49 protein-coding genes (1 of these 49 running past the window's edge) are annotated in these 57,671 nt (G+C 65.2%); 22 read left to right on the top strand and 27 right to left on the bottom strand.

Annotated elements, in window-relative coordinates; genetic code table 11:
- Window positions 1–116 precede the first annotated feature (116 nt).
- The 7 genes from ACE3P0_RS15665 to ACE3P0_RS15695 all read right to left on the bottom strand — a co-directional run bounded on the left by ACE3P0_RS15665 (window position 117) and on the right by ACE3P0_RS15695 (window position 9,620).
- On the bottom strand, window positions 117–1,499 hold the full coding sequence (locus ACE3P0_RS15665) for an OmpP1/FadL family transporter (RefSeq protein WP_374403655.1): 1,383 nt from the start codon (window positions 1,497–1,499) through the stop codon (window positions 117–119).
- Window positions 1,500–1,556: 57 nt separating this feature from the next.
- Window positions 1,557–1,958 carry an acyl-CoA thioesterase gene (locus tag ACE3P0_RS15670; protein WP_374403656.1) on the bottom strand — a complete coding sequence of 134 codons (402 nt, stop codon included), beginning with the start codon at window positions 1,956–1,958 and terminating at the stop codon, window positions 1,557–1,559.
- 8 nt (window positions 1,959–1,966) lie between these two features.
- Entirely contained in the window at window positions 1,967–3,892 is a 1,926-nt protein-coding gene (locus tag ACE3P0_RS15675) for a 3-hydroxyacyl-CoA dehydrogenase NAD-binding domain-containing protein (RefSeq protein WP_374403657.1), read from the bottom strand.
- Window positions 3,893–3,992: 100 nt separating this feature from the next.
- Complete coding sequence (locus ACE3P0_RS15680) at window positions 3,993–4,946, bottom strand: DegV family protein (protein ID WP_374403658.1); 954 nt, start codon at window positions 4,944–4,946, stop codon at window positions 3,993–3,995.
- Window positions 4,947–5,009: 63 nt separating this feature from the next.
- Window positions 5,010–6,293: an acetyl-CoA C-acetyltransferase gene (locus ACE3P0_RS15685; protein ID WP_374403659.1), complete on the bottom strand. Its 1,284-nt coding sequence runs from the start codon at window positions 6,291–6,293 to the stop codon at window positions 5,010–5,012.
- 85 nt (window positions 6,294–6,378) lie between these two features.
- Window positions 6,379–8,874 (bottom strand): acyl-CoA dehydrogenase, encoded by a 2,496-nt coding sequence (locus ACE3P0_RS15690; protein WP_374403660.1) that lies wholly within the window; start codon window positions 8,872–8,874, stop codon window positions 6,379–6,381.
- Window positions 8,875–8,891: 17 nt separating this feature from the next.
- The gene (locus ACE3P0_RS15695) at window positions 8,892–9,620 is read right to left on the bottom strand and encodes a TetR/AcrR family transcriptional regulator (protein WP_374403699.1); all 729 of its coding nucleotides are present in this window, start codon (window positions 9,618–9,620) and stop codon (window positions 8,892–8,894) included.
- A 189-nt stretch (window positions 9,621–9,809) separates the two neighbouring features.
- Here ACE3P0_RS15695 and ACE3P0_RS15700 point away from each other — a divergent pair, with 189 nt between their 5' ends.
- Window positions 9,810–11,618, top strand: coding sequence for an ABC transporter ATP-binding protein/permease (locus tag ACE3P0_RS15700; RefSeq protein WP_374403661.1), 1,809 nt, complete (start codon window positions 9,810–9,812; stop codon window positions 11,616–11,618).
- A 43-nt stretch (window positions 11,619–11,661) separates the two neighbouring features.
- Here ACE3P0_RS15700 and ACE3P0_RS15705 read toward each other — a convergent pair whose 3' ends face one another.
- The 3 genes from ACE3P0_RS15705 to prsT all read right to left on the bottom strand — a co-directional run bounded on the left by ACE3P0_RS15705 (window position 11,662) and on the right by prsT (window position 16,233).
- On the bottom strand, window positions 11,662–12,303 hold the full coding sequence (locus tag ACE3P0_RS15705) for an AAA family ATPase (protein WP_374403662.1): 642 nt from the start codon (window positions 12,301–12,303) through the stop codon (window positions 11,662–11,664).
- Between the two features lie 168 nt (window positions 12,304–12,471).
- Window positions 12,472–13,260: an exosortase-dependent surface protein XDP1 gene (gene xdp1, locus ACE3P0_RS15710; protein WP_374403663.1), complete on the bottom strand. Its 789-nt coding sequence runs from the start codon at window positions 13,258–13,260 to the stop codon at window positions 12,472–12,474.
- 156 nt (window positions 13,261–13,416) lie between these two features.
- Window positions 13,417–16,233, bottom strand: coding sequence for an XrtA/PEP-CTERM system TPR-repeat protein PrsT (gene prsT, locus ACE3P0_RS15715; protein ID WP_374403664.1), 2,817 nt, complete (start codon window positions 16,231–16,233; stop codon window positions 13,417–13,419).
- Window positions 16,234–16,537: 304 nt separating this feature from the next.
- Between prsT and ACE3P0_RS15720 the strand changes: the two genes are divergently transcribed.
- From ACE3P0_RS15720 to ACE3P0_RS15740, 5 genes are all read left to right on the top strand, one after another.
- On the top strand, window positions 16,538–17,452 hold the full coding sequence (locus tag ACE3P0_RS15720) for a transporter substrate-binding domain-containing protein (RefSeq protein ID WP_374403665.1): 915 nt from the start codon (window positions 16,538–16,540) through the stop codon (window positions 17,450–17,452).
- A 94-nt stretch (window positions 17,453–17,546) separates the two neighbouring features.
- Window positions 17,547–18,284 (top strand): amino acid ABC transporter permease, encoded by a 738-nt coding sequence (locus ACE3P0_RS15725; protein WP_172196752.1) that lies wholly within the window; start codon window positions 17,547–17,549, stop codon window positions 18,282–18,284.
- A 10-nt stretch (window positions 18,285–18,294) separates the two neighbouring features.
- The gene (locus ACE3P0_RS15730) at window positions 18,295–18,960 is read left to right on the top strand and encodes an amino acid ABC transporter permease (protein WP_374403666.1); all 666 of its coding nucleotides are present in this window, start codon (window positions 18,295–18,297) and stop codon (window positions 18,958–18,960) included.
- Window positions 18,961–18,978: 18 nt separating this feature from the next.
- Complete coding sequence (locus ACE3P0_RS15735) at window positions 18,979–19,707, top strand: amino acid ABC transporter ATP-binding protein (protein WP_374403701.1); 729 nt, start codon at window positions 18,979–18,981, stop codon at window positions 19,705–19,707.
- 116 nt (window positions 19,708–19,823) lie between these two features.
- Window positions 19,824–20,804: an asparaginase gene (locus ACE3P0_RS15740; RefSeq protein ID WP_374403667.1), complete on the top strand. Its 981-nt coding sequence runs from the start codon at window positions 19,824–19,826 to the stop codon at window positions 20,802–20,804.
- A 9-nt stretch (window positions 20,805–20,813) separates the two neighbouring features.
- Here the strand turns inward: ACE3P0_RS15740 and ACE3P0_RS15745 are convergent, their stop codons facing one another.
- Window positions 20,814–22,589 (bottom strand): monovalent cation:proton antiporter-2 (CPA2) family protein, encoded by a 1,776-nt coding sequence (locus ACE3P0_RS15745; protein ID WP_374403669.1) that lies wholly within the window; start codon window positions 22,587–22,589, stop codon window positions 20,814–20,816.
- 54 nt (window positions 22,590–22,643) lie between these two features.
- Window positions 22,644–23,585, bottom strand: a complete 942-nt coding sequence (locus ACE3P0_RS15750; RefSeq protein ID WP_374403670.1) for a CysB family HTH-type transcriptional regulator — start codon at window positions 23,583–23,585, stop codon at window positions 22,644–22,646.
- 108 nt (window positions 23,586–23,693) lie between these two features.
- On the opposite strand from ACE3P0_RS15750, the gene ACE3P0_RS15755 reads away from it, so the two are divergent.
- From ACE3P0_RS15755 to ACE3P0_RS15785, 7 genes are all read left to right on the top strand, one after another.
- Window positions 23,694–24,473, top strand: a complete 780-nt coding sequence (locus ACE3P0_RS15755) for a sulfite exporter TauE/SafE family protein (RefSeq protein WP_374403671.1) — start codon at window positions 23,694–23,696, stop codon at window positions 24,471–24,473.
- A gap of 29 nt (window positions 24,474–24,502) precedes the next feature.
- Entirely contained in the window at window positions 24,503–26,191 is a 1,689-nt protein-coding gene (locus tag ACE3P0_RS15760) for a nitrite/sulfite reductase (RefSeq protein ID WP_374403672.1), read from the top strand.
- Complete coding sequence (locus ACE3P0_RS15765; RefSeq protein WP_374403673.1) at window positions 26,184–26,783, top strand: DUF934 domain-containing protein; 600 nt, start codon at window positions 26,184–26,186, stop codon at window positions 26,781–26,783. The genes ACE3P0_RS15760 and ACE3P0_RS15765 overlap by 8 nt, the downstream gene beginning before the upstream one ends.
- A gap of 13 nt (window positions 26,784–26,796) precedes the next feature.
- Window positions 26,797–27,567: a phosphoadenylyl-sulfate reductase gene (locus ACE3P0_RS15770; RefSeq protein ID WP_374403674.1), complete on the top strand. Its 771-nt coding sequence runs from the start codon at window positions 26,797–26,799 to the stop codon at window positions 27,565–27,567.
- 30 nt (window positions 27,568–27,597) lie between these two features.
- Complete coding sequence (gene cysD, locus ACE3P0_RS15775; protein ID WP_172196734.1) at window positions 27,598–28,512, top strand: sulfate adenylyltransferase subunit CysD; 915 nt, start codon at window positions 27,598–27,600, stop codon at window positions 28,510–28,512.
- A 152-nt stretch (window positions 28,513–28,664) separates the two neighbouring features.
- Window positions 28,665–29,960: a sulfate adenylyltransferase subunit 1 gene (locus ACE3P0_RS15780; protein WP_374403675.1), complete on the top strand. Its 1,296-nt coding sequence runs from the start codon at window positions 28,665–28,667 to the stop codon at window positions 29,958–29,960.
- A gap of 186 nt (window positions 29,961–30,146) precedes the next feature.
- Entirely contained in the window at window positions 30,147–31,043 is an 897-nt protein-coding gene (locus ACE3P0_RS15785) for a substrate-binding periplasmic protein (protein WP_374403676.1), read from the top strand.
- 31 nt (window positions 31,044–31,074) lie between these two features.
- Here ACE3P0_RS15785 and ACE3P0_RS15790 read toward each other — a convergent pair whose 3' ends face one another.
- The 5 genes from ACE3P0_RS15790 to ACE3P0_RS15810 form a co-directional block, all read right to left on the bottom strand.
- Window positions 31,075–31,857: a substrate-binding periplasmic protein gene (locus ACE3P0_RS15790; RefSeq protein WP_374403677.1), complete on the bottom strand. Its 783-nt coding sequence runs from the start codon at window positions 31,855–31,857 to the stop codon at window positions 31,075–31,077.
- Window positions 31,858–31,888: 31 nt separating this feature from the next.
- Entirely contained in the window at window positions 31,889–32,770 is an 882-nt protein-coding gene (locus ACE3P0_RS15795; protein WP_374403678.1) for a lysostaphin resistance A-like protein, read from the bottom strand.
- Window positions 32,767–33,423, bottom strand: a complete 657-nt coding sequence (locus ACE3P0_RS15800) for an HAD family hydrolase (RefSeq protein WP_374403679.1) — start codon at window positions 33,421–33,423, stop codon at window positions 32,767–32,769. The genes ACE3P0_RS15795 and ACE3P0_RS15800 overlap by 4 nt, the downstream gene beginning before the upstream one ends.
- A 2-nt stretch (window positions 33,424–33,425) precedes the next feature.
- Window positions 33,426–34,724, bottom strand: a complete 1,299-nt coding sequence (locus tag ACE3P0_RS15805) for a tryptophan--tRNA ligase (protein ID WP_374403680.1) — start codon at window positions 34,722–34,724, stop codon at window positions 33,426–33,428.
- Between the two features lie 101 nt (window positions 34,725–34,825).
- Window positions 34,826–35,578 carry a class I SAM-dependent methyltransferase gene (locus ACE3P0_RS15810; protein ID WP_374403682.1) on the bottom strand — a complete coding sequence of 251 codons (753 nt, stop codon included), beginning with the start codon at window positions 35,576–35,578 and terminating at the stop codon, window positions 34,826–34,828.
- Between the two features lie 69 nt (window positions 35,579–35,647).
- Here ACE3P0_RS15810 and ACE3P0_RS15815 point away from each other — a divergent pair, with 69 nt between their 5' ends.
- From ACE3P0_RS15815 to ACE3P0_RS15840, 6 genes are all read left to right on the top strand, one after another.
- Window positions 35,648–36,085, top strand: coding sequence for an FKBP-type peptidyl-prolyl cis-trans isomerase (locus ACE3P0_RS15815; protein ID WP_374403683.1), 438 nt, complete (start codon window positions 35,648–35,650; stop codon window positions 36,083–36,085).
- A 178-nt stretch (window positions 36,086–36,263) separates the two neighbouring features.
- Window positions 36,264–37,241, top strand: coding sequence for an HlyD family secretion protein (locus tag ACE3P0_RS15820; protein ID WP_374403684.1), 978 nt, complete (start codon window positions 36,264–36,266; stop codon window positions 37,239–37,241).
- A gap of 13 nt (window positions 37,242–37,254) precedes the next feature.
- Entirely contained in the window at window positions 37,255–39,984 is a 2,730-nt protein-coding gene (gene rbbA / locus ACE3P0_RS15825; RefSeq protein WP_374403685.1) for a ribosome-associated ATPase/putative transporter RbbA, read from the top strand.
- On the top strand, window positions 39,981–41,114 hold the full coding sequence (locus tag ACE3P0_RS15830; RefSeq protein WP_374403702.1) for an ABC transporter permease: 1,134 nt from the start codon (window positions 39,981–39,983) through the stop codon (window positions 41,112–41,114). Before rbbA ends, ACE3P0_RS15830 begins: the two co-directional genes overlap by 4 nt.
- Window positions 41,115–41,235: 121 nt before the next feature.
- Window positions 41,236–43,608, top strand: a complete 2,373-nt coding sequence (locus ACE3P0_RS15835) for a PAS domain S-box protein (RefSeq protein ID WP_374403686.1) — start codon at window positions 41,236–41,238, stop codon at window positions 43,606–43,608.
- Complete coding sequence (locus ACE3P0_RS15840; RefSeq protein WP_374403687.1) at window positions 43,605–44,681, top strand: HD domain-containing phosphohydrolase; 1,077 nt, start codon at window positions 43,605–43,607, stop codon at window positions 44,679–44,681. The genes ACE3P0_RS15835 and ACE3P0_RS15840 overlap by 4 nt, the downstream gene beginning before the upstream one ends.
- A 35-nt stretch (window positions 44,682–44,716) precedes the next feature.
- On the opposite strand, the gene gloA is transcribed toward ACE3P0_RS15840, so the two are convergent.
- The 4 genes from gloA to gmhB form a co-directional block, all read right to left on the bottom strand.
- Window positions 44,717–45,103 carry a lactoylglutathione lyase gene (gene gloA / locus ACE3P0_RS15845; protein ID WP_374403688.1) on the bottom strand — a complete coding sequence of 129 codons (387 nt, stop codon included), beginning with the start codon at window positions 45,101–45,103 and terminating at the stop codon, window positions 44,717–44,719.
- Window positions 45,104–45,184: 81 nt separating this feature from the next.
- A complete protein-coding gene (locus ACE3P0_RS15850; protein ID WP_374403689.1) occupies window positions 45,185–45,949 on the bottom strand; it encodes a M48 family metallopeptidase in 765 nt (254 codons plus the stop codon).
- Between the two features lie 25 nt (window positions 45,950–45,974).
- On the bottom strand, window positions 45,975–46,757 hold the full coding sequence (locus tag ACE3P0_RS15855) for a lysophospholipid acyltransferase family protein (RefSeq protein ID WP_374403690.1): 783 nt from the start codon (window positions 46,755–46,757) through the stop codon (window positions 45,975–45,977).
- Window positions 46,754–47,287 carry a D-glycero-beta-D-manno-heptose 1,7-bisphosphate 7-phosphatase gene (gene gmhB / locus ACE3P0_RS15860; protein WP_374403691.1) on the bottom strand — a complete coding sequence of 178 codons (534 nt, stop codon included), beginning with the start codon at window positions 47,285–47,287 and terminating at the stop codon, window positions 46,754–46,756. The genes ACE3P0_RS15855 and gmhB overlap by 4 nt, the downstream gene beginning before the upstream one ends.
- A gap of 154 nt (window positions 47,288–47,441) precedes the next feature.
- Here gmhB and pstS point away from each other — a divergent pair, with 154 nt between their 5' ends.
- On the top strand, window positions 47,442–48,485 hold the full coding sequence (gene pstS, locus ACE3P0_RS15865; protein WP_374403692.1) for a phosphate ABC transporter substrate-binding protein PstS: 1,044 nt from the start codon (window positions 47,442–47,444) through the stop codon (window positions 48,483–48,485).
- Window positions 48,486–48,563: 78 nt separating this feature from the next.
- Here pstS and glyS read toward each other — a convergent pair whose 3' ends face one another.
- From glyS to ACE3P0_RS15880, 3 genes are all read right to left on the bottom strand, one after another.
- Window positions 48,564–50,645, bottom strand: a complete 2,082-nt coding sequence (gene glyS / locus ACE3P0_RS15870; RefSeq protein WP_374403703.1) for a glycine--tRNA ligase subunit beta — start codon at window positions 50,643–50,645, stop codon at window positions 48,564–48,566.
- A 177-nt stretch (window positions 50,646–50,822) separates the two neighbouring features.
- Window positions 50,823–51,788, bottom strand: coding sequence for a glycine--tRNA ligase subunit alpha (glyQ, locus tag ACE3P0_RS15875; RefSeq protein ID WP_374403693.1), 966 nt, complete (start codon window positions 51,786–51,788; stop codon window positions 50,823–50,825).
- Between the two features lie 95 nt (window positions 51,789–51,883).
- Window positions 51,884–52,282, bottom strand: a complete 399-nt coding sequence (locus ACE3P0_RS15880) for a TerB family tellurite resistance protein (RefSeq protein ID WP_172196695.1) — start codon at window positions 52,280–52,282, stop codon at window positions 51,884–51,886.
- Between the two features lie 134 nt (window positions 52,283–52,416).
- Here ACE3P0_RS15880 and ACE3P0_RS15885 point away from each other — a divergent pair, with 134 nt between their 5' ends.
- Both ACE3P0_RS15885 and ACE3P0_RS15890 read left to right on the top strand, forming a co-directional pair.
- Complete coding sequence (locus ACE3P0_RS15885) at window positions 52,417–53,790, top strand: MATE family efflux transporter (RefSeq protein WP_374403694.1); 1,374 nt, start codon at window positions 52,417–52,419, stop codon at window positions 53,788–53,790.
- 122 nt (window positions 53,791–53,912) lie between these two features.
- A complete protein-coding gene (locus ACE3P0_RS15890) occupies window positions 53,913–54,452 on the top strand; it encodes an NADPH-dependent FMN reductase (protein ID WP_374403695.1) in 540 nt (179 codons plus the stop codon).
- 65 nt (window positions 54,453–54,517) lie between these two features.
- Here the strand turns inward: ACE3P0_RS15890 and pap are convergent, their stop codons facing one another.
- From pap to lnt, 3 genes are all read right to left on the bottom strand, one after another.
- Complete coding sequence (pap, locus tag ACE3P0_RS15895; protein WP_374403696.1) at window positions 54,518–55,999, bottom strand: polyphosphate:AMP phosphotransferase; 1,482 nt, start codon at window positions 55,997–55,999, stop codon at window positions 54,518–54,520.
- A gap of 87 nt (window positions 56,000–56,086) precedes the next feature.
- Entirely contained in the window at window positions 56,087–57,091 is a 1,005-nt protein-coding gene (locus ACE3P0_RS15900; protein WP_374403697.1) for an alpha/beta hydrolase-fold protein, read from the bottom strand.
- A gap of 48 nt (window positions 57,092–57,139) precedes the next feature.
- On the bottom strand, window positions 57,140–57,671 hold the end of the coding sequence (gene lnt, locus ACE3P0_RS15905; protein ID WP_374403698.1) for an apolipoprotein N-acyltransferase. The gene runs 929 nt beyond the window's last position; 532 of the gene's 1,461 nt are visible here — the last part of the coding sequence; its start codon lies beyond the right edge, outside the window — the gene reads right to left on this strand; its stop codon occupies window positions 57,140–57,142.

The raw sequence follows: 57,671 nt of genomic DNA on the forward strand, positions 1-57,671 counted from the left end.
CTGCCGCGGGGCCCCCCACCACACCGATTTCCGGGATTTAATTTGGCGGTTTGTTTGGGGGGGGCGGCGCCCGCCCCCCCGCGCTTGCACCGACTACTCGGCGCGCAGCTTTCAGTTTAGAAGCTGTAGTTCATCTGCATGCCGAGAATGTCGCCCGCACCGTCGAAATGCCCCTTCAGAACACCGCGGTTCTGCGGGTTGGTGGTATTGATACCGCCGGGGTTGTATTCCTCGTGCAAGCCATCCTCTTCGATCTCGGACTTAGCCATGAAGATGTGGGTGTAGCCAACATCAAACGAGATTGCTTCCGAGAACTTGTAGTTCGCACCAAACGACAACCAGGTACGGTTACTGTCAGGCAAGCGAGGCGAACGATATTTCGTTTCAACCGGCGTCTGGTCGTAGCCCAAACCTGCGCGCAGCTTCCAGGCCGCGTTGGCTTGATAGCCGCCACCGACCGCAACGCGCCACGTGTCTTTCCAGTTGTAGTAGGTAGACGAAAGCAGTTCGCCGCTATCGCGATAGATGTCCAGCGTCTTCAGTGAAGACCAGCCTGTGCGCGAAATGTCTCCTTGGATCGACCACTGATCGTCCAGCTTCTGGAAGGCTGAAAGGATCAGCGTATCCGGCACCTTTACCTCGACGTGCACCGGGCCGCTGGCCGCGCGTTGCGCCAGCCCCGTATCGATCAGCGCAATGCCAAATGTCGGGCGAGTGATGTTGGCGTCACCCTCCAGCTTGTGCTTGACCGCCGAACGATAAGCGAGGCCAATTCGCGTTGACGGGGACGGCTGCAACGCGACCCCCAATTGCCAGCCGAAGGCGTCCGACTTGCCCTTGATCTGGGTGAAGCCCTCCTTGTCCTGCAGCAGCCCGGTGATCGACGGGCACAGCGCGCCAGCCACATCGCACACGATGCCGCCGAAGTTCATTGCCTGGGTCAGTTCAGCCTCGAAGTGCTGATAAACGATGCCGCCGCCCATCGAGAACATCGGCGTGAATCGATAGGCGAAGGACGGGTTTACGCTGATCATTTTCAGATCGGACTTGACGGCGTGGAAGCGCCCTTGCCAATCGTCGTCGTAGTGCGTCTTTAATCCGAACGGAGCACCAATCGACAGGCCCAGCGACATGTCCTGATTCAGCGCGAAGGTCATATGTGTTGCGGGCACGGCGTTGACCGACCCCGCATCGCCACCGGTGCCACCGGTATTCGTGATGAAACGAGGCGCAGTGCTGCCTTCATCGCGAAACTTCGCTGTCGGCTTGACCAGATCAAGAACAAAGGAAACCTGGTTGCGCTTTTCCATCATTGGCATGACGGCGGGGTTGAAGAACGCAGTGCTCGCATCCTCGCCCGAGGCGGCAGAACCGGCATACGCGTTACCAACACCTGTCGCGTTCTGCTCAAGCAACTGGAACGCAGACGCGGAAGCGCCCGTCGCAGCAGCCCCGCCAAGGACAGCGGCAATCAGCCTCGCCATCTGGGTTTTTCTCATCTTGTTTCTCCTCTCAGGTTTCTTGTTGCACCAGCGTTGAGCGGTGTCTTGTCGACTTCAGGGTTCGGGCGGGAGGTCCCGCTTGTTGCCCTGACTATCAATTGCAACGTAGGTCAATTGTGCCTCGGTCACCTTGACCACTTCCGGATGTTTCGGATTCCGTTCCGCGAAGACGTGGACATCCACGGTGATCGACGTGTGCCCCACCTTCACGACGTCAGCGTAGAAGCTCAGGAGATCCCCGACACTGACTGGCTGCTTGAAGATGAAGGAGTTCACCGCCACCGTCGCCACCCGCCCGCGCGCGCGCTTCACTGCCGGGACGGAGCCGGCCAAGTCGACATGCGACATCAGCCAGCCGCCGAAGACGTCACCATTCCAGTTCACGTCCTTCGGCATCGGAATGATCCGCAGCGCTGGCTGCAGATCGGAGGTATGCGGTACGAAATCGTCACCCATCAAGCGCCTCAAACTGTTTTGTTCTTCAGATAGTTCATCGGTCCGCCGCGGAACGGCGCGAAGCCGGTACCGAAGATTACGCCCGCATCAGCAAGGTCTGCGTCACCCACCACACCCTGGCTCACACAGCGCTGCGTTGCATCCAACAGCGGCTTGACAAGCCGGTCGGCCAGCCCGTTCGGGGCACTCGCCTGCGTCTTCTGCGCCTTGCCGTTCACCCAAGTGTAGAAACCCTTGCCGGATTTTTTTCCAAGGTTCCCAGCGGCCATCAAGGCAGCGAGCTTCTTCGGAGGTTCGGCTGCGCCGGTGAGGCCCTTGCCGGCGGCCATCGCGATATCGAGGCCCACCGTGTCGGCCAGCTCGATCGGCCCCATCGGCATGCCGAAGGCGAGCGCGGCGGCATCGACCGCCTCGGGCGCGACGCCCTCGTCCACGCAACGCATTGCCTCCAGCAGATAGGGGCCGAGCACCGCGTTGACGAGGAAGCCCGGCGCGCTCTTCACCGGCAGCGGCAACTTGTCGATCTTGCGCACGAAGGCGGCGGCCTTCTTCGCGGCTTCGGCGTCCGACTGCTCGCCGGTGACGACTTCCACCAAAGGCATCTTCGGCACCGGATTGAAGAAGTGGATGCCGACCAGGCGCGACGGATTCTTGAAAGTCGCGGCGATGTCTTCGAGCTTCAGCGACGAGGTGTTGGTGGCGATCACCGCATCCGGTTTGGCGCGTGCTTCGATGTCAGCAAACAGCTTCTGCTTCACTTCGAGGTTCTCGAAGATCGCTTCGATGATGACATCGGCCTGCGCCACGCCGGCGCCCTGCGGGTCGGCGATCAGGCGGTCGAGCGCAAAGCGCACCTGCTTCTTGTCGCCGCGGTAGCGCTTGGCGTAGAACTCGGCGGCGCGCTTGATCGCCGGCGCGATGCGTTCGACGCTCTGATCCTGCAGCGTAACGGTCATGCCCTTCGCGGCACACACCGCCGCGATATCGCCGCCCATCACGCCGGCGCCGATCACATGCACATGCTTGGGCGCGAAGTCGGAATCCTTGCCGAACGCCTTCAGGCGATCCTGCAGAAAGAAGACGCGGATCAGGTTCTTCGCAGTCGCTGAGCCGAACACCGATTCGAGCGATGCCGAGTGGTTTGATGGAACCGCCAGCGCGTTGCCACCGAATTTCGACCAGATGTCGATGATCGCGTACGGCGCCGGATAGTGCTCCGGGCGCGCGCGACGCGCGACCTGCTTCTTCGCACCGTTGGCGACGAAGCCCTTGAGCGGCCCCAGCATCAGCTTCTGCATGAAGGGCAGCGGACGGCGCGGGCGCCCCGACAGCACCACCATGCGCGCGGTGTTTTCCATGACGCGCGGCGGCACGCACTCATCCGCCAAACCCATGCGCTTGGCGCGCTTGGCATCGATGTTCTTGCCGGTCAGCATCATGTCCATCGCGGCAGCCGGGCCGACGACTTCGGGCAGGCGGAGCATGCCGCCCCAGCCCGGCACAATGCCGAGCATGACTTCGGGCAGCGCGAGCTTGGTGCCCGGCTCATCCACTGCGACGCGGTAACGGCACGCGAGCGCGAGCTCAAGCCCGCCGCCCATGCAGTGCCCGCGAACCAGCGCCAGCGTCGGGTACTTCACCGCTGCAAGGCGGTTGAACAGATCCCAGCCGCGCTTGACCAGCACCTTGGCGTCATCAACGGTGGAGATCTTGGTGAACTCTTCGATGTTCGCGCCGGCGATGAAACCGGCCGCCTTGCCGGAGCGGATCACAAGGCCTTTCGGCGGTTCGCGGTCGAGCAAGTCCAGCACGCCCCCCAGCTCTTCCATCACCTCACGGCCAAGGGTGTTCGCCGAGCCATCGGCCGCATCCAGCGTGGCCCAGGCCAGGCCGTCAGCGTCGCGTTGAAGTGTCCAGTGCTTGAAGCCCTGCATGATGTCCTCTGCTCACTAGTCCAGGCCCCCATGCCGGGCGCCCGTTGAATAAAAAGTCCGTCGGCGGCGCGCCCCCCAGCGCGGGCGCCGACGGCACAGGTCATATCTTTTCTTCGAACTGGTGCTTGTCCGAAACGAATGCGACCGTGACGCACCCGGGGCCGGTATGCACACCACCCGAAATGCTCATCGGTGCGACATGGATGTCCACGCCGGCCTTGTCGGCAGCCTCTTTGAGGCGCGGAAATCCCGGCATGTGTTGCACTGCGTCCGGGTTGCCGCCGTAACCAATGCACAGCGTGGGCGCCAGCAGGCCGGCCTTCACCGCGCGGGTGGCATTGGCGAACATCGTTTCGACCGCAGTATCGAAGTGACGCAACTTGGCGACCGGGCCGGTCTCATCGAGGTGCCCGCGCAGGATCGGTTTGATGTCGAGCATCGATCCGAGCATGAAGCTCGCCCAGTTGATGCTCTTGTCGCCGCGCTTCGACGCGCGCTTGTAGATGTGGAACAGGTCCGGCGGCACCATGTAGCAGTAGGTGTTCGGCACGAGTTCGCGGATCCGGGTGTCGATCGCCGATGGCGTGGCATCGGTCTTGATCATGCGGATCACCTCGGCTGCGAGCACGGCGGTGCCGGTAAAGATGTTGCGGCTATTGATCACCGCGAGCGCGAAGCGCCCGGGGATGCCGGCGTCTTTGCGCACTTGCTTGTACTTGCTGATGATGCCGAACGAAGCCTTCATCGCGTTTTCGTAGATGTAGCTACGCGACTGCGTCACCGTCAGGCAGAACACATGGTCGTAATCGCGTACCAGCTTGTCGAGGAAGAGGCTCTCGATCTGCTCGCTGGAATACGGAATCGACTCGGCAAAGGTTTCAGTCTTCTGATCCTTGTTTGCCGAATGGAACTCGATGGTCTGAGTTTCGTCGCGCCGGTCCTCGAAGGTCTGGTCGCCGATCCGCAGCGTGATCGGCATCAGCTCAATACCTTCGTTTTCAAAGAATGTGCGCGGCAAGTCGCAGGTCGAATCGACCACGAGTCCAATCTTCATGCTCTCTGTCTCCCCTTGTTATAGGTCTTGTGGACCGTACTGTATCGTATGGAGAGTTGAAGATTACACAGTCTCGACCAGCATCGCACCCCCCTGGCCACCACCAATGCAGATGGTTGCCATGGCACGTTTTCCGCCGGTACGGCGCAGGTGGTGCAGCGCATGCAGCACGATGCGCGCGCCGCTCGCCCCGACCGGATGGCCCAGCGCCACCGCACCGCCATCCACGTTCAGCTTGTCCTGATCCAGCTCGCCAAGCGGCGCATCGAGCCCCAGTTGATCCTTGCAGTAGACCGGGTCCTTCCACGCCTCGATGCACGCGAGCACCTGGGCTGCAAACGCCTCGTTGATTTCCCAGGTATCCAGGTCATTCAGCCCCAGCCCCTGGCGCTGCAGGATCGGCGTGGCAGCGTGTACTGGCCCCAGCCCCATCTGGTCCGGCGCGAGGCCTGCCCATTGGGTGTCGACGATCTTGCCGATCGGTTTGAGGCCGTATTTCTGCACCGCCTCTTCCGAGGCCAGGATCAGCCATGCTGCGCCATCGGTGATCTGCGAGCTGTTGCCCGCGGTCACGTAGCCGTACTTCTTGTCGAAGAAGGGCTTGAGCTTGGCCAGCCCATCGGCCGTCGAGTCGTGCCGTACGCCATCGTCCTCGGCGTACACATTGCCCTTCTCGTCGATCAGCGGAACGATCTCCGGCGCCAGACGGCCAGCCTTCTGCGCCGCCGACACGCGCTGGTGACTCCTTGCCGAAAACTCATCCATGCGGCGGCGGTTGATGCCGAACTTGAACGCGATGTTCTCGGCGGTCTGCCCCATCAACTGGCCGACGATCGGATCGGTCAGCCCCTTCATGATGCCGATCACTGGCGCGAGGTAGCCGAGCTTGAACTGGCGCAGCGCGGCGAGCTTCTGGCCCACCGTCTTCGTCTGGTACCAGCCCGACAACCAGCGCACCATCGCATCGGAGAACAACAGCGGCGCGCGCGACAGCGCATCGACACCACCCGCCAGCACCAGTTCGGATCGGCCGGCGAGAATGTTGTTGATGCCCGAGTCGATCGCCTGCATGCCGGATGCGCAATTGCGCATCACCGTCCAGCCCGGCACATTCAGCCCGCAGCCCATGCGCAACGCAACGACACGGCCGATGTTGACTTCGTCCGGCGAGGGCGATGCACAGCCCAGGATCACCTCGTCGAGCTGGTCCGGACGAAACGGTTGACGCGCAAGCAGCGCAGCGCCTGCCGCAGTTGCCAGATCAGCCGCGGCGAACGGACCGGGTGCGTTGCGCGCCTTCAGGAAGGGCGTGCGAGCACCGTCGATGATGTAGATCGCTTGCTTCATGAATTCCCCTGCTACGGTCACCGCACCAGTGCGGCGCGATGGCGGGGCCGTTCTGGCCCCGCCTGTTCTGTTGGATTTACTGCGATCAGGCTGCCGCGAGCGACGCCTGTGCGACCGGCTTGTCAGCCGGGCGGATGTGCGACTTGGCGTCGCCAATGCCCAGGTCGTTCGGGAAGTCATCCACACGGATCACCTTGGCGCGCAGCACATCACGACGCGCCAGCAGCTCCGCCTCTTCGCGATTGATCACACCCGTCGCCTGGGCTTGAGCAAGCAGTTCAGCGGGCTGGCGAGCATTGAGTTTGCCGGCCTTCTGCGCTGCACGCAGCTTGGCTTCCACTGCGTCGGCCTTGACCGTGGCTTCGAGCGCCAGCTCCAGCACACCGACCGGATCTTCTTCGTTGCCGCGGTCGAAGAATGAGCCTGCGACCAGACGATCGCGTGTTTCGCTCGGCGCGATCAGCAGCGAGGCGACCTTGTGGCCGAGCTTGTCCGACGGCACGACATACGGACGGCCAAGCGGGAAGATCAGACGACGCAACACCATCGACAAGAAGCGGTTCGGGAAGTTGGAGATCACGCCCTCGAACGCGCTCTGCGCCTTGAACATGGCATCCCAGATCGCCCAGTGCATCAGCGGTGCATCAGCCTGCTGGCGCCCTTCCTGCTCATAGCGCTTGAGCGTGGCCGAGCACAGGTACATCTGCGAGAGGATGTCACCCAGCCGTGCAGAGAGCTTCTCCTTGCGCTTGAGATCGCCCCCCATCGTCAGCATCGACACGTCGGCAAGGAAGGCGAAGGCGGCCGAGAAGCGGGTCAGTTGCTGGTAGTAGCGCTTGGTTTCGGGCGCCACATCCGGCGTGCGGACCCAGTGCGAACCCGTAAGGCCATAAACCAAGGCACGCGCCGCGTTGCTGACGGTAAAGCCGATGTGGCTGAACAACGCACCGTCAAACGTCTTCAAACCGCGCGCGACATCGGTATCCTGCGCCGCCTGCATTTCCTTCAGCACGAACGGATGGCAGCGGATCGCGCCCTGCCCGAAGATGATCAGGCTGCGCGTCAGGATGTTCGCGCCTTCCACAGTAATGCCGATCGGGATCTGCTGATAGGCGCGCGCGAGGAAGTTCTGCGGCCCCATGCAGATGCCCTTGCCGCCCAAGATGTCCATACCGTCGTTCACAACGGTACGGGCGCGCTCAGTGACGTGGTACTTCACGATCGCGGACACCACCGAGGGCTTCTCGCCCAGGTCGATCGCGCCGGCCGTGAAGGTACGCGCGGCATCGCACATGTAGAGGTTGCCGCCGATACGGGCGAGCGGCTCTTCGATGCCCTCGAACTTGCCGATCGAGGTCTTGAACTGGGCGCGAACGCGGGAGTAAGCACCGACTGCGCGTGCAGTGAGCTTCATCATGCCGGTGTTGGAGCCCGGCAGCGAGATCGAACGACCCGCGGCAAGGCACTCCATCAGCATGCGCCAGCCCTGGCCGGCCATCTTCGGGCCACCGATGATGAACTCCAGCGGCATGAAGACGTCGTTACCCCAGTTGGGGCCATTGTGGAACATGGCATTGAGCGGCTGGTGACGGCGGCCGATGTTCACACCCGGATGGGTGTTGGGCACCAGCGCACAGGTGATGCCGAGGTCTTCCACATCGCCGAGCAGCTTGTCCGGGTCGTACAGGCGGAAGGCCAGGCCCAGCACCGTGCAGATCGGGCCCAGCGTGATGTAACGCTTGTCCCAGGTCACCCGCATACCGAGGACTTCCTTGCCCTGGTACATGCCCTTGCAGATGATGCCGCGATCCGGAATCGACGCGGCGTCCGAACCCGCTACCGGGCTGGTCAGCGCGAAAGCCGGAATCTCGATGCCCTTAGCCAGGCGCGGCAGGTAGTAATCCTTCTGCTCCTTCGTGCCGTAGTGCAGCAGCAGCTCGGCCGGGCCAAGCGAGTTCGGCACCATCACCGACACCGCAGAGGCCGACGAACGCGTCGCAAGCTTGGTCACCACTTCGGAGTGTGCGATGGCCGAGAAGCCTTTGCCGCCGTACTCCTTCGGGATGATCATGCCAAGGAAGCCCTTGTCCTTGATGTACTGCCAGACATGGGGCGGAAGGTCGTTGTAGAGATTGGTCGTATCCCAATCGCTGACCATGCGGCAGAGCTCTTCGGTCTCGTTCTCGACGAAGGCCTTTTCTTCCGCGCTAAGTTTGGCCGCCGGGATCTCCAGCAGGCGCTTCCAGTTCGGGCGGCCGGCGAAGAGTTCGCCATCCCACCAAACAGTACCCGCCTCGAGTGCCGTCTTTTCGGTGTCGGACATCGCCGGAAGGATCTTCCGGTAGAGGCCGAAGACCGGACTGGTGATCAGCGCACGGCGCAACGGCGGCAACACGAAGATGCTGAGTAGTACGACATAGATACCGATGCTCGCAGCCGTAGCCGGCACCGACCACGCTGCCACTTGTGACATCCCTGCCAGCCATGCCACACCGGCAACAAGCCAGGCAAAAAGGGGCGCCCGCCCAAAGGCGAGCGCGATTGCCATGAGAGGAAGCAAGCAAACCAGAAGCCAAAACATCGCCGTCTCCTTAAGCGTTAGGCGCGCGCAGCACCGAAATCCGGGGTCAAGACCCCGCCCCCGACATCCCCCGTCGGAAACTGCGCGTGCGGGCTGATCAATTCCGGAAGGGGAGCCCGCAATCCCCCGAGAAGAAAGGACATCAACCTCGGCGCCATGAGCGCCGGGTCGTCATCGAAACGGCCGCTGACGAGTTGCAGGGCATCGATACCGGAAATCGCGTACGACACCGCCCCCATCATGAAATGCAGCCGCCACATGATCTCGGCCAGCGGCACGCCAGGCAGCGCCCGGCGCAGCGCGTCGGAGTAGCGACTGATCACATCGCTGAACTCCTCGGCCATGAATTTGCGAATGAACTGAGCCGGCTCGGTGTAGGTCCGGCCAAGCAGGCGCATGAAGGTGTGGCCGCCGTGGCGCGTATCGGTCGCCATCGCCAGCACGGGACCGAAGAAGCCCTCGAGTACCTGGCTGGGCTTGAGCGGCGCCCCTTGCGCTTCAAGCTCCATGCCGTCGAGCACCTCAAGACGCATGCGATTGAGCTGGTACAGGCGGCGGTGGAAGACAGCCTGAAAGAGCGCCTCCTTCGTACCAAAGTGGTAGTTCACCGCCGCCAGATTCACCCCAGCCTGACCGGTGATGAGGCGCATGGAAGTGCCTTCGAAGCCATGCTCGGTAAAGAGCACTTCGGCCACATCCAGGATGCGCTCGCGGGTATCCCCCCCACTACGCGATTCACCAGTCAGAGTTGCCACGGATCCCCCACCCGCAGTTCAAACGTTCGTTTTAATCATACGTCAGATCGACAGCGTGTCAAGAAGTTTCCGTACGCATCCGTATGTGCGCCGCAGCATTGTCCGCACTGGCGTTGCGGGTATCCGCAAGAATCCGTGCGCGAAGGCAGAGGCGCAGCACCGAACCGCTAGAATGTCGCCATGCGACGCGGATCCAGCCTTCCCCCTCCAAGCCCAGCCAGCGGCGAACGCCACGACTGGGACACCCTCAAATCCCTGCTGCCCTACCTGTGGCGCTACCGCCGCCGGGTCGGCTTCGCGATGCTTTGCCTCCTGTCGGCAAAGTTCGCCAACGTCGGTGTGCCGCTGGTCTTCAAACAGCTGATCGATGGGCTGACGATCACGAAGGAGCAGGCCTTCATCGTGGTCCCCGCCGCACTGCTTCTGGCGTACGGCGTGTTGCGATTCTCGACCTCACTGTTTACCGAGCTGCGCGAGATCGTGTTCGCGCGGGTAACCCAGGAGGCGGTTCGACATATTTCGCTGGAGGTCTTTCGCCACCTCCACTCGCTGTCGCTACGTTTCCACCTGGAACGCCAGACCGGCGGACTGACTCGTGACATCGAACGCGGCACACGGTCGATCGGGTCGTTGATCAGCTACACGCTCTATTCAATCCTGCCGACCCTGGTCGAAATCACGCTGGTGGTCGGCATCCTGCTCAAGCGTTACGAACCCAGCTTCGCGTTGATCACGCTGGCGACGCTGACCCTCTACATCGGCTTCACGATCACGGTAACGAACTGGCGCACTGCGCTGCGCCGGCAAGCCAATGAGCTGGATTCCGCCGCCAACGCGCGCGCGATCGACAGCCTGCTCAACTATGAAACGGTGAAATATTTCAACAACGAGGATTTCGAGGCGCAGCGCTACGACACTCAGCTGCGGACTTGGATCGCGGCGCAGATCCGCAATCAGTATTCACTTTCCGCGCTGAACCTCGGTCAAGCCCTGATCATCGCCTTCGGCGTGACCGCGATGATGTGGCGAGCGGTCGCAGGTGTAATCGCTGGCACGATGACCATCGGCGACATCGTGCTGGTCAACGCCTTCCTGATTCAGCTGTATATCCCGTTGAATTTTCTCGGCGTGATGTACCGCGAGATCCGCCAAGCACTCACCGATATCGAGCGGATGTTCGGGCTGCTGAAAACCAACCGGGAAGTTGAAGACAAGCCTGACGCGAGCGACCTTCCGGAAGGCCCCCTCGGCGTGCGCTTCGCCAGCGTGGACTTCCACTACGAGGCAAAACGCCAGATCCTCTTCGGTGTGGATATTGACGTGCCGCCAGGAAAGACCGTCGCCATTGTCGGCCACTCTGGATCAGGCAAATCGACGCTTGCACGCCTGCTGTTCCGCTTCTACGACGTCAGCGGTGGCCGCCTGGAGATTGGCGGGCAAGACATCCGAAATGTCCGCCAACACAGCCTGCGCCGGGCGATCGGCATCGTTCCGCAGGACACCGTACTGTTCAACGACACGATCCGCTACAACATCGAATACGGCCAGCCCGGCGCATCGCAGGCGGAAATCGAGGCCGCAGCCCGCGCCGCCCAGTTGCACGACTTTGTCGCGCGCCTTCCCGATGGTTACGACACCCGCGTCGGCGAACGCGGCCTGAAGCTGTCCGGCGGAGAAAAGCAGCGCGTCGCGATCGCAAGGGCGCTGCTGAAGAACCCGCCAATCCTTATTTTTGACGAAGCGACCTCCGCGCTTGATTCGAAAACCGAGCAAGCCATTCAGGCGCAACTCGAAGCGGCGGCCCGCGGACGAACTGCCATCGTGATCGCGCACCGCCTATCGACGGTTATGAATGCAGATGAGATCCTGGTACTTGACGGCGGGCGCGTGATCGAGCGCGGCCAGCACGCCGCGCTGCTCAATCGCGATGGCGCCTACGCCGCGATGTGGGCGCTGCAGCAACGCGAGGAGGCGGAGCTGCAAGCCTGAGAACCAGTCGGTAAGTCGACGACATCTTGGCGCAAGCGTGTACTTATGGCTCCAGCAGCCTCAACCACCGTTCGATGGGCAGCCACTGCTGCCGATCCTTCGCGACACGGCTCTCGGGGACGTCGTACAACGTAAGCCCATGCGCGGCGAGCTGAATATAGTTTTGCGTGTCGCGCAGATGCGCCAGTACCGGCAGCCCCAGACTATCGGTGAAGCGCTCCAGCTGCTCTGCCGAGCGCGTACGTGGATCCACGCGCATGGCGACGATGGCGATCTGCACGCCACGTGCCGCCTTCAACTCAGCCAGACCCTCAAGAAAACTCCGCGTAGCGAGGATGTCGAACAGCGAAGGCTGAAGTGGAACGAGGACCGCATCCGCAAGCTTCAACAGCCCGCGGAGCTTCTCGCCGTGCAAGCCCGCGGGGGTGTCAATCACGGCGTGCGTGGTGCCCTTGGGCGGCCGAGCAGGCTGCCCCGCCTCAAGCGCCCAACTCGATATCCGGGGGGCACCCGCGGGGCGAAGCGATAGCCAGGCTCTGGCCGACTGCTGGCGATCCACGTCGCCCAGCATCACCTTCACCGAGCCGTCCGACGCACCTCGCCATGCCAGATGCCCGGCCAGATTTGTCGACAGCGTGCTCTTGCCGACACCGCCCTTGGGATTTGCCACCATCACCACACGCATCAGCCCCACCCTCCGCACTGCGCTCTCGCAAGGATCTTAATCCACATTGCCGAGAGCTCAGCCGTGCGACGCCCAGTGCTCTGCCTCGCAACACGCAAAAAAAAACGCCGCTTTCGCGGCGTCACACGTTTCGAGAGAAACGTCAGAGCAGTTCGCAATACAAAATCTTTAGCGGCGACGCAGGCGGCTGATCACAGCCAGACCGAGCCCGACCAATGCGAGCGAAGCGGGCTCCGGCACACTGGTCGGAACGTCGGCAACGATGGACTTGAGCTTCACGGCGTCATCGCGCCCCCAGCCCAAAGTGCTGCCGTTAACCAGCGGGTTGAACGCGCCAATCAGCCAGAACTTGGAATTCACGTTACCGGCGTTGATGCCAGTCGCCGCATTCTCGACTACGTTGCCGTAGTGGCCGATCAAGGACCAGCCAAAACTGGTGAGATCCGCATACTTCTTGCCGGCGAGCGACGATGAACACGTACCGGTCGCAGTACAGGTACCCGTGCCGGTATAAGCAAGAACCGTCATGTCGGAATCAGTGCCCTTCCAGCCGATCGACATGCTGTTCAGTTTGACCGAACTGGCGAAGTTCAGCAGCACCGAGTCGTAGCGCTGGTTATTGTCGATCGCGTGCTCAGGGGCAGCGGAGTAAAGATCGCCAGCATCGCAGGTCGAGCCGCGCGAGCAGCCATCCCGGTTGTGTTCGCCGATACCGCCCGAGTAAACCCCCATGTAGCCGGTTTCAAGCGTGTAGAGATCCGCGTTGGAGCCCGATCCATTGGTGTTCGAATACATCGTCGCAGTCACGGTCGGGCCCGCGCTGGTTACGGTGCACGAAGTGGTCGTCGTGTTCGGTACGGTGCACTTGCCCGCCCCCGAGTCGAACGCCCAGCTGTACGCAGCCGCTGCCGGGACGCTCGCCCCCAACAACACTGCAAACAACACGATTTTTTTCATGTGCGTCATGTCAAGCCCTGTCGCTTTCTGTTCCGGGTTACCGGCGCTACAACCGAGTTAAAGCAAGCCTCAGGCCAGATTGCTCAAGCCATGTATTTCATGGGTTTGCGCGGGCTGCGATAGCCGCAGCCTGGCAATGCGTAAAAACCGTCGACATCACAAACCAAGCTCCGCGGCAAGCTTGCGCGCTTCAACCGGCATTCCGTCGCGCGCAAGTTCGGTCGCGACTGGCGCCAGTTCCTCGCGGGCCTCTTTTGTCCGCCCCTGCTTGGCGAGCACCCAGGCGAGGTGATAGCGGACCTCCGCGTCGCGCGGGTTGCGCAGCCGCGCATCACGCAGATAGCCCAGCGCGCGCTCAAACTGACCGTTGCGGGCCAGCACCCAGCCATAGGTGTCGACGACCTGAGGATCGTTTGGTGCGCTGCGCCACGCGCGTTCGGCTGCGGTGAGCGCGCCGGCGTCGCCGAGTTGCAGCAGCACCAGCGCATAGTTATTCAGCACCGCAGAGGGCTGCGGACCTCGCTGCTGCAACAGCTCCAGCGTCGTCCGTGCCGCCTTGATGTCGCCGGCCCGGATCTGGCCTTCGGCCAAGGCGGTCAAAACCCGCGGATCGCTCTGCTTGCTACTCCGTTGATAGTCCTGCAGCAGCGTGACACCGCGGGCGGGTTGATTCGCCGCGAGGCACGCACGAAAGGCGCGCAGCGCGTTGTCGGTGCTCGGCTCCTTGTCCAGCGCGGTTTTGTGGAGTACCAAGCCGTTCGCCGCCTGCCCCTTGGTCAGCGCAATATCGCCCTGAAGCTGGTACCCCGCCGCGCGAGTGGGAAACTTGTCACTCAAACCCTTCGCAAGCCGCTCGGCATTGGCAAGGTCGTTCGAACGCAACGCGAGTTCCGCCTGCAATTCGAGCGCGGGGAAGGCTTCCGGCTGCAGTGTCAGCGCCTTGTCGACGGTGTAGGTCGCACCCTGCAGATGCCCCGCCGCGATCTGCATACGAGCGATCTGCACGAGCGCATCCGGGTCAGCTTCAAGCCGCTTTCGGGCGTCGACAAGCGTTTCGCGCGCGCGCTGCAGATCGCCACCTGCAAGTTGAGCACGAGCGAGTGCCAGCACGATGGACAGATCGTTCGGCATCGCAGCGACCGCTGCACGCGCGATCTTGATGGCACCGGCCGCATCGCCAGCGGCGAGCGCCTCGTCGACCAGGATCAGTGCGGCACGCGGATGGCGCGGAGCGACCGCCATCGCTTTCTCCAGGCCCTTGCGTGCGGCATCGGTATTGCCGGCAGCGCGATCGAGCGCCGCCAGGTCAATCAACGCGTCGGGGCTGTCCGGCTGATTTCGAAGCAGCTCTTGCAAACGCTTGCGGGCAGCATCGCTATGCCCTTCCACAACATCGAGCCGCGCGAGATTGAGTTGGGCAGGCGTGAACCTGGCTTCGACCGCGACCGCCGCCTCGTAGGCCTTGCGCGCGCCGGCACGGTCACCGGCGCGGCTCCGGGCCAGGCCGAGCAGGTTTAAGGCGACCGGGCTGCGCGGATTGGCCGAGTAGACACGCTCAAGTACTTCCAGCGCCTGCTTCACGTCGCCCCGCTGCAACAGCAGGACGCCCAGCGAAGCCCCGATCGCCTGATCGCCGGGATTCGCATCGAAGGCGGCGCGCAGATGCTGCGCGCCGGAGACGTCCAGCCCTTGCCCTGCGAGCGAAGCGCCGAAGGTGGCTCGCATCGTCGGATCGGCCAAGCCCTGCATGACTGCACGCTCGAGCAGCGCAGCGGCCTTGCTGTAACGCTTCTGTACCAGATAAGCCGAGCCGAGCAGCGTCATCGCCTGCGCATCGCCGGGGGCGCGGCGCAGGTAGTCTTCCAGCAGATTCGCGGCCCGCACCGGATCGTTGTCGTTCAGGTAAGCCGACGCGAGCATGCGGGTTGCACCAGGGTGATACGGCTGCAGACGCAGGAATGCCTCGAAGTAAGCACGGGCCTTTTCGCCGTTGAGAAGGCTGTAGTGCGCCATGCCGCCAAGCAGCAGCACGTTGGCACGGCGGCTGCGGATCTCTTGCGGCATCGTGTCGACGGCCTTGACAACCTCTGCCATCTCGCGCGCAACCGCGGCAGTGTCGCCCTTGCGTGCAGCGATCACGCCGCGCCGGTAGGCCGCTCGCGGGTCTCCTGGCGCGAATTCGCGCAGGGCGTCGAGATCGCGCAGCGCTTCGGCGTCGCGATTCAGATCGAGCAAGAGGTCGACCCGCGCGAGACGCGAGTCGGTTTGTCGCGGGTCGAGTGTGATTGCGCGCCCGAAGGCCTCAATCGCGGCCGGTACCTGTTGCTGGCCGGCAAGCGCCGCGCCGCGCGTTGCCCACGCTTCCGGGCGATCGGGCGCGAGCGTGACGGCCTGTTGCGCGAGTTCGAGTGCGCGCGCAACGTTGCCTTGCCGCAGCGCAAGCGAGGCCTCGGCCATCACCAGCGTAGGGGCTTTGGGGTCGATCGCGCGCGCTTCATCGAATGCCTTGCGTGCGGCACGTGCGTCGTTGATTTCGCCCGCGGCGCCGCCGCGTACGATCAGAAGTTCCTGCCGCACCGAATTCGGCAGGCTGCTTGGCAGTGGGCGCGCCAGCAGATCGGTGAAACGTCCTTGGGCGTAAAGCGCCTGGGCGAGCGGCAGCTCAACCTCGGCGCGATCGACGCCAAGTTCGACCGCCGTATTGAAAGCCGTCTCGGCGCCGACCGAGTCACCCAGCGCGAGCAGGGACTTACCCAGCAGAACCTGCGCGGCGAGCATCTTTCGATCCTGCTGCAGCGCGTTCTTGAGCTGGATGACGGAGCCGGTGTAGTCACGCCGCTGATAGCGAGCCAGCGCGTCTTCGTAAAAACGGGAGGCTTTGCCGGCATCGACGGCAAAGGCCGGCGCAGACAGCAGCGCAGACAGAGCGGACACCAGCAGGAGCTGGCGCAGACGGAAACCGGTTCGGGGCACGATGGCGGGCACGCAAATGGGGCAGGCCGAGTATAGGGACATGCCCCGCATGAGCGCGTGACATTTCTTGCCCTGCGCGGCGTAAAGACGAGATAGGCGCTCGCGAGGCCAAATGCTGCGCCAGTCGCAACACTTGACGCTCACCCAGCTTGCGCCCGGTCAACGCAAGGCGTCATGCGTGTTTCTACGGATGTGCTGCGCTGGTCAGGTGGTACAGTTTTCGCTCAGCCCAAACATTCGCGCGACGCAAGCTTCTTTGCCGCGCCCGCGCTCGCTATCTCAATCACGCTAGGAGGCTCATCGCATGATTTCCCGCTCGGCTCTCGTCATGACCACGCTGTTGGGTACGCTACTCGCCAGCGGCGCGGAAGCGCAGACGCTTGAAGGCACGCTGAAGAAGATCAAGGACAGCGGCGCGGTGACGCTCGGCATCCGCGAATCGTCGATCCCGCTCTCCTACCTCGATGCGAACCAGAAACCTGTCGGCTACCACATCGACATCTGCAACCGCATTGTTGACGCGATCAAGGTGAAGCTCGCGCTGCCGAACCTCAAGGTGAACACGCAGCCGGTCACTTCGCAGAACCGCATTCCGCTGGTCACCAACGGCACCGTCGATCTCGAGTGCGGCTCCACGACCAACAATGCTGCGCGCCAGAATCAGGTGGCGTTTGCGCCGACGACGTACGTCACCACGGTGCGCATGGCGGTGAAGAAGTCTTCCGGCATCAACAGCCTGGCGCAACTCGACGGCAAGCCGGTGGCAACCACGACCGGCACGACGTCGGTGCAGCTGATGCGCGCGCATGAGAAGGGCAAGAGCGTGAACTTCAAGGAGGTGTACGGCAAGGACCACGCCGACAGCTTCCTGATGCTGGCGTCTGACCGCGCGGTGGCCTTCGTGATGGACGACAACCTGCTGGCCGGCCTGATCGCCACGTCGCCGGCGCCGAACGACTACGCCGTGGTGGGCGAACCGCTGTCGGTAGAGCCGATCGCGATCATGTTCCGCAAGGACGATCCGCAGTTCAAAGGGCTGGTGCACTCCGCCGTGCGTGACCTGATCAAGAGCGGTGAAGTCGAGAAGCTCTACACCAAGTGGTTCACGCAGCCGATTCCGCCGAAGAACGCGAACCTGAACCTGCCGATGAGCGAAGCCCTCAAGGCCGCGCTGAAAACGCCGAACGACGCACCGGCCGAGCAGTACAACAAGAAGTAAGCTGCCCCGCAGCTCTGCGGCGCCCCGCGCGGGGCGCCGCGCATGACCTCCGCAGCCCGCTGGGCTGCTTCAGCAAAACAGGTAGCCCACCACAATGAATTACCACTGGAACTGGGGCGTCTATCTCGAGCAGGTCAGCTCCGGCGACGAGACCTATCTCGACTGGATCATCTCGGCGCTCGGCTGGACGATGGCGGTATCGATGTCCGCCTGGATCATCGCGCTGGTCCTTGGCGCATTGATCGGCACGCTGCGCACCACGCCAAACCGCTGGTTGGTGGCAATCGGCAATGTCTGGGTCGAAGGCTTCCGCAATGTGCCACTGCTGGTGCAACTCTTTCTGTGGTTCTTCGTCGTGCCCGAATTCCTTCCCGCCGAGCTGTCTCGCTGGGTGAAGCAGGACATGCCGGCGAAGGAATTCTTCACCGCAACGATCTGCCTTGGCCTGTTTACCTCGGCACGCGTCGCCGAACAGGTGCGCGCCGGCATCCAGAGCCTGCCGCGCGGACAGAAGATGGCCGGGCTGGCGATGGGTTTCACGCTCGCACAGACCTACCGCCATGTGTTGCTGCCGATGGCCTTCCGCATCGTGATTCCGCCGCTGACTTCCGAGTTCATGAACATCATCAAGAACTCCGCAGTGGCGTTTGCCATCGGGCTCATGGAGCTGACCTTCATTTCACGCCAGATGATCGAAGAATCCGGCCAGGTTTTTGAGAGCCTGCTCGCCGCGACCATCCTCTACACCGTCTGTGCGTTTGCCGCGAATCGAGTGATGACCTTCATCGAGAAACGAACCCGCGTGCCCGGCTACATCGCCGGTGCCAAGTGAGGGGACGACGATGCTCGATCATCTCGACTTTTCCATCATCGGCCCGGCCCTGCCCTTCATCTGGAAGGGGCTGCTGTTCAGCCTGAAACTCACCGTCGTCGCAATGAGCGGCGGCATCGTGCTCGGCACGTTGCTGGCCCTTGCCCGCCTCTCTGGCGGCCCGGTGCTGGCAGCCGCAGCGACGACCTATGTGAACACCATGCGCTCGATCCCGCTGCTGATGGTGATCCTGTGGTTCTTCTTCCTGATTCCGCTGTTCACCGGCGCACCGATGGGGGCAGAGAACTCCGCACTGATCACCTTCACTGCGTTCGAGGCCGCGTACTACTCCGAGATCATGCGCGCCGGTATTCAGAGCGTGCCGCGCGGGCAGGTGAACGCCGGCTTTGCGCTCGGCATGACCTACTGGCAGGCGATGAAGATCGTCGTGCTGCCGCAGGCCTTCCGCAACATGCTGCCGGTGCTGCTGACGCAAACCATCATCCTGTTCCAGGACACCTCGCTCGTGTATGCCATCGGTGCCAGCGACCTGCTCAAGGCCGCCGAGGTCACCGGTAAGAACTACAACCGGCCGATCGAGATGTACCTGTTTGTCGCCCTGATCTACTTCGCGATCTGCTTCAGCCTGTCGATGCTTGTGAAGCACCTGCAGAAGCGCATTGCCATCATTCGCTAACGGATTGCTCCCATGTCGATGATTGATATCCGCAACATCTCCAAGTGGTACGGCCAGTTTCAGGTGCTGACCGATTGCAGCACGCAGGTCAAGAAGGGCGAAGTCGTGGTGGTCTGCGGGCCCTCAGGCTCGGGAAAGTCCACGCTGATCAAGTGCGTCAACGGCCTTGAGCCCTTCCAGAAGGGCGACATCGTCGTCAATGACATCTCGGTCGGCGACGCGAAGACCGATCTGCCCAAGCTGCGCGCGCGGGTCGGCATGGTGTTCCAGCACTTCGAGCTGTTCCCGCACATGAGCATCATCGAGAACCTGACGATTGCGCAGACCAAGGTGCTCGGGCGCAGCCTCGAACAGGCGCGCGACAAGGGCCTCAAACTGCTCGATCGCGTTGGGCTCAAGGCGCACGCGAGCAAATTCCCGGGCGAGATGTCGGGCGGCCAGCAGCAGCGTGTGGCAATTGCCCGTGCGCTGGCGATGGACCCGATCTGCATGCTGTTCGATGAGCCCACCTCGGCGCTGGACCCCGAGATGATCAACGAAGTGCTCGACGTGATGGTCGAACTCGCCAAGGAAGGCATGACGATGATGGTCGTCACGCACGAGATGGGCTTTGCGCGCAAGGTTGCGCACCGCGTGATCTTCATGGACGCCGGCCAGATCGTCGAGGACGCCGCGAAGGACGACTTCTTCGGCCAGCCGCGCTCTGAGCGCGCCCAGCACTTCCTGTCGAAGATCCTCAATCACTGAGCGCCGCGCACGCGATACCCGCCAAGCGGCCCGCAACAGCGGGCCGCGTCGTTTCCGCAGTAGCCGCCGGCCGGCTCACGCTATCCTTGAACTTTCGACGCGCCCTGAGCTTGCCCATGCCCAATCTGCTCCTCGTCGCCACCGGCGGCACGATCGCCGGAAGCGCGGCTGACAGCGCCGACACCTCGCATTACCGCGCCGGTGCGCTCAGCGCCGAGAGCCTGCTCGCCGCACTGCCGGAAGCAGCCACGCTGGGGCAAATCACCGCCGAGCAGCCCTTCGCGCTCGACAGCAAAGACATGACGCCCGCGCACTGGCTGGCACTCGCCGCCCTGCTGCGCGAGCGGCTCGCCGCACCGGATGTCGACGGCATCGTCGTCACGCACGGCACCGACACGCTGGAGGAAACCGGCTTCTTGCTGCACCTGACGCTGCCGCGCACGAAACCCATCGTGCTGACCGCCGCGATGCGCCCGGCAACCGCGCGCTCGGCCGACGGCCCGATGAACCTGCTGCAGGCGTTCGCCTGTGCCGGCACGCATGAGGCCGCGGCCTTCGGCCCACTGGTCGTTGCGGGCGACCGGATCTGGCGCGCGCGCGATTGCAGCAAGCGCCACACCCATGTGCCGGACGCGCTCGGCGGCATCGACGCGGGCCCTGTTGGCGTCGCCATCGGCACGCAAATCCGGTTCGACCACGGCGGCGACGGCGCTGCGCCCTACTTTGCCGGCACGCTGCCAAGCGAACTGCCGCGGGTGGACATCCTGAGCGCCTACGCCGGTGCGCCAGCCGACCAGATCGACGCGAGCGTCGCGAATGGCGCGGCAGGCGTTGTGCTCGCGCTCGCCGGGCACGGCAGCGTGCCGGAGACTTGGTTGCCGGCAATTGCCAGGGCCGTCGCACGCGGCGTTTCGGTGGTGCGCGCAAGCCGCGTCGCCAGCGGTGGCGTGATGCCGCAAGCCAACTTCGACGATGCGGCCCACGGCACGCTGGCCTGCGGGCGGCTCACACCGTGGCAGGCGCGTGTTGCATTGATGTTGGCGCTGGGCATGGGCGTGGCACGCAACGCGTTGCAGGAAGCCCTGCTGCGCGCCTGAACCGCGCTGTCAGTCGGCCTTTGCCGGCGCCGCCTGCTTGCGCTCCAGATCGAGAATGGAGGCCAGTTCGGCGCGCGCCTCCTTCGAGGTCTGGATCAGTTGTTGTTCGTCGTGATAGACGGCCTGCTGGCGTGCCAGCAGGCGACTGTCCGCCTCGACAAAGCGCGCGACGGTCTGCGCGATGTCGGCCTCGCTGACGCCCAAGCTGCCGAGCACGCCGCGCCCGATCTCGATACTGGACAGCAGCGTCTCACGCACTTGCAGCGTCACCCCGAGGTCGATCAGGCGATAGGCGTGGAAGCGGTTGCGCGCACGCGCAACGATCGTGAGCTTCGGATAGTGCCGCCGCACGAGTTCGGCGACTTGCAGCGAACGCTCGACATCGTCGATCGCCAGCACGAACACCCTGGCCGAGCCAACGTGGGCAGATTCGAGCAGCGCCAGATGCGCCGCGTCGCCGTAGTACACCTGCATGCCGAAGCGGCGCACGGTTTCGATCTGCTCGGGGTCGTTGTCCACCGCAGTGAAACGGATACCCTGCTTCATCAGCAGCCGGCCCACGACCTGCCCCACGCGCCCGAAACCCGCGATCACGACGGTTGGCGGATCGGTCGGCAGCGTGTCGAACGCGCGCGCCGGGCGCTTCGCCTCGCGCCGTGCGAACCAGTCGTTCGCCAGGAACAACAGCGGCGCAATCGCCATCGACAAGGCCACGGCGAGGGTCAGCTGATCCGCGATGCGCCCTGGCACCAGGCGCCCCTGCTCCACCATGCTGAACACCACGAAGGCGAACTCCCCCCCCTGCGCCAGTGCGAACGCAAGCGGGCGAGCACTGTCGGCGCCATCCGGTGCGAGCCGGCGCAGCAGCCACAGCACCGCCGCCTTGGCGGCCAGCAAACCGATCGCAAACCCGAGTATCCGCATCGGCATCGTGCCGAGCAGGTCGAGGTTGGCGTTCATGCCGACCGCCATGAAGAACAGGCCCAGCAACAGCCCCTTGAACGGATCGATCGTCGCCTCCAGCTCGTGGCGGAACTCGGAGTCAGCGAGCAGCACGCCGGCCACGAAAGCGCCGAGCGACATCGACAAGCCCACCGCCTCCATCAGCGATGCAAGCCCCAGCGCGCACAGCAGCGCCGCCGCGGTGAACAGCTCGCGGCTGCCGAAGCGCGCGACATACACGAACAACCAGTGCAGCACCCGGCGCCCAAGCAGCACCACGCCAAGCAGCACGACGAGCCCCATCAGCGGATTGCGCCCCGCCTTGGGCAGACCCACGTCGAGCAGCGGGATCAGCGCCAGCAGCGGAATCACCGATAGATCCTGGAACAGCAGGATCGCGAACGACTCGCGGCCGTACTGCGTGGTCAGTTCCTTGCGCTCGGCCAGAGTCGGCAGCACCAGCGCGGTGGAGGACAGCGCGAGCGTCCAGCCGAGCAGGATGCCGGCCTTCACCGACAAACCCAGCCCAAGCGCGAGCGCCGTGCCGATCACTGCACCACAACCCACCATCTGCAAGGCGCCAAGTCCAAACACCTGGCGCCGCAACGCCCACAAGCGCGAGGGTTGAAGCTCGAGGCCGATCACAAACAGCAGCAGCACGATGCCAAGCTCCGCCGTGTGCAACAGGCTTTCGGGGTCGCCGACGCGGTTGAAACCGAAAGGCCCGACCAGCACGCCGGCCGCCAGGTAGCCCAGCACGGTGCCCAGTTTGGCGCGCTTGAACAGCGGCACCAGGATCACGGCCGCTGCAATCAGCGCCGCAAAGGTGGTGAGTGAGGTCATGCAAAACTCCGCAACATCGCATCAGGTTCGCACATGCGCATGACAGCAGCGCGGCTAAAGCCCGGCGTCGCTACCGCCGCCGAGCAGCGCGGCGTCCACCACCCGGCGCGTCAGGTGCGAGGACATCAGTTCGATGAAGCCATACACATAGCCGCGCAGGTAGGCGTTCTTGCGAATGCCGATGCGCGTGACGGCGGACGAGAACAAGTGCGAGGCGTCGACCGCACCGATGCGCCGATCCACGATCGGGTCATAGGCAATCGATGCGATCAGGCCGATGCCCAGGTCCATCGCCACATAGGTCTTGATCACATCCGCATCCATCGCAGCGAGCACTACGTTGGGCTTCAGGCCGCGCCCGAGGAAGGCGCGGTTCACCTCACTACGACCCGCGAAGGTGGTGTCGTAGGTGACGATCGGGTACTTGACGATTTCTTCCAGCGTCAGCGGCGTGGTCTTGAGAATCGGGTGACGCGGCGTGGCGATCACGCAGCGGTTCCACTGATAGCTGGGCAGCGAAACCAGCCCTTCGGTTTCACCGACGGACTCGGTCGCGATCGCGAGATCGGCCTCGCCTTCGAGCACCCATTCGCAGATTTGCCGTGGGCTGCCCTGATGCAGATGAAGGCGCACGCCGGGGTACTTCTGCACGTAAGCCTGGACCACGCGCGGCAGCGCATAGCGCGCCTGGTTGTGCGTGGTCGCGATGGTCAGCACGCCTTCGGATTCGTTGCGGAACTCCGCGCCGACCTTCTTCAGGCTATCGACCTCGCCCAGCATCCGCTCGGCAATCGCCAGCACCTGCCGCCCCGGTTCGGTAACGCCGGTCAGACGCTTGCCATGCCGCACGAAGATCTCGATGCCGAGTTCCTCTTCAAGCTGCCGGATCTGTTTCGACACGCCGGGTTGCGAGGTGTAGAGCGCATCCGCCGCCTCCGACACATTGAGCCCGGCGCGCACCACTTCAACGACATAGCGCAGTTGCTGCAGGTTCATGGCATGCGAACCTATATAACGAATCGTTCTTAGAGTCTAACACGCAGTCAGCAAACGTAATTTAGCGCTCCGCTAAGATCGCCCCTCACATTCATCCCCACTGAGCCCATGGACTTCGCCTACACCATCGCCGGTTTTGCCGTTGGCGCCATTGTCGGACTGACCGGCGTCGGCGGCGGCTCACTGATGACGCCGCTGCTGGTGCTGCTGTTCGGCATCCACCCCTCGGTCGCAGTCGGCACCGATCTGCTCTACGCCGCCATCACGAAGGCCGGCGGCACGGTGGCGCACAACCTCAAGGGCACCGTCGACTGGAAGATCACCGGCGCACTGGCGGCCGGCAGCCTGCCCGCCGCAGCCGCAACGCTGTTCGTGATCGGCACCTTCTTCCCGGGCGGCATCGGCGGCGCGTCCAAGGTCATCTCGATCTCGCTCGGCATCGCGCTGCTGCTCACCGCGATCGCACTGATCTTCCGCCAGCGGATCCAGAAGTTCTCGCTATCGCACCACGGCGCGGAGCGTGATCCGCGCGTGACGCGCACCCTCACCGTGATCACCGGGGCCATTCTCGGCGTACTGGTGTCGATCTCGTCGGTGGGCGCGGGCGCATTGGGCGTCACGGTGCTGTTCTTCCTGTACCCTCGCCTGCCGGCTGTGCGCATCGTCGGTTCCGACATCGCGCACGCGGTGCCGCTGACGCTGGTCGCCGGCCTTGGCCACTGGTGGCTCGGCAGCGTGAACTGGTCGTTGTTGGGCAGCCTATTGATCGGCTCGCTGCCCGGCATCTGGGTCGGCAGCCATATTTCCGCAAAGGTGCCGGAGAAGTTTCTCCGCCCTGCGCTCGCAGTGATGCTCGTGCTTGTCGGCACGAAGCTGATCGCGCACTGAACACCCCAATTTCAACAGAGAGATTCACGATGTACCGCTACGACGACTACGACCAGCGCATCGTTGACGAGCGCGTTGCCCAATATCGCGATCAGACGCGCCGCTACCTTGCCGGCGAACTGTCGGAAGACGAGTTCCGCCCGCTGCGCCTGCAGAACGGCCTCTACATCCAGCGCCATGCGCCGATGCTGCGTGTCGCGATCCCCTACGGCCTGCTCGCCAGCCGCCAGCTGCGCAAGCTTGCCGAGATCGCGCGCAAGTACGACCGCGGCTACGCCCACTTCTCGACGCGCCAGAACTGCCAGTTCAACTGGCCAGAACTCAAGCACACGCCGGACATCCTCGCCGAGCTGGCGAGCGTCGAGATGCACGCGATCCAGACCTCCGGCAACTGCATCCGCAACATCACGACGGACCAGTTCGCCGGCGTTGCGCCGGACGAAGTGGTCGACCCGCGCGCGCTGGGCGAGATCCTGCGCCAGTGGAGCACCTTTCACCCGGAATTCGCCGCGCTGCCGCGCAAGTTCAAGTTTGCGATCAACGGCGCGCAGAGCGACCGCGCGGTGGTGCGGGTGCACGACATTGGCCTGGAATTCCTGCGCGACGACGCGGGTGAGATCGTCGTCAAGGTCTGGGTTGGCGGTGGTCTGGGCCGCACGCCGATCATCGGCCAGGTGATCCACGAGGCGCTGCCCTGGAAGCATGTCATCACGTACTGCGAAGCGATCCTGCGCGTCTACAACCGCTACGGCCGCCGCGACAATGCCTACAAGGCGCGCATCAAGATCCTCGTGAAGGCGCTCGGCATCGTCGAGTTCAAGCGTCAGGTCGAGGAAGAGTGGGCGTTCTGGAAGGATGGCCCGAGCACCTTGACGCAGGGCGAACTCGACCGCGTCAGCGCGTTCTTCGCGCCGCCGGCCTACGAAAAGCTCACCGACTGCGACCCGGACTTCAACGGCAAGGCAGCAACCAACCCGGCCTTCGCTGCCTGGCTCAAGCGCTGCACGCATCCGCACAAGGTTTCGGGCTATCGCGCCGTGACGCTATCGCTGAAGAAGACCGGCATCGCGCCGGGCGACGCCACCGCCGAGCAGATGGAAATCGTCGCCAACCTCGCCGACAAGTACAGCTTCGGCGAGCTGCGCGTGTCGCACGAGCAGAACCTGATCCTGGCCGACGTGAAACTGAGCGATCTGTTCAACGTGTGGCAGACCGCACGCGCCGCGGGCTTGGCAACGCCGAACATCGGCCTGCTGACCGACATCGTGTGCTGCCCCGGCGGTGATTTCTGCTCGCTAGCCAACGCCAAGAGCATCCCGATCGCGCAGGCGATCCAGGAGCGCTTCGACAACCTCGACTACCTGTTCGACCTGGGTGACATCGAGCTCAACATCTCGGGCTGCATGAACAGCTGTGGTCACCACCATGTCGGCCATATCGGCATCCTCGGCGTCGACAAGGATGGGTCGGAGTGGTACCAGATCTCGCTCGGCGGCCAGCAGGGCAATGAAGCGACGATCGGCAGCGTGATCGGCCGCGCGTTTGCGGCAGCGGATGTGCCCGATGTGATCAGCAAGATCATCAGCGTCTTTGTCGAGCACCGCGAGGGCGACGAACCGTTCATCGACGTCGTGCGCCGCCTTGGTCTCGACCCGTTCAAGGCCCGCGTTTACGGCGCGCCGGCCGCTGCCTCGAAGAAGGAGCTCGAGAATGTCTAAGCTGATCAAGAACGGTGCTGTTGTCGAAGACAACTGGACGCTGCTGCGCTACCCCGCCGTGGAAGAGGCTGTGCAGAAACAGGCCGGCAAGGTCGTACAGTTCAAGGTCACCGGCACCGAGGCCGCATCGCCCGAGCTGATCGCGCAAGTGCAGATTCCGGCTGGCCGCGTGATCGTGCCGCTCGCAGTGTTCCGCGCCCGCAAGGACGAACTCGCCGCGCGCATCGCCGCTGGCGAAATCGGTGTGTGGCTGGAGAGCTTCGAGCTGGTTGAGGACCTCGCCGCCTCGGTCGACGACATCAATGCCCTGCCCGTCGTCGCCTACGACTTCCCGAAGTTCGTCGATGGTCGCGGCTTCTCCGCCGCCGTGCTGCTGCGTACCCGCTACGGCTACAAGAACGAGTTGCGTGCAATCGGCGATGTGCTGCGCGACAAGCTCTACTTCATGCAGCGCTGCGGCTTCGACGCCTACCTGATCCGCGCCGATCGCTCGGCCGAGGATGCGCTGGCCTCGCTGCGCGATTTCTCCGAGCCTTACCAGGCTTCGGTGGCCGAGCCGCAACCGCTGTGGCGCCGCCACGCCCGCGCCTGAACGGAGTCCAGTGATGAGCGAGAGCGTTTCCTTCCTCAAGCCGCGCGCAAAGAACCGGGCAACCTCGCCGGCCCTGACCGACGAGCTGCGCACCACGGTCGCGGTGAAGCGCGCCCGTACGCTGGAACTGCTGCATGCGGCGATCGAGGAATTCGGTGCCGCCGGTGAAGTCACCTTCGCCAACAGCTTCGGCGCCGAGGACATGGTGCTGACGGACCTGATCCTCGCTGAGCGCCTGCCGATCGAGATTTTCTCACTCGACACCGGCCGCCTGCCGGCGGAGACCTATACCCTGATGGGCGAGGTGGAGAAGCGCTACAGCACGAAGCTGAAAGTCTTCTTCCCGGACGCGACGGCTGTCGAGCAGTACGTGCGCACCGAAGGCATCAACGCCTTCTACGACTCAGTCGAGCTACGCAAGGCGTGCTGCGGCATCCGCAAGGTCGAACCGCTGCGTCGCGCGCTGGCCGGCAAGCGCGCCTGGATCACCGGCCTGCGCGCCGCGCAGAGCACCACCCGCACCGAGCTCGCACCGCGCGAATTCGATGCAGGCAACGGGCTGGCGAAGTTCAACCCGCTGTTCGACTGGAGCGAGCAAGAAGTGTGGGCCTACATCCGCATCCACGACCTGCCCTACAACGCGCTGCACGACCAGTTCTACCCCAGCATCGGCTGCGCGCCCTGCACCCGCTCAATCGCTGTCGGCGAGGATGTGCGCGCAGGGCGCTGGTGGTGGGAGAATCCCGAGTCCAAAGAGTGCGGCCTGCACGTGAAGAAATCCTGAGCGCCCGTCGCTCACGCTGAAAGCAAACGAATGAGTACGCTGACCAAACAAACGCTGTCGCACCTCGACTGGCTCGAAGCCGAAGCCATCCACATCATGCGCGAGGTCGCAGGCCAGTGCGAACGCCCGGTGCTGCTGTTCTCGGGCGGCAAGGATTCGATCTGCCTGCTGCGCATCGCCGAGAAGGCTTTCCGCCCCGGCCGCTTCCCCTTCCCGCTGATGCACATCGACACCGGCCACAACTACAAGGAAGTCACCGACTTCCGCGACAAGCGTGCGGCCGAACTCGGCGAACGCCTGATCGTGCGCTCGGTGGAAGACTCGATGAAGCGCGGCTCGGTGGTGTTGAAATCCGCCGATGAATCGCGCAACAAGCATCAGTCGGTGACCTTGCTCGAAGCAATCGCCGAGTTCGAATTCGACGCCTGCATCGGTGGCGCACGTCGTGACGAAGAAAAGGCCCGCGCGAAAGAACGCGTGATGAGCTTCCGCGACGAGTTCGGCCAGTGGGACCCGAAGAACCAGCGGCCGGAACTGTGGAACCTCTACAACGCCCGTGCCTTTAAGGGTGAGAACATCCGCGCGTTCCCGATCAGCAACTGGACGGAAATGGACGTATGGCAGTACATCGAGCGCGAGAAGCTCGAACTGCCCTCGATCTACTTCGCCCACACCCGCCCGGTGGTGCGCAAGGGCACCCTGCTGCAGCCGGTGACCGAGCTGACGCCGGCCAAGCCGGGCGATGTGGTGGAAGAGGTGATGGTGCGCTTCCGCACCGTTGGCGACATCACCTGCACCGCGCCGGTCGAGTCGACCGCGAGCACAGTCGAGCAGATCGTCGTCGAGACCGCCACCACCACGATCACCGAGCGCGGCGCGACGCGACTGGACGACCAGACCTCGGAAGCGTCGATGGAGCAACGAAAAAAAGAAGGCTACTTCTGAAAGAACACGCATAGATCTACTGCGCGACCTCATCCCGGGGCCTGTGATGCTCGCCGTACTGCATGTACGGCTGCGCCTCTCGACCCCGGCCTGACCCCGCTCGCTACGATCTCTGCGCGTCCTTTTGTAGGACTTAACGAAAGAACCTAGAGATGTCCGCGATGGAACACCTTCCGACCCAAGAAAACGGCCTGCTGCGCTTCATGACCTGCGGCAGCGTCGATGACGGCAAGAGCACGCTGATCGGCCGCCTGCTGTACGACACCAAGGCGATCCTCGCCGATGCGCTCACCGCAATCGAGAAGACCTCGAAGAAGCGCGGCCACGAAGTGGTCGACCTGTCGCTGCTGACCGACGGCCTGCAGGCCGAGCGCGAACAGGGCATCACGATCGACGTCGCCTACCGCTACTTCGCCACCGGCACGCGCAAGTACATCATTGCTGACGCACCGGGCCACGAGCAGTACACCCGCAACATGGTCACCGCGGCCTCCACCGCGAACCTCGCGATCATCATGATCGACGCGCGCAAGGGCGTGCTGGCGCAGACCCGCCGCCACAGCTACATCACGCACCTTGTGGGTATTCCGCACCTGGTCGTGGCGGTGAACAAGATGGATCTGGTCGACTACGACCAGGCCACGTACGAGCGCATCTGCGCCGAGTACCGCGCCTTCGCCGACAAGATGGGGCTTACCGCCCAGGGCTTTGATGTGCGTTTCATCCCGGTGTCCGCACTGGCTGGCGACAACATCGTCGACCGCAGCGAAGCGATGCCCTGGTACGAAGGCCCGACCCTGCTCGACATCCTCGAAACCGCGCCGCCCGCCGGCACGCACGAGCGCAGCGAATCCTTCCGCTTCCCGGTGCAGTACGTGATCCGCCCGCAAGCCTCGGACGACCCCGAACTGCACGACTACCGCGGCTTTGCCGGGCGTGTCGAATCGGGCACCGTGCAGGCGGGTGACGCCGTCACGGTGCTGCCCTCGGGCATCGAATCGCGCGTCAAGGCGGTGCATATCGGCGGCGAGCCGATCGACGTCGGCCACACCGAACAGTCCGTGACCCTGCTGCTGGAAGACGAGGTCGATATCTCGCGTGGTGACATGATCGTCAAGTCCGGCAAGGTGCCGGAAGCGAAGAAGGAATTGCGCGCGATGCTGTGCTGGCTGTCGGAAACGCCGCTGTCGCCGGCCCGCACCTACCTGATCCGCCACACCTCGCGCACCGTGAAGGCCAAGCTCTCGGGCATCGCCTACAAGGTCGACATCAACTCGCAAGCGCATGTCGATGCGACGCAACTGGCGGTGAACGACATCGCCGAGGTCGGCTTCAAGCTCGCGCAGCCGATCTTCGCCGACCCCTACACCAGCAACCGCGAAACCGGCGCCTTCATCGTCGTCGATGAGTCGACCAACAACACGGTCGGCGCGGGCATGGTGCTGTAAAGAAGCCTTGCCGCAAGAACAGGGCAACCCAGACGGGTTGCCCATTTTTTGGCTCGCGGGTGGATCCGCGCGCTGCTCGCAAATACAGCCGCGCTCGCCGATGAGGTCGCCCCCACCCGGTGCACCGCGGCGCCCCGTCCGGTCATAATCGCGCTCAGCCCACACGCCAAACGGGAACACCGCAACATGCTGCATCGCGTGTTACTGCTCTTAGCCGCGCTGTTCGCCATGCCAGCCGTCGCTGGCGACATCCGCTTCCCGGGCGGCGATACGCCGGAGGACAAGCGCTGGGATTTCGTACTCGAGATCCTCGCCCTGTCGCTGCAGAAAGCCCCTGCAGGCGACACGCCAGATCGCATCGTGCGGCTGCCGGCGCAGATGCAGGCGCGGCGGATTGCGGAACTGAGCAGCGGTCATCTGGACGTTGCGGTCGCCATCGGCAGCCGCGATCTGGTGCGCCAGCCGGTGATCTTCATTCCATTGCCGCTGCAACGCGGCCTGCTCGGCTGGCGCCTGTTGCTTGCAAACGCTGAGGGGGCGCGAAAGCTCGCTCATGTGCAGTCGCTCGACGACCTGCGCCCGCTGCGGATGGGCTTCGTCCGCACGTTTGCCGACTATCCGGTGATGCTGGCCAATCAGCTCAGGGTGGTCGACGGCGCGGACTACCAAGGCATGTTCAAGATGCTCAAGGCAGGCCGCATGGACTACCTCTCGCGCGGCGTCGGCGAGATCTTCGCCGAGCACGAGGCCTTGCGTGAGCGCGGCAACAGCACGCTGGTGATCGAGCCGCGGCTGGCACTGCACTACCGCGCCGACTGGTTCTTCGTCGTCAACCCCGCTCGGCGTGATCTGGCCGAACGCATCACCCGCGGGTTGGAGCAAGCGCGGCGCGACGGCAGCTACGAGCGTGTCTTCCAGCAGCATTTCGCGCCCGTGCTCGCGCAAGCACGGCTTGATCAGCGGCGGATCATCGAACTCGCCAATCCCGACTTTCCGGAGCTGGACAACCAGATCCCGAGCAACTGGTGGTGGATGCCGGAGCGCGGCAGAAGCAGCGCGGGCGAAGCACAGAAACCGCACTGAGCGGGGTGCCGCCGCCGGCACCCGCAACGCATCACGGCACCAACGTAGCCTTGCCCGCGTGCCGCGCCAGCAGGGCGTCCACTTCCCCGCTGCGCACCATGGCTTCCAGCGCTCTTCGGATCAGGGTTCGATCACGCGGCGACACCCGCGCGTGCAGCATCGACCAACCGATACGATAGGGCTGCGCCTTGAAAGGCAAGCCGAGCGCGTTGTCGCCCAAACCCGCCGACTCGACGGAGCGGCGATAGTAAAGCGGCGTACCGAAGAAGCCTGCGATGCGCCCGGCGTTGAGCTTGCGGACAAGTGTGTCCATGTCTTCCGAGACATCGATGCGGGCAGGATCCAGCTCCTCGAAATAAGCGCGCACCTCAGGCGGCTCAGCCCCGCGGCGCATGCGCCCGACCAAGCCGTCAGGCTGGCTTGCTGCCGCCTCGACGGTGGTAATACCTCTGCGGCGATCGACGACGAACTCGACCGGAAGTTGCGCTACCGGAACAAACTCGCGATCGGCCGGCGCGTCGCGACCTCGACTGACATTGCCAAGCACGTCGGCCTCGCCCGCCTCCGCCAGTGCGATCAAACGCTCGGGCGGCACCAGTTCGACGCGCATGACACAAGCGCTGCGCTTCGCCACCGCCGCGGTCAGTTCGGGCAGGAAACCGGCGGGCTGTCCGGCGCGCTCATACAGGTTGGCGCCACCCTGCGAGCCGAGCACAACATAGGGACGCTCGCAGCCCGCAATGGCCGACGTCGCTGCGCACGCCAGCAGCGCAGCCTTGGTCAGACGAAGCAGTGATCGCAGGGTTCGCGGCATCGCAGCGCGCCAGCAGCTCGGATGCGTGAGGCTAGCGCTGCAGGTACGGATAGGTAAAGCCCGCGAAATGCACGAGGTTGACCAGGAAGTGCGTCAGGATCGCCGCCTCGATCCGGCCATGGCGTGCGAACGCCCAGCCGTAGCCGATGCCCGCCAGTGTGGCGATCGCGGCATACAGCGGGCCACCCCCCAGATGTGCGGCGCCGAACAACATGGCGCTCAGGAGCACAGCCAGCAGCGGGCCGCCCCGATACCGCGCCAGCCCCAGTTGCAGGCGTGCCTGAATCAAGCCGCGGAAGAACACCTCCTCCGCGACGCAGGTGAACAGCAGATTGCCGATCAGGAATGGCGCCGACACATCCGGCCAGCCCGCTGTCCATCGCGGGTCCCAGCGCACCAGGCCGGCGGCGAGGCTGGCACCAACGACGCAGAGCACCGTCAAAGGCGAGGCGCGCAGCAGCGAGCGCCCCACCTCGCACCATTCAGCGCGGGACATCGCGAGTGGGCAAAGGTTCAGCAACAGCAAGCCGGCAAGCCCCTTGTCGAGGCTCATCCACACCGAAAAGGGCGCAGCGCCCGCGGCCACCTGCAGATTGCGTGCAAGCACCGGGTTCGCGACGCCGGGAACCGCATGCAGGGCCAGCGCCAATGCGAGCAGACCCGCGAGTGTCGTCAGCAGCGCCCGCCAGGGTGTCCGCTGCATCCGATGCACCGCGAACACTGAGGTCGCCAGCGCGGCGACGACCAGTACCGCCGCACCGCCGAAGACCCCGCTCACAACACCACAGGCCACCGCGGCGCCGGCTAGCCACGGCCAGACCGGCCATCGCCGCGCATACGGCGGGCACCATGCAGCCAGCACGGCAAGGCCAAGCAGTGCGGCCGTCAACATCGGGCCAGAGGCGGCGATCAAGCCACGGCGCCGGCCAGCAGCGCCGGCAGTTCGCGCATGTCGCCGAACGCGGTGGCGCCCAGCGCGGACACCCGCTCTGCAGGTGTGAAGCGGGCGAATCCCAGCACCCGCATGCCGGCGGAACGCGCCGCGCGGATGCCGTTCTCGCTGTCTTCGATCACGACGCAATCCTCGGGCGCATGACCCATCGTGTGCGCCGCGTGCAGGTAGACGTCCGGCGCCGGCTTCGGATTCGCCACATCCTCCGCGGCGCTGAAGCAATGCAGGAAGCGCCCTACGAATCCGAGGTGCTGCAGGCGCAACTGAATTTCCGCGTGACGGCTGTTCGACGCGAGACACACCGGCACGCCCTCGCGCGCAAGCTGATCCAGCACCGCCGCGACGCCGGGGATTGCGTCCGCCTCGCCGACCGACGCGTCGATCGCCGCATCCACCTGCGCAACGAAATCCGCCGGCGGCGTCCAGTGATGACGTGCCGAAAGCACCGCGACGCGATGCCGCAAGGCGGCGCCGTTGAACTCACGCAGCGAAGCCTCCGCATCGAGCGTCAGGCCGTGCGCCGCGGCGTATTCGATCAGCTTGCGGTTGGCGAGTGGCTCGCTATCGACCAGCACGCCGTCGCAGTCGAAGATCACCAGCTTCGGCGCAGCCATGCTCATTCCTCGGCGAAGCTCGCGAGCGCTGCGGCGATCTCGTCGGCGGTCACGCCTTCGGCCGCCTGCACCGGCGCACCGGCCAGCGCCGCAGCGCCTTCGTTCTTCAAGCGCCCGACCCACTGGCCGGCATCGCGACCACCGTCGAAGCCCTCGCTCTGCAGCAGCAGACGGCCTTGCGGATCGGTCAGCTTGAAGTAGAAGCGACCGTCGGCCTCGCGGTATTGCTTGAACACCGGCTTGGCGGCGGCCTTGGCGGTTTCGGCCGCCTTGGCCGTCGGCGCGGCGATCATCGGGCGCAGGCCAACCGCCTGGCGCAACTCGGCGAGCAGCGGCGTTGCCAGCGCGCGCGCCTTGCGTGCGCCTTCCTGCAGCGCCGCTTCGATCTTGGCCGGGTGTGCGACGAGTTCTTCGTAGCGCGCACGCATCGGCGCGATCTCGCGTTCGAGCTGCTCGACCAGGCGCTGCTTGGCGTCGCCCCAGCCGAGACCCGCACGCAGGTCGGCACGGAAGGCCTCGCGTTCGGCCGGCGTCGCGAAGGCGTCGAACAGCGCGGTGAGGCTGGTGCTGTCCGGGTCCTTCGGTTCGCCCGGCAGACGGGAATCGGTCACGATGCGCGCGATCGCCTCACGCAGCCCCTTTGCGCCACCTTCGAACAGCGGCACGGTGTTGTCGTAGCTCTTCGACATCTTGCGGCCATCCAGGCCCGGCAGCGTCGCCACCGCCTCGTCCACCGCCGCTTCGGGCAGTACGAAGAACTGGCGCCCCTTGCCGAACAGATGGTTGAAGCGCTGCGCCACGTCGCGCGCCATCTCGATGTGCTGCACCTGATCTCGGCCCACCGGTACCTTGTTGGCATTGAAGATCAGGATGTCCGCCGCCATCAGGATCGGGTAGCTGAACAAGCCCATCGTCACGCCATCGTCCGGCTCGTTACCGGCCAGCTCGTTCTGATCCACCGAGGCCTTGTAGGCGTGCGCGCGGTTCATCAGGCCCTTGGCGGTCACGCAGGTAAGCAGCCAGGTCAGCTCGGGGATCTCGGGGATGTCGCTTTGGCGGTAAAACACCACGCGCGAGGTATCGAGGCCGGCTGCGAGCCAGGTTGCCGCAATCGCCAGGCGCGAACGCTCGATGCGGTCCGGGTCGTCGCACTTGATCAGCGCGTGGTAGTCAGCGAGGAAGAAGAAACTCTCGGTGTCGGGCTGCTGGCTCGCGAGGATCGCCGGGCGGATCGCGCCGACGTAGTTGCCGAGATGGGGAATGCCGGTCGTGGTAATGCCGGTCAGGACACGCAGACTCATCGATGCCGCCTTGGGGAAAATTCGGACACAAAGGCGGGAGTCTACCGAAGCGCGGCCGCGAGTACGAATCGCGAGCACTGGGGCGCGGCTATCACGGGCAGTCAGCGCAGTTTACGGACCGCCCGCAGGTGGAAGCTGAATTCGAGTGCCTGCACGGTGCTGGGCGGGCCACCCCAAACCGGAAGCAGCGCTTCGGCCGCCTCACGCAACAAGCCGTCGCCGTGTGCCTCGGCATGCAACCGAACCGCTGACCAGGATTTGAGATAGGCGATCACACCGGCCAGATCGGCCAGCACCGGCATGCGGATGCATGGCACATCGATATCCGGGTATGGCAAAGGCACCGCCCGATAGCCGCCCCACAACAACTGGTTCTGCGGCGCCCAGTAGGCCGCGATCGGGTCGAGCACGGCACGGCGCAGCGCCGCATCGAACGCCGGATTCAGCGAAAAACCGCCATAACCCCACGCCGCAAACAGGCCGCCCGGTTTGAGCACGCGATCCAGCTCCGGGCCAAAACGGTCCATGTCGAACCAGTGCAGCGCCTGCGCGACGCAGACCGCGTCGAAGGTTTCGTCCGGGAAATCGGTCGCCTCGGCCGCCATGGCCCGGTAGCGCACCTTTGGATGCGGCTTGGCATGGGCGATCTGCGCAGCGGACAAGTCCGTCGCCTCGACCCATTCAAAGTGCCGTGCCAGCGCCACCGCCGCCTGGCCGTTGCCGGTGCCGCAATCCCACGCGCATCCGCGCGCCGGTGCGGCGTCGGCGATCCACTCGAAAAGCGCCGCCGGGTAGCCGGGACGCACCGCGGCGTAATGCGCGGGGTCGGCGGAGAACAGGTCGATTGCCATCATCAGGCTCCTCGTAGCGGCGGGCGCGATGCGCTTGTCGTATGCTTCGGCGCTCAACCTTCGGAGGATACTGTGAAGTCCATCATCACCCTGCTTGCCGCCCTCGCGATCAGCCCCGCCTTTGCTCAGGATGCCGGCGCCGAACTCGCCGCCCGCACCGCCAAGGAAACCGGCGCCGTGACCACGCCCTCGGGCCTCGTCTTCGTCTCGCTGAAGGACGGCACCGGTGCGCAACCGAAGGTCACCGACAAGGTGCGGGTGCACTACCGCGGCACGCTGCCGGACGGCAAGGAGTTCGACAGCTCGTACGCGCGCAACGAGCCGGCCGAATTCCCGCTGACCCGCGTGATCCCGTGCTGGACCGAGGGCGTGCAGAAGATCAAGGTCGGCGGCAAGGCCAAGCTGGTTTGCCCGCCGAGCATCGCTTACGGCCAGCGCGGCGCCGGCGGCGTGATTCCGCCGAACGCCACGCTGCAGTTCGAAGTCGAACTGCTCGCCATCGTCAAATAAGTCAACGCGGCAAAGCCCCGCCACCCGTGCGGGGCCGCCGGGGCAAATTCCCAGATAACTGCCAAGACAGGCGAGCTTGATCTAGCTCAAAAAACGGTGCGCCAAGAGGCGTCCAATAGGTCCATGGATTCTTGCCGGCTCCGGCATGGAGCGGGCACTCCGGAAAGGAGAATCCGCCATGGTCGCACCGCTTGTCCGCCGCAGCGCACTCCTCGCGCTACTCGCCCTGATCGCCACCGGCGCCTGGTTCGGCTGGCGCCAGCTGCAACCCCCGCCTGATCCTAGCGGCTTCACGTCCGGCAACGGCCGCCTCGAAGCCACCGAAGTCGATGTCGCCACCCGTATCGCCGGTCGCCTCGCAACGCTCACTCCGCGCGAAGGCGACGATGTGCAAAAAGGCGCCGAACTCGGGCGCGTCGACGCCGACGAGATCGCCGCCCAGTTGAGCGAAGCGCAGGCCGGTGTTGCGCGGGCGAAACAAACCGCCGCCGAAGCGCGGGCGGGTGTCGCGCAGGCTCAGGCCAGCCGGCAGCTCGCTGCCGTCACACTGGGCCGCACCGAACAGCTGATCACCCGCAACTTCCTTTCCGCCGCGCAGCGCGACCGCGACCGCGCCACGCTCGATACCGCCGATGCGGCGTTGCTCGCCGCACGCCAGCGTGTCGCCGAAGCGGAGTCGGCCGTTGCCGCCGCCGAAGCGGTCGTGACGCGCGTGCATCACACGCTGGCCGACATGACGCTGACCGCCCCGATCAGCGGACGGGTGCTGTACCGGCTGGCCGAACCCGGCGAGGTGTTGGCGGCTGGCGGCAAGGCGCTGACCCTGCTCGACCTGGACGACGTGTTCATGTCGATCTACCTGCCCGAACGCCTGGCCGGCGCGGTGCCGCTCGGCGGCGAGGCGCGCATCCGGCTCGATGCCGGCGGCGACTGGATTCCCGCGCGGGTGAGCTATGTCGCGCCGCGCGCACAATTCACGCCACGCGAGGTCGAAACGCGCACCGAACGGGAGAAGCTGATGTTCCGCGTCAAGGTGCGGGTGGATACGGCCTGGCTGGCGCACCACCGGCTCGACGCCAAGCCGGGCATGCCCGGCGTTGCCTGGATCCGGCTCGACCCGCAGGCCGCGTGGCCAGCGAACCTGCCGCAACACTGAGCGGAGTCGGAGCATGGGCACGCCAGAACGCGTCGCCCGCCTTGCGGGCGTCAGCCACCACTACCGCGACAGCGTCGCGCTGGACGGCATCGACATCACGCTGCCCGCCGGCTGCATGGTCGGTTTCATCGGGCCGGACGGGGTCGGCAAGTCGAGCGTGCTGGCGCTGATTGCCGGCGCACGCAGGATCCAGCACGGCACGGTGGCAGTGCTGGGCGCGGACATGCGGAACGCCGGCGCACGCGCGGCGGTGCAACCGCGTATCGCCTACATGCCGCAGGGCCTGGGCCGCAACCTCTACCCCACGCTGTCGGTGTTCGAGAACGTGGACTTCTTCGGCCGCCTGTTCGGCCAGCCGCGCGCCGAGCGCGAGGCGCGCATCGCCGACCTGCTCGCGGCCACCGGACTCGCGCCCTTCCGCGACCGCCCGGCGGCGAAACTCTCAGGCGGCATGAAGCAGAAGCTCGGGCTTTGCTGCGCGCTGATCCACGACCCGGATCTCCTGATCCTCGACGAGCCCACCACCGGCGTCGATCCGCTCTCGCGCCGCCAGTTCTGGGAGTTGATCGCGCGCATCCGCGGCCGCCACCCCGGCATGAGCGTACTGGTCGCCACCGCCTACATGGAAGAGGCCGAGCGCTTCGACCATCTCATCGCGATGGACGCCGGCCGCGTTATCGGCGAAGGCTCACCGGCCGCGCTGCGCGAAGCGACCGGGCGCGGCACGCTCGAAGAGGTCTTCATCGCGCTGCTGCCCGAGGCGCGCCGCAGCCAGCACCGCGCGCTGACGATTCCGCCGCGCACGGCCGGCGCGGCCGAAGTGGCGATTGCCGCGCAGGGCCTGACGCAGCGCTTCGGCGACTTCACCGCGGTGGACCATGTGAGCTTCGAGATCGGGCGCGGCGAGATCTTCGGCTTCCTCGGCTCCAACGGCTGCGGCAAGACCACGACGATGAAGATGCTGACCGGCCTGCTGCCGCCGAGCGAGGGGCTCGCCGAGCTCTTCGGCTGCGCGGTCGACGCCAGTGCGCTCGATACCCGCCGGCAGGTTGGCTACATGTCGCAGGCCTTCTCGCTCTACGGCGAGCTGACGGTGCGGCAGAACCTGCTGCTGCACGCGCAGCTCTTCCACCTGCCGGCCGCACGCATCGCACCGCGCATCGCCGAACTGGTCGAGCGCTTCGGGCTCGCGCCGCATCTGGACGCCACTGCCGACGCGCTGCCGCTGGGCATCCGCCAGCGGCTGTCGCTTGCGGTGGCGGTGGTGCATGAGCCGCAGCTCTTGATCCTCGACGAACCCACCTCGGGCGTGGACCCGATCGCGCGCGACGACTTCTGGCGCCTGCTGGTCGAGCTCTCGCGTGAGCAGGGCGTGACGATCTTCATCTCGACCCACTTCATGAACGAGGCCGAGCGCTGCGACCGCATCTCGCTGATGCACGCCGGCCGCGTGCTGGCGAGCGACACACCGGCCGCGCTCCGTGCCGCGCGCGGCGCCGACACACTCGAAGCCGCCTTCATCGGCTACCTCGAAGAAGCCTCCGGCGCCACCGACGCGCCGGCAACCGCAACTCCGCCCAGCGCCGCCCCCGCGCTGCCGCACCGCCCGCCGCCGCGCTTCTCGCTGCGCCGCCTGCTCGGCTACGCCTACCGCGAAACCCTGGAGCTACGCCGCGACCCGATCCGCCTGACGTTCGCGCTGCTCGGCTCGGTGCTGCTGATGTTCATCCTCGGCTATGGCATTTCGATGGATGTGCAGGACCTGCGCTTCGCGGTGCTCGACCGCGACCAGAGCCCGGAGAGCCGCGCCTACATCGAGAGCTTCGCCGGCAGCCGCTACTTCATCGCGCAGCCGCCGATTGCCGATGCCGCCGCACTCGACCGCCGCATGGCGAGCGGCGAGCTGGCGCTGGCGATCGAGATTCCGCCCGCCTACGGCCGCGACCTGCGCGCCAGCCGCACACCGACGCTGGCCTTTTACGTGGACGGCGCGATGCCCTTCCGCGGCGAGACGATCCGCGGCTACGCCGAAGGCGCGCACCAGACCTATCTGGCCGATCTCGTCGCACGCAAGACCGGCATCGTGCCCAGCGCGATGCCCGCCGACCTCGAAGTGCGCTATCGCTACAACCAGGACTTCAAGAGCCTCTACGCGATGGTGCCGGCGGTGATTCCGCTGCTGCTGGTGTTCGTGCCGGCGATCCTGATGGCGCTGGCGGTGGTGCGCGAGAAGGAGCTCGGCAGCATCACCAACCTCTACGTCACGCCGGTGACGCGGCTGGAATTCCTGCTCGGCAAGCAGCTGCCCTACATCGCCGTCGCGATGGTCAGCTTCGTCGGGCTCACGCTGCAGGCGGTGTGGGTGTTCGGCGTGCCGATCAAGGGCGACCTCGTCGCGCTGACATTCGGGGCGCTGCTCTACGTCACTGCCACTACCGGCATCGGGCTCTTGATGTCCACCTTCACCCGCACGCAGATCGCCGCGCTGGCCGCCACCGGGATCCTGACCATGCTGCCGACGGTGCAGTTCTCCGGCCTCACCGAGCCGGTCAGCTCGCTCGACGGCGTCGGCCCCTGGATCGGCCGCTTCTACCCGGCTACCTACTTCCTCATCATCAGCCGCGGCGTGTTCACCAAGGCGCTCGGCTTCGCAGAGCTGGCCGGCCAGTTCGCCGCACTGGCAGCCTTCATCCCGGTGCTGACGCTGTTGTGCTGGGCGTTGCTGGCCAAGCAGGAGCGCTGAGCATGAGAAGCCTCGCCAACATCTTCCGCCTCGGCCTGAAGGAGCTGCGCTGCCTGTTCGCCGACCGCGTGCTGCTGGTGCTGATCATCTGGGCCTTCTCGGGCGGCATCTACACCGCGGCGACAGGTATGTCGCGCGAGCTGCACAACGCGCCGATCGCGGTGGTCGACATGGATCGATCGCCGCTGTCGCAGCGCATCGCCGGCGCCTTCTACGCGCCCTACTTCCGCCCACCGCAGACCGCAACGCTGGCCGAGGCGGATGCCGGGCTGGACACCGGCCGCTTCTCCTTCGCGCTGGTGATTCCCGCCAACTTCCAGCGAGACCTTGCCGCCGGCCGGCGGCCCGAGCTACAGCTGGCGATCGACGCCACCAACATGGGGCAGAGCTTCATCGGTGCGAGCTACGTGCAGCACATCGTCGCCGGCGAGCTCAACGAGCTCCTCACCGGTACCCGCGTCACCAGCACAATGCCGATCCAGCTCGCCACCCGCGTGCGTTTCAACCCCAACCTCACCGGCTTCTGGTTCGGCGGCGTGATGGAGGTGATCAACAACATCACCCTGCTGTCCATCATCCTGGTCGGCGCGGCCTTCATCCGCGAGCGCGAGCACGGCACGCTGGAACACCTGCTGGTAATGCCGCTGACGCCCTTGCAGATCATGCTCGCCAAGGTCTGGGCCAACGCGCTGGTGGTGCTGGCGGCGGCGAGCTTCGGGCTGGTGGTGGTCGTGCAGGCGGTGATGCGGGTGCCAGTGGCGGGCTCGGTGCCGCTCTTCGTGCTCGGCGCCGCCTGCTTCCTGTTTGCTTCGGCCTCGATCGGTATCTGGCTCGGCACGGTGGCGCGCTCGATGCCGCAGCTGGGGCTGCTGATCATTCTCGTCGTGATCCCGCTGCAGCTGCTCTCGGGCGGCGTGACGCCGCGCGAGAGCATGCCGGCGCTGGTGCAGGCCATCATGCTCGGCGCGCCGACCACCTGGTTCGTGCGCTTCGCGCAGGCCATCCTCTACCGCGGCGCGGGCTTCGACGTGGTGTGGCCGGATTTCCTCGCGATCCTCGCAATCGGCGCGGTGTTCTTTGCCATCGCGCTGGTGCGCTTCCGCAAAGCCGTGACGCAGACTCAGCTCTAGTGCGCAACGCCTGCATTGCACTGCAACATCCAGACGCAATAATCTGCGGATTACAAACACTGAAGTTCTTCGGCGCCCTGCCGTAATAACATGCTGGAAACGCAAAGGCGCGTCGTTGCCCATGCCCATCAAGACCCGATCGCTACGCACATCGATCCTGCTGTTCGTCGCCATCGGCCTCGCACTGCCGGCGCTCTTCGCGCTACCGCTGCTGTACAAGAGCTACCAGGCCGAGGTTGAGCGCCGCATTGCGCTGCAGCTCGACCAGTACGCCAACATCCTCGCCTTCGGCGCCCGCGAACCCTTGTGGAATCTCAGTCCGGACGCAGTGCGCCCGCTAGTTGAAGCGGTGCTGAGCGATCCGGACGTGGTGCTGGTCACGATCGTCGACCGCACCGCCGGCCCGCTGCTGGAAATCAAGCGCGGCGCCGCCAACGCACAGATCCGCCAGACCGGGCGCAAGGTCGTCTATAAGGAACGCGAGCTCGGCACCGTGAGCGTCGGCGTCACCGGCGATACGGTGCGCGCGCAACAGCTGCGGCAGATGGGCGCCTTCGCCGGCACCGCGCTGCTGCAACTCGGTTTTGCCGCGGCGCTGATCTTCTGGCTGCTGCGGCGGCGCCTCGTCGCGCCGCTCGCCTCCCTCGGCAATGCCGCCGATGCACTGGCGCGCGGCGAGCTGTCGCAGGAGATCCCCTCGCGCGGCGATGACGAGATCGGCCACCTCGCGAGCCGGCTCGAAGTCACCCGGCGCGAACTGCTCGGGCTGTTCGCCGACCTGGAGGCAAAGAACCTCGCACTCGGGCGTGAGCTTGAAGAGCGCCAGCGCTCCGAAACCGCGCGCCGCGAGTCGGAAGAACGCCTCGCCACCGTGTTCGCGCTGACCGCCGCGCCAATGTCAGTCGCACGCAAGCAGGACGGCCTTTTCCTGATGGTGAACCCGGCCTGGGAGCGCACCTTCGGCTATGCACAGGGCGAGGTGCTGGGCCGCCGCGCGACCGATGTTGCGATGTGGATCGACCCCGAGGCACGCGCCAGCTGCATTGCCGAGATCGAAGCCAACGGGCGGCTCGCCGGGCGCGAGGTGTGGATGCGCACCCACGACGGCGCGGGGCTGCTGATGGAAGCCTCGGCCCGCCTGTTCCGCGCCGGAGGCGAAGAACTGCTGGTGTGGAACCTGCGCGACATCACGCAGGAACGTGCCGCCGAAGAAGCGCTGCGCGAGAGCGAGCAGCGCTTCGCTGCCCTCTTCCACCATGCGCCGGTCGCGCTGTGCATCGTCGATCTCGAACACGGCGCCGAGGTGCTGGATGTGAACACCCAGTTCGAACGCGACTTCGGCCGCGCACTGAGCGACTGCATCGGCAAGCCGCTCGCGCGCCTGGGCCTGTGGGCCGGCAATGAAGACGCGACACGCTTCGACGCAATGCTCGGCGCAAGCGATGAGCAGGAGAAGATCAGCGCCTGGACCCTCGCGGCCGACGGCACGCGCGCGTGTCACGACATCGCCGGCCGCCGCGTCACGCTGCATGGCCGCGCGTGCTTCATCTGGAGCGCGATCGACGTAACGCCGATCATCAACGCCAAGGCCGAGGTCGAAGAGATCAACCGCACACTGGAAGAAAAGGTGGCACGGCGCACGCACGACCTCGAATCTGCCAACCGCGAGCTGGGCGAGCTGCTGAACCGCCTGCAGACGGCCCAGACGCAACTGGTGCAGAGCGAGAAGCTCGCCGCACTGGGCTCGCTGGTTGCCGGGGTCGCGCACGAACTGAACACCCCGATCGGCAACTGCCTGATGGTCGCGACCACACTGGAAGACCATCGCCACGAACTCAATGCGGCGCTGGAAAGCGGCCTGCGGCGCAGCACACTGAGCGACTTCCTGACCAACCTCGCCGACGGCAACGACACCTTGCTGCGCAACCTGCAGCGCGCGGCGGATCTGGTGTCGAGCTTTAAGCAGGTGGCGGTGGACCAGATCGGCGCGCGGCGCCGGGTGTTCGATCTGCGCGAGATCGCGCGCGAGATCGAAGTCACGCTCGCACCCACGTTCCGCAAGGCCGGCTGCAGCTTCAGCAACGAGATCCCAGACGCGCTTGAGTTCGACAGCTACCCCGGGCCGCTCGGCCAGGTCATCACGAATCTCGCCACCAATGCGATCACGCATGGCTTCGAAACCCGCACCGGCGGCCGCATCACCATCCGCGCCGAAGCAGAAGGCGAACAGCATGTGAAGCTGGTGTTCGAGGATAACGGCCGCGGTATTCCCGCCGAGCACCTGCCGCGCATCTTCGACCCCTTCTTCACGACCAAGCTGGGCCGCGGCGGCACTGGCCTTGGGCTCAACATCGTGTACAACATCGTCACCGGCGTACTGGGCGGCGCCATCCGGGTGGAGAGTGCGACCGGCGAAGGCACGCGCTTCATTCTGACGATTCCGCGCCGCGCACCACAGCGCGCCGACGATGACGAACCGGGTGTTGGATCATGAGCGACGCAGACTTTCCGACAACGGACTATCGAAACCAGACGATGCGCGTCGTGATCATCGACGACACGCCGGTCAACCTCGCACTGATGCAGGCGCTCGTCGCGCGGGTCGAAAACTGCGAATCGCGGACTTTCGCTGATCCCCAGGAAGGCCTCGCCCACTGCATGAGCACGCAGCCGGACTTGCTGATCGTCGACTACATGATGCCGGGGCTGGATGGCATCGAGCTGATCCGCCGCTTCCGCGCAGAACCCGACAACCAGGATGTGCCGATCCTGATGGTCACGGCAGCGCACGAAAAGGAAGTGCGCTACCAGGCGCTCGAAGGCGGCGCGACGGACTTTCTGTCGAAACCGATCGACAAGAACGAATTCATCCCACGCGCGCGCAACATGCTGCGCCTGCGCCAGCACGCGTTGATGCTCGCCAACCGTGCCGACGAACTGGCCGATGCCGTTCGCCGCGCCACCGCCGACATCCATGAGCGCGAACGCGAGACCGTGACGCGGCTCGCGAAGGCCGCCGAGTTCCGCGATCCGGAAACTGGCTCGCACATTCATCGCATGGCGCACTTCTCAGCCATGATCGGCCGCGAACTCGGGCTCGATCACGCGACCTGCGACATGTTGCTGGCAGCCGCACCGATGCACGACGTCGGCAAGCTCGGCACGCCGGACGCGATCCTGCTCAAACCCGGCCGGCTGACGCCCGACGAATTCGAGATCATGAAGCGCCATGCCTCGATCGGGCACGAGATCCTGAAAGACTCCGCCTCACCCGTGCTGCGCATGGCGGCGGAGATTGCGCTGACCCATCACGAAAAGTTTGACGGCAGCGGCTACCCCGGCGGCCTTGCGGGCGAAGGCATCCCGCTGATCGGCCGCATCGTCGCGGTGGCCGACGTGTTCGACGCACTCACTTCAGCACGCCCTTACAAGCGCGCGTGGACACTGGAAGATGCGCGCGGCTTTCTGGAACAGGGTCGCGGCGCGCATTTCGACCCCGCCTGCGTCGATGTCTTCCTCGCACAGTGGGACGCAGTGCTGGCGATACGGGCGCGCTTCCAGGACTGAAGCCCTGGCGTCGCAGCGCGCCCGTGCCCGGCGAATCAGGACTTGCGCTGGATCAGCTCGACCTTGTAGCCGTCCGGGTCCTGCACGAAGGCAATCACCGTCGTGCCATGCTTCATCGGGCCGGCTTCGCGCGTCACCACGCCGCCACGCGCCTTGATTTCTGCACATGCCGCATAGGCGTCTTCCACCTCGAGCGCGATGTGGCCGTAGCCGCTGCCAAGGTCGTACGCGCCGACGCCCCAGTTGTGCGTCAGCTCGATCACTGCACCTTCGCTCTCTTCCTGATAGCCGATGAAGGCAAGCGTGAACTTGCCGTCGGGGTAATCGTTACGGCGCAGCAAGCGCATGCCGAGCACTTCGGTGTAGAACTTGATCGAGCGGTCGAGATCACCGACGCGCAGCATGGTGTGAAGAATTCGCATGGGGTTTCCTTTCGGTATCCGGTTCAGTCAAACGCCGAAGCCGTGGTTTGCACCACCACTTCGACACGGGATTCGGGTGTTTCAGAGTTCCGGCAGCGCATGGCCGCGCGCCTTGAGTTCGGCGCGCGCCTCGCGCCAGGTCGGGCACAACAGCTCGACGACTGACCAGAAGCGCGGCGAGTGGTTCATCTCGATCAGGTGCGCCACCTCATGCGCCACCACATAGTCGATCAACGCATGCTCGAAGTGGATCAGGCGCCAGTTGAGCCGGATGCCGCTATGTCGGCTGCAACTGCCCCAACGGGTCTTTGCACCAGTCAGCGATAACGCAGGCCGCGGCACGCCCGGGTGCGTCATCGCAAGTCGATGCATGTACTCATCCAGCCGCCCGCCGAAGTAGTCCAGCGCATGGCGCTGCAACACGCGCCGCAGCAGCAGTTGCGGGTTCTGCCCCGGTCGCAGCGGCAAATGCAGTTCGCGCTCGAAGTGCCCTTCGATCCAGCGCGCCCGCCCTGCGCCCGGCTGCAGACGAATCGTGCAGGGCTGGCCGAGCACCGACAGCACCGCGCCGTCGGCCAGCTCGAAACGCTCGGGCACCGGCCTTGCGGCGCGGGCATCAAGCTTCTCGATCAGCCATGCACCGTTCTTGCGGATGAAGGCTTCCGTCTCGGTGATCGTTGCGCGCAGCGGGATCGTCACCGTTACGCCCGCAGCGTCGATCTTCATGCCCAGCGTCTTGCGCGCGCTGCGTTTGAGCGTGTAGGGCACGGTCCGTGGGCCGAACACGATCTCGCGCTGCTGCGGGGGCGGCGGCGCGGCCTTGAGCAAACGGGTCACGGTCTTCATCAACATCACGGTGCAACGGCGATCTTCAAACGGTCACCGTCTGGGCCTCGCGCAGGTAGTGATGCGGAAAACGCGCGCGCATCGTGTTCTCGATCCACGCTTCGACTTCCGCGCTGACCTCTTCCGGCTTGCGGCCGGCCGTCTCGATCGCCGGGCCGATGATGATCAGCGCCTCGCCCGGGTACTTGATGAAGGCACGGCGCGGCCACAGCTCGCCGGTGTTCAGCGCCACAGGCACCACCGGCGCGCCGGCGTGTGTCGCAAGCGTCGCGCCACCGAGCTTGTAGCGGCGGCGCCCGCCCACCGGCATCCGCGTTCCCTCGGGGTAGACCGACACCCACCAACCTTCGGCGAGCCGCTTCGCGCCCTCCAGCTTCACCTGCGTCATCGCATCGGCACCGCGCGAGCGGTCGATCGCGATCATCGGCAACATCGCGAGCCCCCAGCCAAAGAAGGGCAGCCAGTGCAACTCGCGCTTGAGCACGAAGCTCTGCGGCGGAAACAGCACCGGAAAGAGGATGGTTTCCAGCGCGGACTGGTGCTTGGCAAGGATCACCGCGGGGCGTGACGGCAGGTTCTCCCAGCCTTCGATCTTCCAGTTGATCCCGAGAATCGTGTGGATCATCCGCACATTCACGCGGCACCAGCCCATGATGATGTGGTAGCGCCGCCGCGGCGGAAACGGGAAGGTCAGCATCGCGAGCAGCGCATACGGCACCGTCACGAGCAGTTGCAGCAGCAGGAACACTGCCGAGCGCAGCACCGGCCCGAACGGCATGGACGCGACACGCGCAGGCGTCTGCATCATGCGATCAACGCATCCGCAACCGCGGCGAGATCGGCGAATACCCGGGTGCCCGCAGGCACATTCGGGTCTTTCACCGTGCGCTCGCCCTTGCCGGTAAGCACCAGGAAGAGCTCGCAGCCAACCTCCTGGCCCGCCAGCAGATCGCGCAGGCTGTCACCCACGGTCGGCACGCCACGCAGGTCGGTGTTAAAGCGCGCCGAGATTTCGCGCAACATGCCCGCCCGCGGCTTGCGGCAATCGCAAGTCGAATCGGCCGGATGCGGGCAGAAGAAGATCGCGTCGATGCGGCCGCCCGCCTGGGCGAGCAGCTTGGTCATCTTCCCGTGGATTGCGTTGAGGGTATCCATGTCGAAGAGCCCGCGCCCGACGCCACTCTGGTTCGACGCCACGACCACACGGTAGCCCGCTTCGTTGAGACGCGCGATCGCCTCCAGGCTTCCGGGAATCGGACGCCATTCGTCCGGCGACTTGATGAATTGGGCGGAATCGACGTTGATGACACCGTCGCGGTCGAGAATGATCAGTTTCATGCGGAGGCTTGCGGTTTAGGCAATCCGTAATGCTATCAGCCCGGCCGATGTCGCGGACCGCCCCGGCGCACCGCATCCGCACAAACCCGGTTTGATAGCCGGCCGACAAATCCATTACAGTCGCCACCCATTTATGCGAACGGATTTGCGCACGATGCGACGTTTTTCACTACTGCTCCTGGCTTTGCTCTCGCTTGCACCACGCACCCACGCGGCCGAGGTCTCCGGCGCCGGCTCCAGTGCCGCCGCCCCGCTCTACGCCGCCTGGGCGGCCGAATGGGGCCGCAAGAGCGGTGTCCGCCTGCAGTATTCGGCCGTTGGCTCATCGGCGGGCCTGAAAGCAATCCGCGACGGCAAGGTCGATTTCGGCGCCTCGGACGTGCCGCTGCCACCCGAACAACTTGAGCGGGACGGGCTGGTGAACTTCCCCACGGCGATCGCCGGCGTCGTGCCGGCGATCAACGTCGCCGGCGTGCCGCGCGGTGAATTGCGGCTGACCGGCGCGGTGCTGGCCGACATCCTGTCGGGCAAGATCGCGCGCTGGAACGCGGCGCCGATCACGGCGCTGAACAAGGGCATCCGCCTGCCGGATCAGGCGATTACCGTGATCGGTCGCGAAGACGGTTCCGGCACGACGTACGTGCTGAGCCACTATCTCTCCAAGGTCAGCTCCGACTGGGCGAAGACGCTCGGCACCGACTTCAAACTCAAATGGCCGGCTACGACGGTGCTGGCGAAGGGCACCACCGCACAGCTCGAAACGCTCGCGAAGACCCCCGGCGCAATTGCCTATGCCGAGTTCGGGCAAGTCGAAAAGGCTGCACTGAACTACGCCCGTGTTGCCAACGCGAAGGGCGACTCTCCGCAGCCTGGCCCCGCCAGCTTCCGGGCCGCGCTGAAGGCGAGCGCATGGACCACGGCAGGCAAATTCGAAGAAATGCTGACCGATATGGCCGACAAGGATGCGTGGCCCATCACCAGCGGCACTTTCATCGTGATGCGCAAGAAGGTCACCGATCCGGCCCGCGCGGCGCAGGCCCTGGCGCTGTTCAGCTACGGTTTCATGCGCGGCGATGCGATCACCGCCGAGAACCGCTGGGTGTCGATGCCCGATCTGACCCAGGCGCGCGCGGTGAAGGAAATGAACAAGGTACGCGATGCCAACGGCCAGCCACTGGCGTGGAGCATGACCTACTGATCTTGCGTAAGCTTCGTCAAAGAAAAAGGGCGGCCAGTTGGCCGCCCTTTTTCTTTGACGGGAATCCCGCCGTCGGGATCAGACCGACAGGCGCGAGATGTCGGCGACCGCATTCATCATGCCGGCGAGCTGCTTCAACAGTGCGAGGCGGTTGGCGCGGATCAGCGGCTCGTCGTGGTTCACCATCACCTCTTCGAAGAAGGTGTCGACCGCGCCACGCAGGCCGGCGAGCGCCTTCAGCGAACCGGTGTAGTCGGCGTTTTCGAGCAGCGAACGCTGCAGCGGCGCCGCTTCGATCACTGCGTGCGCGAGTGCCTTCTCAGCCGGCTCGGCGAGCAGCGCGACGTCGATTTCGCCGATCGCGCCCTCGGCCTTCTTCAGGATATTGACGATGCGCTTGTTGGCCGCTGCCAGCGCCGCCGCTTCCGGCAGCGCGACGAACTCGGCCACTGCGGCGAGTTTGGCCGGCACATCGGCGACGCGGCTCGGCAGCGCAGCCAGCACGGCATCGACTTGCTCGACCGGCGTGCCCTGCTCACGCAACAGGTTGCGCAGGCGATCACCGATGAACTCGATGAGTGCAGGAATCGACGCGGCCGCATTGTGCTCGGCCGCAAAGCCCGCCGCCGCATCCGCCAGCAGCGCGTCGAGTTCGAGCGGCAATTCCGTTTCGATCAGGATGCGCAAGGCGCCCAGCGCCGCACGACGCAGGCCGAACGGGTCCTTGTCGCCGGTCGGCTTCTCGCCGATCGCATAGAAGCCCACCAGCGCATCGAGCTTGTCGGCCAGCGCGACCGCGCAGGCCACATTGCCCTGCGGCAGCGTGTCGCCCGCGAAGCGCGGGTGGTAGTGCTGTTCGATCGCCTGTGCGACGACTTCGCCTTCGCCATCGTGGCGGGCGTAGTACTCACCCATGATGCCCTGCAGCTCGGGGAACTCGCCAACCATCTCGGTCACCAGATCCGCCTTCGCCAGGCGCGCAGCGCGCTGTGCGGCGGCCACATCGGCATGCAGGCGCGCGGCGATCTTGCCGGCCAGCGCTTCAAGGCGGCCGATGCGATCCAGCACCGACCCGAGCTTGTTGTGATAGACGACGTTCTCCAGCCGCGGCAGGCGCGAATCGAGCTTGGCCTTGCGGTCGGTGTCGAAGAAGAACTTCGCGTCCGACAGGCGCGCACGCACCACGCGGGCGTTGCCGCCGGTGATGTTGTCGGCGATGTCGGCCTTGATGTTGGCGACGATCAGGAACTTGTTGATCAGCTTGCCGGCGGCATCCAGAAGCGGGAAGTACTTCTGGTTCTGCTTCATCGTCAGGATCAGGCATTCCTGCGGCACGGCGAGGAATTCCGCTTCGAACTCGCCGACATACACCGTCGGGTGTTCGACCAGCGCCGTCACTTCGTCGAGCAGCGCGGCGTCTTCCACCGGATGCGCGCCAACCTGCGCGGCGGCTTTCGCCAGCTCATGCGCGATCAGGCTGCGGCGGGCCTCGAACGAGGCGACGACCGAGCCCTTCTCGAACAGCGTGCGGGCATAGGCTTCGGCCGATTCCACCGTGACCGCGCCTTCACCGAGGAAGCGATGGCCGCGCGTGGCATTGCCGGCCGCCAGGCCCAGCACTTCACCCGGCACCACACGGCTGCCGTGCAACTGGATCAGGCCATGCACCGGGCGCACAAACTGGTGTGTCGCGTCGCCCCAGCGCATCACCTTCGGAATCGGCAGCTTCTTCACGGATTCCGCGACGATGCCGGCGAGCACTGCGTCGAGCGCCGCACCGGGCACGGTCATCGTATGGAAGAAGGTTTCGCTCTTGCCGTCCATCGCGCGCTCGAAGCTCGCCAAGGCGTCGGCCGAGATGCCCTTCGCTTCGAGCTTCTTCAGCAGCGCCGGCGACGGCGTGCCGTCGGCCGTCAGCGCAACGCTGACCGGCATGATCTTCTCGCGCACCTGCGCGTCGGCCGCCTGTGCGGCAACACCGCTCACGGTAACGGCCAGGCGGCGCGGCGACGCAAAGGTGTGGAATTCGGGCGCAGCGCCCACCAGCTTGTGGGCCACCAGGCCCTTGACGATGCCGTCAGCGAAAGCCTCGCCGAGCCGCGCAAGCGCCTTAGGCGGCAGTTCCTCGGTCAGCAGTTCTACGAGCAGAGTGTCTTGCATGTTGATCCGGGCACGGCGAGCGCGCCCCTCCAGAATTCGATGTTCGGTGTCGATCAGAAGTCGTGAAGGAATCGTCGCGAGCGGACCGAGGTCGACACGAGAAGCGCAGCCGTACTGGAGTACGGCGAGCATCGCAGTGTCGAGATCGGTTCGCGCAGCAGATTCATTTACGGCTTCTCAAGCGCGGGTGGCGAGTTCGGCGCGCACGGCTTCAATGCGCTGGCATTCCTCTTCGCCCAGCAGCGCACGCAGCTTCGGGTCGTCGAGCTTGGCCATCGGGAAGCCGAGGCGATCGCGCGAGGCGAGGTAGGCCTGCGCAACCAGGCGCGAGTTGGCACGGATGCGGCCGATGTAGGCGGCCCGCTCGGTGACCGAAATCGCGCCGCGCGCATCGAGCATGTTGAAGGTGTGCGCGCTCTTCAAGGCCATCTCGTAGCCCGGCAGCGCAAGGCCGGCGTCGATCAGGCGCTTGGCTTCGGACTCGTAGTTGGCGAACTGGCTGAAGAGGAAGTCGACGTTCGAGTGCTCGAAGTTGTAGGTCGACTGCTCGACCTCGTTCTGGTGATACACGTCGCCGTAGGTCACGCCCGGCGTCCACACCAGGTCGTAGACGTTCTCGCAGTCCTGCAGGTACATCGTCAGGCGCTCGAGACCGTAGGTGATCTCGCCCAGCACCGGCTTGCATTCGAGGCCGCCGACCTGCTGGAAGTAGGTGAACTGCGTGACTTCCATGCCGTCCAGCCAGACTTCCCAACCGAGGCCCCAGGCGCCGAGCGTCGGGTTTTCCCAGTCGTCTTCGACGAAGCGGATGTCGTGTTCGTTGGTGTTGATGCCCAGCGCGCGCAGCGACTCGATGTAGAGCTCCTGGATCGCGAGCGGCGACGGCTTCAGCACCACCTGGTACTGGTAATAATGCTGCAGGCGGTTGGGGTTCTCGCCGTAGCGGCCGTCCTTGGGGCGGCGCGAAGGCTGCACATATGCGGCGTTCCACGGCTCGGGGCCGATCGCCCGCAGGAAGGTGGCGGTGTGGCTGGTGCCGGCGCCGACCTCCATGTCGTAGGGTTGCAGCAAGGCACAGCCGTGTTCGCTCCAGAACTTCTGGAGACGCAGGATCACTTCCTGAAAGGTGGGTTTCACGCTCATGGGTCCAGGGCGGCCGAACCGCCGGATCGGGGCAAAAGCGCGATTTTACAGGGTTCGCGGGTTCCGGCGCCCTGATTATTGGCAAACCCCCGGAACTACTCCGACAGCGCGTCGATCGACAGGCCCCAGCGCTGCATCAGTTGCCGCAGCAAGCGCTGCTCGCCAACGGTGACCCGCCCGTCCGACTTGGCCATCACGAGAATCGCGGAACACACGGTTCGGCGCAGCGCCGGACGTGTGATATCGGCGGCGAGCCGGTCGATGCGCGCGTCTTCGAGCAGATGCACGCGCGACTGCTCGGCCTCGTCGACCAGGTCGCGGCAGCAATCGAGCAGCACCTGGACGAATTCGTCGCGCGACAAGCCGACCGCGTCGTGGATCATGTGCTGGTCGATCAGCGCGATCTCGCTCTCGTGCAGCTTGCCGTCGGCGAGGATGGCGAGGCTGATCAGGCGCGCTGCGGCCTGCGGGCTGTTGGCGGGGTAACTGCGCATACGGGTGCGATCTCCATGCTTCGATTGCGATTCGCAACAGCGTAGCGCGGTTTCCGCCCGTTCGCTGCGCGCCGGCGATACAAGCCGGATACAGCGGGCGGCTACACTGCCGCCTTTGCCAGCCTCGGTTCCTCATGCATCGCCTGCCCCGCTTCCTGTCCGAATCCCGCCAACTGCTGCGCCTTACTGGCCCGCTGGTGGCCGCGCAGATGGTGTACATCCTGATGGGTTTGATGGACACCGTGATGGCTGGCCACGCCGGGGCCGAAGACCAGGCGGTGGTGGGGCTGGGCGTGGCGCTGTGGGCGCCGGTGTTCCTGTCCCTGCTCGGCATCTCGCAAGCGCTGAGCCCGGTTGTGGCACATCATCACGGCGCGGGAGACAAGGCCGGCATCATCGCCGACACCCGCGAAGGGCTGTGGCTTGCCGGCATTTCGGGGGTCATTCCCTTCCTGTTGATGCCGGCAGTGCCCGCGGTGCTGGCGGCCGCGCAGATCGAGGCGGGGCTGGCGGCCAAGGTCACACAGTTCCTGTGGGGCATCGTGCTGGGCCTGCCCGCTGCACTGCTGACGCGCACGCTGGGCTTCTACTCCGCCAGCATCAACCACACACGCCCGCTGATGGTGTTCGGCGCGCTCGGACTCGCCGTCAACTTCTTCCTCAACTGGGTACTGATCTACGGTCACCTTGGTCTGCCTGCACTGGGCGGGGTCGGCTGCGGCTGGGCGACCGGCATCGGCATGTGGGCCGGTCTGGCGATGATGGCGCAGTACACCGCACGGGCACGTATCTACCGCGAGGTCTTCCTGTGGCACGGCTGGAGCTGGCCGCACTGGCCGCGGCAGAAGAATCTGCTCAAGCTCGGGCTGCCGATGGGCGCGGCGATGCTGGCTGAAGTGTCCGCGTTCGCTGGCGTGGCACTGTTGATTGGCCGCTTCGGTGCGGTGCAGATCGCCGCGCACCAGGTCGCGCTGAACTTCGCGTCACTGGTGTTCATGTTGCCGCTGGGGCTCTCCACCGCCATCTCGATCCGCGTCGGTCAGGCGCTCGGCGGCGGCGATCCGCGCGGCGCGCGTTTCATCGCCTGGAGCGGCGTGCTGATCGGACTGCTGATCGCGGCTGCGATGGTGCCCGTGGTGTTGCTCGGGCGCGAAGCGATCGTCGCGCTCTACACACCGGACGCTGCCGTGCAGGCAATCGCCTCCACGCTGCTGCTGTTCGCCGCAGTGTGGCAGTTTTCGGATGCCACACAGGTCTGCGCGGTCGGCGCGCTGCGGGGCTACAAGGTCACGATGATGCCGATGTGGCTGATGATCGGTGCGTTCTGGCTGATCGCGATCCCGCTCGGTGCGCGACTCGGCTACCACGGCCTCGACGCCTACCCGGTCACCGGCGTGTATGGTTTCTGGATCGGCCTGGTCGTGGGTCTCACGCTGGTCGCGTTGGGGCTGGTGCTCACGCTGCGTAGCGTCGCACGCCACCGCATCGCGGATCACGCGGCATTCTGAAATCGTCTCGCACAGGAGAGTCGCCGGAACCCGGCGGGTCTATGCTGGTCATTGATGCAGCGCCTGCGTGTTGCAGGCGGCACCAAGTCCACCCCGCAACATCCCACGCACGGAGACCTTCCATGAACGTACTCGGCATCTGCGGCAGCCTGCGCCGCCAATCGCGCAACAAGGGGCTGCTTCGCTACGCGGTCGCGAATGCACCGGCGGACATGACGATCGAGGTCGCCGACCTCTCCGCAATGCCGTTCTACAACGCCGACATCACGGCGCGCCCGGCCGCGGTGGAAGCACTTTTCGCGCAGATGGCTGCGGCCGACGCCCTGCTGCTGGTATGCCCCGAGTACAACTATTCGATGGCGCCGGCCCTGAAGAACGCACTCGACTGGGCTTCGCGCGAACCGGACAACCGGCTGCTTGCAGGCAAGGCCTGCGCGATCATGGGCGCTGGTGGTGGCATGGGCACCTCGCGCGCCCAATACCATTTGCGACAGAGCTGCGTGTTCCTCGATCTGCATCCGCTCAACAAGCCGGAAGTGTTCGCCAATGCCTTCTCCGACAGCTTTGACGCGGACGGCAATCTCGTCGACAAACGCATCCAGGATCTGATCGTGGCGCAGCTCACCGCGCTGCAAGCCCACGCCGCCCGCTTCAAGGGCTGACACCCGGCGAAATGAAAACGGCGCACGTCGTTGCCGTGCGCCGTTGGCTATTGGTATCGCGGCGATCAGAGGCCGAGTTCTTTCTCCAGGCGCTGGCACACCGTCTTCAGCACCTTGATGCGCGCGTGCTTCTTGTCGTTGGCCTCAACCAGCGTCCAGGGCGCCTGGCCGGTGCTGGTGCGGTCCACCATGTCGCACACCGCTTCGCGGTAGGCATCCCACTTGTCGCGGTTGCGCCAGTCTTCTTCGGTGATCTTGAAACGCTTGAAGTCGGTCGCCTCGCGCTCGTTGAAGCGGCGTAGCTGCTCGTCGGCGTCGATTTGCAGCCAGAACTTCACGACGATCACGCCAGCCACGTCGAGCGCGTGCTCGAAGTCGTTGATCTCCGCATAGGCACGCAGCCAGTCGGCCTCGGCACAGAAGCCTTCTACCCGCTCGACCAACACCCGGCCGTACCAGGTGCGATCGAAGATCGTGATCCGACCCTTGCGCGGCACATGGCGCCAGAAGCGCCACAGGTAGGGCTGCGCACGCTCTTCATCGGTTGGCGCAGCGACCGGCACGATCTGGAACTGGCGCGCGTCGATCGCCGCCGTCACGCGCCGGATCGCACCGCCTTTGCCGGCCGCGTCCGAGCCTTCGAAGGCGAGCATCAGTGCGCGATTGCGAAACTTGGGATGGCGCACCAGTTCCGACAAACGCCCCTGCCACTTCGCGAGCTGGCGTTCGTAGGTGTCCTTCTCGATCTGCTTGCTCAAGTCCAGCGCGGTCAGCACATCACGCCCGTCGATGCGCGGCGGAATCGGCGGCGCCACCGGGTAGTGCTGCGGCGTGTCGTTCGCCAAACGGTACTTCAGCGCCTCCAGCAATGCCTTGCCGACGCGCAGGTTGCGGTAGTTGTCGTCGGAACCATCCACCACGATCCAAGGCGCCCAGGGCGTGTTGGTGATGCGCAGCACATGGCCGGCAACATCGATCAGTTCATCGTGCGTCTTGAGCCGCGACCAGCTCTGTTTGGTCACGCGCCATGCGGTGCGCGGGTCGGATTCGAGCTTTTCAAAGCGCGCGCGCTGCGCCTTCTTCGACAGGTGGAACCAGAACTTCAGCACCAGCGCGCCTTCGTTGGCGAGCATGCCCTCGAACCGGTTGATACGCGCCATCTCGTGATCAGCCTGGTCAGCCGTGATCTTGCCGTCGATACGATCCGCGATCGGGCTGGAGTACCAGGAGCCGGCGAAGATGCCGATGCGCCCCTTCGGCGGCAGCGAGCGCCAGTAACGCCACATGTGCGGCCGATCGCGCTCTTCATCGGTCGGCTCACTGAACGCCAGCGTGGACAGGAAGCGCGGATCGAGCCATTCGTAGAGCTGGTTGATGGTCTCGCTCTTGCCCCCGCCATCAACACCGGAGATCAGCAGCATCACCGGGAATTTGCCGGCTTCACGCAGTTCGAACTGCACGTTGAGCAGTTCCACCCGCAGGGCTTCGACTTCCTTGCGGAAGGTTTTGTTGTCGATGCTGTGACCGAGTTCTGCCGATTCGAACATGGTGAAGCCCCCCTCAAGCGCCACGCTGCACGATGGAAAATCCTGGCGAGCATACGCCCGCCGCGAATTGCAAAGGGCTGACGCGGCTCAAGTGGCGACGTCGCGCAACGCTCCCAGACCCGGCAATTCCACTACACGGCCGTGCGCATCGCGGCTGAAGCGCAGCAACATGGTGCCGACGAAGCAATCGCCCTGCGCGGGCAACAGCAGATCGCCGATGCCCGAGGGCTGCCAGCGAACGCGCAGGCGATCGCCCTCGGCCGTCAGCTCGCCGCTGACGCCACCCTCGCCGCGATAGCGCCCGGCCCAGGCCGCCGCGTCGGCGGTGGCGCTTCTGGAAGCATCGGTGCGCTGCTGCGCGAACAGCCAGCGCCAGAATTCGGGCGTGTCGCGGTAGGTGGCGGTCCAGCTATCGTGCCCGACACCGGGCATCCAAACGCAGCGCACATCGGCGCCGACCGCCTGCAGCACCGATTCGACACGCTGGCTGAACTCGATCGGCACGATGTCGTCGGCGTCACCATGCGCCACCCACACCGGCACGCCACGCAAAGCGGCCAGCGCCGCCTGCCAGGCATCCAGCGCGCCGAGCGGCACGTTGTAGAAGCGGCTCATGCCGTCGTTAGGGAAACCGCCCGCAATCGGCGCAATCGCCGCGAAGCGATCAGGGAAAGTCGCCGCCAGCGCGAGGCTGCCCATCGCCCCCATCGATAGCCCGGTGAGATACACGCGCGAGGCATCGACCCGGCAATTCGCCTGCACACAGCGCATCACGGCGTCGACAAACGCCGGCTGCCACATCTGGTTCTCGGGCGTCTGCGGCGCCACCACGATTGCTGGCAGCTTCACGCCACCATCGATCAGCGCGCCGACGCCCTGACTGCGTACCCGCGCGAGGTCGTCACCCCATTCACCCCGGCCATGCAGAAACACCACCAGCGGCCACGCCCGCTGCGGGTCGGCGCTGTAGCCTTCGGGCAACGCAAGCAGGAAGTGGTGACCGAATTCGCTGGCAATCGCCGCCGGCAATTCGTGGGCCTGCCAGGCGCCCTCGCAGGCGTGCTGGATCGGCAGTGCGGTGTCGCGGGGCATGGCGTACTCCATCGGAAGTCCGGCGCCATTATCCCGCAACGCACGGGATCAGGAGCGGCGCTTTCTGACCACGGTCCAGCCGAGCAGGATCAGGGCGACGCACACCACCGCCCAGTTGCCGACGCGCGCATACGGCGTCATACCGCGGTAGCCGCGCACTTCGGCCTGCAGCACGCCGCGGGTGAAGGCCGGTAGCACGGCGTCGACCTTGCCGTCCGGCGCGATCACGGCCGTCATGCCAGTGTTGGTGGCGCGCAGCATCGGGCGGCCGGTTTCCAGCGCGCGCATGCGCGCAATCTGCAGGTGCTGCGGCTGCGCGTGGGATTCGCCGTACCACGCGAGGTTGCTCATGTTGAGCATCAGGCTCGCCTCGGGCAGCGACGCGATCAGCTCCTCGCCGAACACATCTTCATAGCAGATGTTCACGGCGACTTTCTGGCCCGCCAGATCGAGCGGCGCGGCGGAGCGGCCGCGGCTCTGATCCGACATCGGAATGTTCGCGAGCTTGTAGAACCAGCCGAAGAGTGGCGGCGAGTATTCGCCGAAGGGCACCAGGTGGCGCTTGCTGTAGCTTTGCGGC

Source organism: Niveibacterium sp., assembly GCF_041909475.1.
Taxonomy (GTDB): domain Bacteria; phylum Pseudomonadota; class Gammaproteobacteria; order Burkholderiales; family Rhodocyclaceae; genus Niveibacterium.

Bases quoted from the DNA above. Each gene is read 5' to 3' on its own strand.
- ACE3P0_RS15665 (WP_374403655.1), bottom strand. From the start codon at position 1,499: ATGAGAAAAACCCAGATGGCGAGGCTGATTGCCGCTGTCCTTGGCGGG.
- ACE3P0_RS15670 (WP_374403656.1), bottom strand. From the start codon at position 1,958: ATGGGTGACGATTTCGTACCGCATACCTCCGATCTGCAGCCAGCGCTG.
- ACE3P0_RS15675 (WP_374403657.1), bottom strand. From the start codon at position 3,892: ATGCAGGGCTTCAAGCACTGGACACTTCAACGCGACGCTGACGGCCTG.
- ACE3P0_RS15680 (WP_374403658.1), bottom strand. From the start codon at position 4,946: ATGAAGATTGGACTCGTGGTCGATTCGACCTGCGACTTGCCGCGCACA.
- ACE3P0_RS15685 (WP_374403659.1), bottom strand. From the start codon at position 6,293: ATGAAGCAAGCGATCTACATCATCGACGGTGCTCGCACGCCCTTCCTG.
- ACE3P0_RS15690 (WP_374403660.1), bottom strand. From the start codon at position 8,874: ATGTTTTGGCTTCTGGTTTGCTTGCTTCCTCTCATGGCAATCGCGCTC.
- ACE3P0_RS15700 (WP_374403661.1), top strand. From the start codon at position 9,810: ATGCGACGCGGATCCAGCCTTCCCCCTCCAAGCCCAGCCAGCGGCGAA.
- ACE3P0_RS15705 (WP_374403662.1), bottom strand. From the start codon at position 12,303: ATGCGTGTGGTGATGGTGGCAAATCCCAAGGGCGGTGTCGGCAAGAGC.
- xdp1 (WP_374403663.1), bottom strand. From the start codon at position 13,260: ATGAAAAAAATCGTGTTGTTTGCAGTGTTGTTGGGGGCGAGCGTCCCG.
- ACE3P0_RS15720 (WP_374403665.1), top strand. From the start codon at position 16,538: ATGATTTCCCGCTCGGCTCTCGTCATGACCACGCTGTTGGGTACGCTA.
- ACE3P0_RS15725 (WP_172196752.1), top strand. From the start codon at position 17,547: ATGAATTACCACTGGAACTGGGGCGTCTATCTCGAGCAGGTCAGCTCC.
- ACE3P0_RS15730 (WP_374403666.1), top strand. From the start codon at position 18,295: ATGCTCGATCATCTCGACTTTTCCATCATCGGCCCGGCCCTGCCCTTC.
- ACE3P0_RS15735 (WP_374403701.1), top strand. From the start codon at position 18,979: ATGATTGATATCCGCAACATCTCCAAGTGGTACGGCCAGTTTCAGGTG.
- ACE3P0_RS15740 (WP_374403667.1), top strand. From the start codon at position 19,824: ATGCCCAATCTGCTCCTCGTCGCCACCGGCGGCACGATCGCCGGAAGC.
- ACE3P0_RS15745 (WP_374403669.1), bottom strand. From the start codon at position 22,589: ATGACCTCACTCACCACCTTTGCGGCGCTGATTGCAGCGGCCGTGATC.
- ACE3P0_RS15750 (WP_374403670.1), bottom strand. From the start codon at position 23,585: ATGAACCTGCAGCAACTGCGCTATGTCGTTGAAGTGGTGCGCGCCGGG.
- ACE3P0_RS15755 (WP_374403671.1), top strand. From the start codon at position 23,694: ATGGACTTCGCCTACACCATCGCCGGTTTTGCCGTTGGCGCCATTGTC.
- ACE3P0_RS15760 (WP_374403672.1), top strand. From the start codon at position 24,503: ATGTACCGCTACGACGACTACGACCAGCGCATCGTTGACGAGCGCGTT.
- ACE3P0_RS15765 (WP_374403673.1), top strand. From the start codon at position 26,184: ATGTCTAAGCTGATCAAGAACGGTGCTGTTGTCGAAGACAACTGGACG.
- ACE3P0_RS15770 (WP_374403674.1), top strand. From the start codon at position 26,797: ATGAGCGAGAGCGTTTCCTTCCTCAAGCCGCGCGCAAAGAACCGGGCA.
- cysD (WP_172196734.1), top strand. From the start codon at position 27,598: ATGAGTACGCTGACCAAACAAACGCTGTCGCACCTCGACTGGCTCGAA.
- ACE3P0_RS15780 (WP_374403675.1), top strand. From the start codon at position 28,665: ATGTCCGCGATGGAACACCTTCCGACCCAAGAAAACGGCCTGCTGCGC.
- ACE3P0_RS15785 (WP_374403676.1), top strand. From the start codon at position 30,147: ATGCTGCATCGCGTGTTACTGCTCTTAGCCGCGCTGTTCGCCATGCCA.
- ACE3P0_RS15790 (WP_374403677.1), bottom strand. From the start codon at position 31,857: ATGCCGCGAACCCTGCGATCACTGCTTCGTCTGACCAAGGCTGCGCTG.
- ACE3P0_RS15800 (WP_374403679.1), bottom strand. From the start codon at position 33,423: ATGGCTGCGCCGAAGCTGGTGATCTTCGACTGCGACGGCGTGCTGGTC.
- ACE3P0_RS15805 (WP_374403680.1), bottom strand. From the start codon at position 34,724: ATGAGTCTGCGTGTCCTGACCGGCATTACCACGACCGGCATTCCCCAT.
- ACE3P0_RS15810 (WP_374403682.1), bottom strand. From the start codon at position 35,578: ATGATGGCAATCGACCTGTTCTCCGCCGACCCCGCGCATTACGCCGCG.
- ACE3P0_RS15820 (WP_374403684.1), top strand. From the start codon at position 36,264: ATGGTCGCACCGCTTGTCCGCCGCAGCGCACTCCTCGCGCTACTCGCC.
- rbbA (WP_374403685.1), top strand. From the start codon at position 37,255: ATGGGCACGCCAGAACGCGTCGCCCGCCTTGCGGGCGTCAGCCACCAC.
- ACE3P0_RS15835 (WP_374403686.1), top strand. From the start codon at position 41,236: ATGCCCATCAAGACCCGATCGCTACGCACATCGATCCTGCTGTTCGTC.
- ACE3P0_RS15840 (WP_374403687.1), top strand. From the start codon at position 43,605: ATGAGCGACGCAGACTTTCCGACAACGGACTATCGAAACCAGACGATG.
- gloA (WP_374403688.1), bottom strand. From the start codon at position 45,103: ATGCGAATTCTTCACACCATGCTGCGCGTCGGTGATCTCGACCGCTCG.
- ACE3P0_RS15850 (WP_374403689.1), bottom strand. From the start codon at position 45,949: ATGAAGACCGTGACCCGTTTGCTCAAGGCCGCGCCGCCGCCCCCGCAG.
- ACE3P0_RS15855 (WP_374403690.1), bottom strand. From the start codon at position 46,757: ATGATGCAGACGCCTGCGCGTGTCGCGTCCATGCCGTTCGGGCCGGTG.
- gmhB (WP_374403691.1), bottom strand. From the start codon at position 47,287: ATGAAACTGATCATTCTCGACCGCGACGGTGTCATCAACGTCGATTCC.
- pstS (WP_374403692.1), top strand. From the start codon at position 47,442: ATGCGACGTTTTTCACTACTGCTCCTGGCTTTGCTCTCGCTTGCACCA.
- glyS (WP_374403703.1), bottom strand. From the start codon at position 50,645: ATGCAAGACACTCTGCTCGTAGAACTGCTGACCGAGGAACTGCCGCCT.
- glyQ (WP_374403693.1), bottom strand. From the start codon at position 51,788: ATGAGCGTGAAACCCACCTTTCAGGAAGTGATCCTGCGTCTCCAGAAG.
- ACE3P0_RS15880 (WP_172196695.1), bottom strand. From the start codon at position 52,282: ATGCGCAGTTACCCCGCCAACAGCCCGCAGGCCGCAGCGCGCCTGATC.
- ACE3P0_RS15885 (WP_374403694.1), top strand. From the start codon at position 52,417: ATGCATCGCCTGCCCCGCTTCCTGTCCGAATCCCGCCAACTGCTGCGC.
- ACE3P0_RS15890 (WP_374403695.1), top strand. From the start codon at position 53,913: ATGAACGTACTCGGCATCTGCGGCAGCCTGCGCCGCCAATCGCGCAAC.
- pap (WP_374403696.1), bottom strand. From the start codon at position 55,999: ATGTTCGAATCGGCAGAACTCGGTCACAGCATCGACAACAAAACCTTC.
- ACE3P0_RS15900 (WP_374403697.1), bottom strand. From the start codon at position 57,091: ATGCCCCGCGACACCGCACTGCCGATCCAGCACGCCTGCGAGGGCGCC.